This is a genomic window from Candidatus Poribacteria bacterium (assembly GCA_021162805.1).
GTDB lineage: Bacteria > Poribacteria > WGA-4E > B28-G17 > B28-G17 > JAGGXZ01.
The window spans coordinates 1-57,671 of sequence record JAGGXZ010000151.1 but is presented as its reverse complement, the minus strand read 5'-3'; the positions used below and the strand labels follow the sequence as shown (position 1 = coordinate 57,671).

Sequence of the window (57,671 nt, the reverse complement as noted above, 5' to 3'; positions counted from 1 at the left end):
ACGGACCATATCTGGAGGAAGCTGCGGATCTGATAGCGGTTCCGAAAACGGGTTATGATCTAAAGGGAAAGGTATCGGCCGAGGGGCTGATCGGAAGGGGAAAGATCGTCGGTATGCATACATATGACGACGCTTTTCTCTTCGTCAAAGGAGAGGTCAAATTGGAGGAAGAGGATAGGTGGATCGGGGGAGTAAACAAGTTGGTTTATCAGCTGATATTTCCCTCTTCCCCTTCCTTTTGATGAGGGGAGCACTGGCTCTTATCCTTATAGCACAGCAGGGAGGTGTTTTTATTTCCAATCTCTCCTCGTCTGATCTTCCGTCTGAGATCGGCGATGGTAGGTTGACACGGAGATCATCCGGGATTTAAAATAGCTGTCACTTAAGGATATCTCCAGTGAGGGATGCCGTGACTAAAGGAGAATTCTACTTCGCTCAACTGACTGACATCCATGTCGGCGAGGGGCTCAATCCGAAGGAGGCCGCTTGGAACCTTCGTTGGGCCCTTGAGGAGCTGGAGATGCTCTCACCTAAACCGGAGTTGATCCTGGCCACAGGAGATCTGGTTTGTGCAGGTAAAGCCTCCGAGCTCCGTGAGTTCGCCGAGTTGGTGAAGGATAGCTCGATACCCATTTTAGCTCTGCCGACGAACCATGATCTCTGGGGCGAGCCCGATGAGAGTGCCTGGACGGAGATCATAGGCCCACTCCGTCAGAGCACCGAGGTGAAGGGCCTCAGATTTCTGATCTGGAACGACATCCAACGCCAGCCCGAGGGCGGATGGAAGGCAGAGCTGAGGGAGGAACAAAGAGAGTGGTTTGAGGAGGAACTGGAGGGGGCTGAGGGGAAACCGGTCATCGTCGCTCAACACTGTCCTCCTCTTCCCGTCGGCGGAGATTACCACGATCAGTGGCGCGGCTCGAACGCTGACGAGCTTCTGGAACTCCTCTCGCGATATAACGTGTTGGCGATGATAACAGGGCACTGGCATAGGAACGGGGAGTGGAACGCTAAAGGAGTGAGGGTGATCAACACCGGCGCCTTGTGCGGGTGGCAATGGACCGGAATACCGCCACATCGCTGTTTCCCCACCAGACCCGGCTACAGGCTGTTCCATTTCGATGGGAAGAGAACGCTTCGCTCCTTCTGGCGCGACGGTTCCTTCTGGGAAACGCCGGCTCCGAAGGTTCAGGTGAGCCTTGTACACGTAGGCGAAGCACATACAGGCGGCCCGCGACCTCAGGTGAGGCCGATCGAGGTCTTCGCCAAAACAATGCTTCGCGTGACGGCTTACGCCCGCGGGGGAAAGATAACGAAGGTGGAATGGAGCATCGAAAGGAGCAGGTGGAGACCGATGAGGATCACGTTCGAAGGACTGTGGAGCGAATGGGAGGGATCGATCGATCCTCTTGAAGAGAGGGCGTTGGGGGAACATATCTTGATCGTTAGAGCCGAGGATATGGATGGAAACAGGGCTTACGACGCCATCCCGATCAGATTGGCGGAGCGGGAGTGCACGCCGATGGTTCCAGCCTCCGCCCAATCCGGGAGGGAGATGGTGTTCGAACTGTTTTATCCCCCGGAATAAACTCGTTTCGAAGAAGGAGGGGATGAGTAATGGAGAAGGTCAGGATAGGTGTGATCGGAGCCGGAGGGATCTTCAAGGGCGCTCATATGCCCGCCTATAAGGAGCTTTCAGATGTGACACAGGTGGTCTGGGTCTGCGATCGCGACGAGGAAGCGGCCAGAAGGGGTGCTGAGTCCCTTGGGGCGAGATGGACAACCCGTCTGGAGGACGTCCTGGAGGATGATGGGATCGAAGCGGTGGATATATGCACGCCGAAACACCGGGAGATAATCGAAGCTGCCGCGAGCGCCTCAAAACATATTCTTTGCGAGAAACCGCTCGAGTTCACCCTTGAGGATTGTGACGCCTGTATCGAGGCGGCGAAAAGGGCGGGGGTTATCCTGATGGTCGCCGAGAACTATCTCTTCGACCCCGTCATTCTGGAGATCGAAAGGGCCCTGAATGAGGGGAAACTGGGAGAGCTGAGGAGGTTGCGTCTGTTTCAGGGATGGAAAGGGGCGCCTGCAAGTTCGTGGCGAAGAAGAAGAGCGATGGCGGGAGGAGGATGCTTGATGGACGATGGCGTGCACCTTATCGCCTTGGCGAGATATTTCATGGGTGAGCCAACAGAGGTTCAGGCGCTTGTCAAAAGGTTCGGGGCGCCTGAGGGAGTAGATGTCGAAAACCACGCCGTCGTGATCTTGGATTTCTCCGATGGTGGAATAGCGGTTATCGAGGCGGGATTGGACATCCAACCAGGGCTTTTCCGGTTCGAGTTCCACGGCGATAGGGGTTCAGCCTTCTATGAAGCGCTCTACGGCCGACATGAGCTCCGAATCTTCTCAGACGTTCCCTACTCCCCATCCGTTCCATCCCGTTTCCCATCGCTGGAGTCCTATCGGAACGAGATAGCGCATTTCGCGGAGTGTGTGTTGCGTTCGGAAACGCCGCGTTACACGGGCGAAAGCTCAAGAAGGGAGGTCGAGCTGGTCCTGACCGCCTATCGTCTCTCTTCCTCATCCGGCTACCTAGCCGGGTATGATCGAAACGAAGTTGAAAGGCAGGGTTAGGTGTGATAAAATAAGGGCGGCGTGAGAGATTGCGACGGGATAAGGCGATTAATCCGCTCGCTCATATCAGCGCTGAGTGTAGCGAAGGCTTTTAAAGCTACCGTCCGCCGCCTATAGGTCATTTATTGTCATTTGTCGTCATTTAAATGACGGCGAAGCCGAATGACTTAATGACTACAAATGACGGTTGAACTGTGCTTAACCTTAAAGAACCTGTAAATTTAGCTTTTACAGGGGAGCTGACGATTGAGATGAGGGTTAGGAAACCTTCAGAGAAGATCATCCTCGATAGGAGGGAGCTTATAGACCTGATCCGGAGTGAAAGGAGCCGCGGCCATACCATAGTTACAACCAACGGGTGTTTCGATTTGCTGCATGTTGGACATATAAGGTATCTCTATGAAGCAAGTCGGTATGGTGATATTCTGATCGTGGCGATAAACGACGATGATTCGGTCAGGAGGCTTAAAGGCCAGCTTCGTCCGATCATCCCTCAAGAGGAACGGGCTGAGATGGTGGCTTCGCTTGAATGTGTGGATTATGTCACGATCTTCAGCGAGGACACTCCGATCCCGCTCATAAGGGCGATCAGGCCGGATTACCATGTTAAGGGAGGAGATTACACTTTGGATGAGATGATCGAACGTGAGGCGGTGGAGGAGGCCGGTGGGAAACCCATCGTCGGGATCAAGGTCGAGGGCAGATCGACGAGCGAGATAATCACGGATATCCTTAGGAGATATGGATCACAAAGGGAGGAGACGAGATGAATCAGCACGATCAGATGGTTGTGGTTCTGGACTTCGGTTCTCAATACAGCCAACTCATCGCCAGAAGGGTGAGGGAGGCGAAGGTTTACTGCGAGATCCACCCTTTCAACCTTCCGGCTGAGAAGCTTGCGGAGATGAAGGTTAAGGGTATCATTCTCTCAGGTGGCCCTGCCAACGTCTACGATGAAGGGGCGCCGATATGCGATAGGGGGATCTTCGATCTCGGTATACCGATCCTGGGCATATGCTATGGGATGCAATTGATGGCCTATATTTTGGGTGGAAAGGTGGAGCCGGCGAGGAAGCGGGAGTATGGCTTCGCCAAACTTCAACTGGACGATCGATCCTCGATCTTCAAAGACCTCCCGGATGAAAGCCAGGTCTGGATGAGCCACGGCGACAGGATAACCCATGTACCGCCCGGTTTTAAAGTCATAGCCCATACCCCCAACTCTCCCATCGCCGCCATGGCGGATGAGGTGAGGAAGTTCTATGGCCTTCAGTTTCATCCTGAGGTCAAACACACCGCCTATGGGCCGCAGATCATATCCAACTTCCTCTTCGAGATATGTGGATGTTCCCCGTCATGGGATGTGACATCCTTCGTCGAGGCGAGCATCAGGGAGATAAAAAAACGGGTTGGGGATGAGAAGGTTCTATGCGCCGTAAGCGGAGGTGTCGATTCGACCACCTTGGCGGCTCTGGTTCACAGGGCGATAGGCGACAGGCTCGTCTGTGTTTTCGTCGATACGGGGTTGATGAGGCTGAACGAGGGTGAGGAGGTCAGGAGGAATTTCGCCCGCCTGGGTATAAAGCTCAACTATATAGAAGCCGGCGAGAGGTTCCTCGATAAACTCCGCGGCGTGGTTGACCCTGAGAGAAAGCGTAAGATTATAGGCGAGGAGTTCATAGCGGTCTTCGCCGATGAGCTCAAGAGGCTGGGCAAAATCAAGTTCCTCGCCCAGGGAACGCTCTATCCCGACGTCATAGAGAGCGTATCGGTCAAAGGGCCTTCAGCCACGATAAAGACCCATCACAACGTCGGCGGGCTTCCCGATGTGATACCGTTTGAGCTTATAGAGCCATTCAGGGAGCTTTTCAAGGATGAGGTACGGGCGGTGGGCAGGGAGCTCGGTATACCAGAGGAGATACTCGGCAGACACCCATTCCCCGGTCCCGGATTGGCGATAAGGGTGATAGGCGAGGTGACCCGTGAGAGGCTGGAGGTTCTCAGACAGGCCGATGCCATCTTCATCGAGGAGATCCGTCGAGCGGGGATATACGACAAGATATGGCAGGCTTTCGCCGTGCTGCTGCCGGTTAAAAGCGTGGGCGTGATGGGAGATGAGCGAACCTATGAAAGCGTCATCGCCCTAAGGGCCGTCACAAGCGTTGACGGTATGACCGCCGACTGGGCGAGGATACCATACGATGTCTTAAACGACGTCTCCAACCGGATTATAAATGAGGTCAAAGGGGTTAACAGGGTGGTCTACGACATAAGCTCCAAGCCTCCGAGCACGATCGAATGGGAATGAGCATCGTTATCGCCACCTTAAGCGTTTCACCTCAGCCCAGAACGTCGTTATCCTGCCCGACGGTGAGACCGCCTGACCTCCGCCTATGAGATCCCTCTCCGTCAGCTCGTGATCGCTCACCCAGACCTGATGGATGTAAAACCCCTCCGACATATAGGGATCTATATGGAACCTGAAATCGGCGTTGTTGCCTTGATCCTTGAATTCGGCATTCGTGATGTGTTTTATGGCGATCCTCCACCGATCGGTGTATTCGAATGGGATCTTCTTCAGATCGGCCGGGGCGTTGAGGGCGAATGCCTGCTGAGGGTAAACGTCGCCTTTGTCATCCCAATCCAATATCAACCCCGTGGCGGCCTTGGCTGAATCATAGAACTCCACCGCTATCCAAAGCTCGTTGGTTTTGTCCTTATCGGGTATGACAGCCGGATCGACGCTGAAGTATATGTGATTGCCTGTGTTCATCCCAGGTGGCGTTTTAGGGACGAACTTACACTCTTTGCCGCCGATCTCCTTTGGTTCAGTGACGCCATCGGCCTGAGGTTTCTCGATGATGCCGTTTGAGATGCTCTTTTTGCCGAGCTGGATGCTAAGCACCCCCCATTCGGCACCAACGGCGGAGGATACAAGCAGCACCGCCATGAAAAGGCATGATATTGAAGTCTGAAACCTCCTATCCCCCTTCATAATGAACCCTCCTCTTAAAGGAGTGGGGCAACCCGATGGGCCGCCCGTCCATCATTCGTTACCATTCCTTGATCTGAGCCCATGTCGTCGCCATCTTATCGGCCGAGCAACAGACGGCGGCGGGTTTATCCGAGAGGATCATATGTCCGAAACCCTGGCTTTGGTCATGTGCCTCCCTTCCCGTCCACGTCATCTGCAGCTTTCTGGTACCGCCGGGGTTATCGGCATCATCGAAGACGGGATGGAATCCCAGCTCCTGGCCGGCCTCCCATTTCAGCGATTTCATCTGTTTGTATTCGATAGCGGCCTCACATATATATCCGTCGGCGGTCGTGGTTGAGCCAACCTTCATATAGTCCGGCTCCCTCTGGCCCGCTCCGTCCATATTGCACCAGTTCCACTTTTGATTTTTGCAGGTGAATCCGTATTGGTAATGATGGTTATGACATTCGGGACACGCTACCGCTTCAGTGGTGGCGAAGAATATCTCTATGCAGTCCGTCCTCCAGATGTCCCCTCCTGCCTGTGTTACGACGATCTTATCGTCCTTCATGATCACGCCGATGTAGACGTATTTATCGTCCCACATCAGATAGAACTTCCCGCTGCTGTCGCTCGGTCCGTTCCAGCCGGCGGCTCCAGGAGCCACTCCCGGGAATATCTGCTCTTTCGTGTCCAGCACGGCGGGGGTGAGGGATTTGAGCGGCCAGTCGTTTAGATTGCCGTCGATCGCCTTGGGCGTCCCCCTGAGGCACTCGATCACAAGCGGCTCCCCCGTTTTGGGGTGTTTGGCCGGAGGATCTGCAAGGCCCAAACAAGTGAAGGCGATAATCAGAAGACCTATGAAAATCGAAATCTTCATTTCATTCCCCTCCTCACACAAGATCTTCTTAATTATACTACGGATTCGCGTATGGGATCAAGCGACTGCGTAGACTTCAGGGCTTTTCAACGCTTAGATAAGGATAAAATCCCTTCTCCCGGCCCCAAAGGCCGAAAGAGAATCAAATCCTGTCATTTTCCTATCCCTATTTTCCCGCCTAAATCCCTAAATCACCTAACCTATCTTTGAATCTCCCTTCCTTTCTCTTCCCCTTACCAACTCATACCCAAAAGTAGTTCTATTCCCTTCTCACTCCTGGCAGAGAAGCACCTCCATCCGTCCGGTATGTACCTGAAGCCTGCTCTCCTTATCAGCGTTATCGCACCGTTACGTATCTGGCTGAGGTGATGAGCTATCTTCCTGGAATGCAACCTGTCTTCATCATAGCTTACATCCCTCACCCTGAATACTCCATTCTCCACACTCCAGCGGCCTCTTATCCCTTCAGAGTGAAGTGCACCCATTATTTTGGACACATTTTTATCTCCCATCGCCACGGCTTAACTCTTTTATCTGCTCTGGCTTTCTCCATCACCTCCATCATTTCCTCAAGCGGGTCGCTGGCAGCGCATTTAAAATTTCCCGTATAATATGCATTAATTGCATAGCAGGACGAGACGAGGGATATATAAAAGATCATCAGCGAGAGGCTCAAATTCGCTTTTCTGAACGGCGCTCCTCGAGATAGACCCGTTCGGCCAGCCACTGGTTGATCAACGTCTGGTAAGGCATCCCCTGCCTCTTCGCTATCCTTTTTATCCTTTCCAACAGAGCAGGGTATATCCTCATGGTGATCGGGACTTTCTTGGGAGGAATCGCTATCTCAACCTCCTTCACCTCCTCGAACTCTCCCTTTTCTATCATCCCGGCTGTATCATGGCTTTCGACGAAATCGGCGAATTCCCTTTCGATCTCCGTTAAACCCTTTCTTCTAGACATGTTATCACTTCCTTTCATATCTCCTTCTTTCCGCTCTGGTCATATCCCTGGCGGTTATCACCTTCGCTCTCTCCCCGTAGAGGAAGAAGGCGACCATGAGGTATCTCCCCTCCAGGGTTCTTCCATAGGCTACATATGCGTTGGAGATTCGGTTGCTTCTGAATATCCTCGGTTTGAAATATGCGTTTGAGAAGACCTCCCTCACTTCCTTAGTTGCTACGTTGTGTTTCTTTAGGATCTTATCGGCGACAGCCCTGGGGATATGGATATAGGTAATCTTCAATCTTAGCCCTCTTCTTGGTGCTAGCGATATTCTACAATAAAGTATGTATTAAAATCAATACTTAATTTTTAACTCCTCAGTCATTAACACCGGGCTCCCTCTTATCTCCTCCAGATCAGGCGCAAATGATCTGTTTGTGAAGGAACAGATTAAGAGTGATGTCAGATGGCAAACCTGCCACCGATGTAGTATCCTGTATTACAAAATTGTAATCCCTCTGTAATCTTCAACCTGTATAATATCCGTAAGGAGGAACGAAAGTGGGAATGTCATTTTGGAAGGACAAAGCGAAACGATTGAAAACGGAGGTGTATGTCCTCTATCTAGCCTATAAAGATCCGGGGGTTCCGCTATACGCCAAGCTGTTTGCCGCCGCCGTCATCGCCTACGCGCTCAATCCCTTAGATCTGATCCCGGATTTCATTCCCGTTCTGGGATATGTGGACGATCTGATCCTCATACCCCTCGGTGTTTTTTTGGCGCTGAAGATGATACCGAAGGAGGTTCTGGATGAATGCAGGGAGAGAGCAAGATCTGAGACCCTCGAGGCGAAACCGAAAAGCCGTATCATCGCGGCCGTTTTCATATTGATGATCTGGCTGGCGGCGATCTATATGATTCTGAAGCTTGTCCGAAGGTTAATCTGAAGGAATTGAGGAGGTGAGGAGATGAAATGGAGAAACCTTATCATGATAGGATCTCTCGCCCTATCCGTCTCCATCTCCCTGGGAAGCTCAGTTCCTGAAAAGCTTTCCCTTGATAAAGCCCTGCAGACGGCACTGACAAATAACCCGAGGATCAAAACGACGAAGGCGCTTGTAAAAACCAGCCGCCTCTGGAGCAATCCTGAGACCGAATCAGAACTCACCCGAGGGGACATCCCTGACCCTGGTGGCCCTGCCGAGCTTCTACGGCCTCATCGGGAGAAAAAGGAGCAACCCAAATGAGAGATAGAGGGAATATAACACGGTTGACGGTTCCATTTCTTCTCCTTTTACAGATCGTCTGGTGTTATACGGCCTCGGCCAACTGGCTGAGGGATGCCGATGAGAGGATGTATCATCTCATTCACGATCACAGGGCCTCTCCTCTGGATGCCGTTATGCCGTGGGTTTCCAGGATCGGCAGCGGCGAGAGTGAAATCGTCATTGCCTTTATCCTCCCTATCTTCGGCGTTAGAAGAGATGTAAGCTACACCTCGATAGCAGCGACGGTAGGCGCGGAGACGGTAACCTTCCTTCTGAAAGGCCTGGTAAACCGACGTCGACCGACCGGCGATACCGATCGGTGGAATTCCTCCTTTCCCTCGGGACACGCGACCAGCGCCTATGCTATGGCATATGTTTGGGGCGCAGCATACCCTAAAGTTAGGCTGCCTTTATATGTTGCTGCTGCCCTTATAGCCTATTCACGTATATACAACGGGCGACACTATCCGATGGATGTCCTCGCCGGCGCCGGGATCGGATATCTATGTGGCAGGTTGGCGTGGCGATACAGAGATCACCTTCTGCCCCACTCATGGCGTGAAGGCGGCGGAAATTCGCCGCGGCGGCAGGTTTATAGGCCTTACTCCCTGAATCGTTCTGCGGATATTCCCGCTCTACCTGCTGACGGACGGAGACCAGCATTGAAATACACGGTTGAAAAGCCGTTGCCGCTATGTCGCTGTGCGTGGCATGATAGATGAGATCGATAGGATCAAACGTTATCAGTCTTTATCTATAGTTCCTAGCTGGATGGAATGTTCCGATCCATCGGGGTTGGGACAGGCAAATCGGATATAGGGTCGGTTGTGAATCTCCTTCAAATAGGGCGCTTTGTATAGCCCCAGTTTCACCTCCACCGAGTGGAAATCCTTGATCAACGGCGTGAAAATCGTGACTCCCCTCAACATGCTGAGAACCTCCATCAGCTCGAGCTCATGTAGTGTCTTCCAGAGATACTCTCGCTGATCCTCCGTGCATCGTGGAAGTTACGGAGATGGGCATAAGCCACACCGTAGACCATATCCTTGTATCGTTCGACAAGTGCGCTGAACGCATCCCGATCGCCACCTAGAACCTTTCGGACAAGCTCTTCGTCGCTCACTTGATCCATCCGTTTCCTCCTTTCACCCGGTAAATACGAAATTCACGGGGAAAAGGTTCGGCCTAGATGAGAGATGTCCACCGGGATATTTGCATCTCCTGACTTGATCTACCTCCACAGCTTAGTGTATGCTAATCCCCAAGTAAGGTCAAGCCCCGATTGGATGGTGACATCATCGGCGGAGATAACCCCGTCGATCCCCTTTTCTTCCTCGAGCCCTCGATCGCCCCCTTCGTTTTCGATCTGCTGGATAACCTCATAGGCGAGGACAAGCGTTTCTTCTTCTTTGATCCCACAGAGCCCGAGAGAAATTACAACTACAACGCCAATCAACTGCTTGTGGAAGCCATCCAGAAGGGATATCGAGGAGCCTATTGGGATATACTCCGCAGGGTCGACGGGGCATAACGCCCCGCCGACATAGGGGTTATACGTCGCAGAGGGAGAACGTCCTTTCGAGCGCCTCTATCGGATCGCCCTTCGGCGTGAACTCATGTCCCACGAATCCCGTGTAATTCGTCTCGGCTATCGCCTTCATGACGGCCCGATAGTTTATCTCCTGTTCGTCGTCCAGATCGTGACGTCCGGGGTTACCGGCGGTGTGGAAATGACCGATATAATCGATGTTCTCCTTGATCGTTCGGATCAGGTCGCCCTCCATGATCTGCATATGATAGATATCGTAGAGCAGCTTTACGGCGGGAGAGTTGACCGCCTTACAGACCTCCACACCCCACCAGGTGTGATCGCACTGGTAATCGGGATGATTCACCTTGCTGTTAAGCAGTTCGAGACAGAGCTGAACCCCTTTCTCCTCAGCCATTTTCGCCACACGCCTGAGACCCTCCGCCGTGATCTGAATCCCCTCATCATCCGGAAGTCCTCTCCTGTTTCCTGAGAAGCAGATAAGGCTTGGTATCCCATACTCAGCGGCCAGCTCTATGTTCCTCGAAAGCTCCTCCTCTATCCGATCGTGATTTTCCCTCCTATTCAGCCCATCCGTCAGCGTCCCATGGCCGCCGATTATGGCGATTTTCATGCCGTGATCCAGCACAGCATCCCAGTACTCCCTCGGCAGCATCTCGATCGACGCGTAGCCTATTTGAGCCGCCTTTTTGATGAGCTCCATAGGCTCAACCCTACGAGCGAAACACCACCAAGCGATGGATTGTTTAATCCTGCCCATGTTTCGTCCTCCTAAACCCTTAGACGGAGAAGGTCAGGGCGTTGAACCCTACCTTACCGCTGTGATAGAATATCTGACGGAGAGGATACCAGATCCTCAGACGGAAAACAAGCTTTCTCCGCCATCATGATCTCCTCGTTGTAGATGTCCACCACCTTCTGTCCTCGTCGGACGATCAGGAAATCATCCTTATCCCATTCACCTGAGAGGAAGTTTCCTATGAGCCTCCAGCCCCCCTCAAGCTCCTCGAACCGCCAGCCGTTTCCATCGGGATCTTTCCGACCGACGTCCTATATCGCTCGATATCCCCTATACCCATGTTTATGAAAGCGGCCCGCGAGTAGTTGTTCATCCAACCGCTCTATCTCGATGTCTCCCTTCCCAACACCCTTTTGAGTTCCTTCAGAATCTCCCTGGATCTCCTGAGCTCCAGGTCGGCGTTTCTCGACTCAGCCAACCTGCGGCTTTTGCGGACATTGCCCAGATAGTATCGCGGGAGGACCAAGGTGAGAATCAGCAATCCATCGCTTATATCTCGCGATTTAAACTCCCTCCACGCCCACAAAGCTATGGCCCCGTTCAACAAAAGGGCGTTAATCCCATCTCTCCAGCAACCTGCATAGATCTGCCCTGCCCCTGGAAGGAGGGCCGAGAGCAGAGCGGCTGCTTTTGGCGATCTGCGCCCGGCGGGCGGCGTGAGGAGAAGGCGGTTGAGCTTCGATATATCCCTTTCATCCACGCCCATCTCTCTGAGAGAGGGGATCAGGTCTCCCGCGCTTTCCACGCGTTTGCCCTCATAGATCTCCGCTATGCCCAGGAGAAACCTCGCTCTGATTTTAATGGATCTATCGACGTCGGAGTTCAGCACCTCCAGCAGATCGAACTTCGCTGAGCTGTAATCGCCGGCGCAGATCATATCGAGCGCCGATCTTATCCTAGCGGTTGCTATCTCGGATCGATCCCTCATGAGGAGGATAGCGTCATGAACGGCGTCGGCCGCCAGATCCCATCTTCCCATATGGCGATACGCCTCACCTATCTTCATCATACCGAGCTTGATCTCCTTGGTTGAGGAGGAGAAGAAGATGAATCTCTTGTATTCGGTGATCGCCTCCTCAGGGTTTCCCATGTTCAGGAGATGATCGCCGAGCTTTAAAGGCGTGAAAATCGCCGAGAAAATCACCAAGCAGAGGGCCAACTGAGCCAAGTATCTCCTCCTTCAGCCTCTCATTCTCCCTCGCGTTAAACTCCCCGGCGGCTATGGCTGAGCCATAGATGTTTCCTAGGTAAAAGAAGAGGGTCGCCCCGCCGAAAAGCCAACCTTTCGCCGATCTGACGCCGTTATCCCTGAACCCGTCATAGGCCATGCCAGCGGAGAACCCGACGACTGAGAGCGAGTACAGCCCGTCATATCCCCTGCCGGCATATACCTTACCCGCTCCTGGAAGCAGGGCCGAGAGGAATGCCGCTAGGAAAGGACTCTTATGTGGTTTGGACTCCACCAAGGGCATAAGCTTCATCAACCTTTCCGCGACGCCCAACACATCCTCCCTTGACAGCGAGTTAAGGAGCGATCTCAACGTTGACCTCGCACGATCTGCCCTGCCGAGCATCATCAGCCCTGCGGCCTCAAGACATAGAGCCCTTTCGGATATGCCCTTCGCCCTCTTCAATTTCCTCAGCGTATCGACAGAGCTAGCGAAATCGCCCATTTTGAAATACAGACATCCCACCCGATAAAGGATCTCCTGACCGCCCAGCTTTTTATAAAAGGACAGGGCTCTTCTATACTCCCCGATCATCTCATAGCCAAGCCCTATCCTGTAAACGGCCCAATCCCTGTCGTCATCCTCGCCGGCGAAGAAGAGATATCTCTCATACTCCCCTATCGCCCTCTTATAATCGCCCTCCTCGAAGAGATGGTCTGCGAATTTGAGGATGTTTTCGGGCGAGAGATAGGAGATGGATACCATCAGGATCAGCGCGAGGTGTAAGGCCATGCTTCGTACCTCTCTATCGGGTCCCTCAATTTCCCGCTGGCCTCATCCACCTCGTAGATCGTCCCGGCGTAGAGGTGGGCGAAGCCATGACATCTTTGAAGCCGATCGGATGTCAGAAGCGCCCCTTTGATCGGCCCGAACCTCCTTATCGCCTGAAAGGCGAAGCTCGAACAGGTGGGGATGAAATTACAAACGGACATATCCTGGGAGGATATAAAGATCTGGTAGAACCTTATCCCGGTGAGCATGAGAAGCGAGAGCTCGTTATTCGGCCTAACCACATCGGATCTGGGGCGATAATGATCGTTCATCTTCACCCCAATCGGAGCCATCTTCATCAGGTATTCGATATCATTCAACAACTCCTCCCTCGGGGAGAGAGCCATCAAGGCATATATGAGGATCACAGCGCTCATCATTTTATCGATATCCCCTGAGCTCATATCCCAAGCAACGCCCCTCGCCTCGCTTACGACCCGGATGTAGAACTTGGGTTATGGATATAATATCACGGCTGAGATTGAAGATCAAGAATCTCACCGACACTCCTCCCTGCTTCTGGCAATTCTTAAGTTCTTATACATCCGCGGAGTCACATTCAATTGACTGATCGGGTTTGCCCGTCGTATCATAAGAACACAGGTTTATCTCACCACGGTAAGGAGGGGGAATAATGGTGGAGAAGGATGACCTGCAGGCCCTTGACGAGGGGAAGGAGGAGAAGAAGGAGAAAAAAGAGGAGAAAGAGAAGAAGGAGCTGCCACCTTTTGAGGAGGCTATCAAGGAGTGCGAAAGGGTTGAAGGGCTTTTCTCCTTCTACATAAACAGAGAGGAGAACAAGGTTCTGATGGAGATACTCCCCGATCAGTTCGATAAACTCTTCCTCTGCTCTTTAACCAGGGAGGCATCCGACGGCTATTACTTCGACTCCGGTTCGATGATGTGGGACTTCCCTTTCTTCTTCAAGCGGATCGGCAGGAGGGTCCAGCTGATATACAAAAACGTCAGGTTCAGGGCGGATGAGAGATCTCCGATCAGAAAGGCGATCGAAAGAGGCGTGAGCAACTCGATCATGGGTTCCGTCAAGATCGAAAGCAAACCTCATCCTGAAAGGAAGAGTATACTCGTGGATGCCAGAGGTTTTTTCGTTCAGGACATCGATCTGGTAACCTACTCGTTGAACGAGAGGATCAAGGCGGAATACTCCTTCGACGAGGAAAATAGCTATATCGATTTTGTCAAGCCCTACCCTCAAAACGTCGAGATCGGCGTAATAATCCATTTCAAAAGCACAAAGCCCAAATCGGTCTACACCGTGGCTGACTCTCGTAGCTTCATTCATCGGTATCATTACAGCCTCTCAATTATCCCTGAGACGAGCTATCGTCCCCGCCTGGGAGATGATAGGGTCGGGCATTTCCTGACGATGTATCAGGACTATACAGATCTAACGCGGGAAACGCCCTATGTCCGGTATGTCGAGAGGTGGCATCTTGAGAAGGCCGATCCCGATGCTGAGATCTCACCGCCTAAAAAGCCCATTGTCTTTTGGCTTGAGAATACGATCCCACATGAGTATCGCGAGGCGGTTAAGGAAGGAATCCTGCTCTGGAACAAGGCATTTGAGAGAATCGGGTTTAAGGATGCGATCGTGGTCAAGGAGCAACCGGATGATGCTGACTGGGAGGCGGGGGATATCCGGTATAATACCGTTCGATGGATCGTCCATCCCGGAGGTAGCTATGCGGTAGGCCCTTCTCGGGCGAATCCCTTCACCGGTGAGATATATCACGCCGACATACGCATCGGGGCCGATATGATCCGAGCGGCGTTCGGAGAGCTGGAACAGTTCGTAGATCCGGTTTCGATGAATCCCGATGACAGAGACTCATTTGAAAAGCTTCTATTGAACCACCAGATGGGCCTTGCGCTGCATGCGGCCTTCGGCTGGCATATCATCTCAGCAAGGGAAGGTATTTCGCCGGACCATCCAAAGGCTAAGAAATATCTGCATGACTATCTCGTCCATCTGGTGGCGCATGAGGTCGGCCATACGTTGGGGCTTCGGCACAATTTCAAAGGAAGTATTCTTCATCCCGTCGATAAGTTACAGGACAAGGAACTGACGAGAGAGAAGGGATTAACCGGATCCATCATGGATTATGTCCCAGTTAACGTCGCTCCCGAAGGAATCGAGCAGGGGGATTACTGGCAGACCACGCTGGGGCCCTACGATTATTGGGCGATCGAGTACGCCTATAAACCGATAGATGCTGAGACGCCTGAGGATGAGCTGGGGGAATTGGAGAGGATAGCTTCCAAGGTCTCCGATCCAAAGCTGGCATATGGGACGGATGAGGATGCCTTCCCGCCGCCTTGGGGGATTGATCCAACCTGTAACAGATGGGATCTCGGTGAGGATATGCTGGAATATCATAAGAAGCAGATCGCATTAGCGAAGGAGTTGTGGGAAAAGATAGAGGATCACTTCGATAGACCCGGCATCCGGTATCAGAAGATCCGACGTGCTTTCGGCTATGGGCTTTCACAATATCGGATCGCTGCCATGAATGTGCCGAAGTATATCGGCGGAATCTATCACAGGAGGGATCACATAGGCGATCCGGGCGGGCGACTGCCGTTTGAACCCGTTCCACCCTCGAAACAGCGTGAGGCGCTCGAATTTCTGACAGTGGAGTTCTTCAGCTCGGATTCCTTTAGGTTCTCCCCCCAGCTCCTAAACAAGCTCGCCCCTGAGAGATTTTGGGATTTTGAGGGATCAGTGTGGCGGATGGATCGGATCGACTATCCCGTCCATGACGTTGTGCTTTCGATCCAAAAATCAATCCTGGACAACCTCTATCATCCCCTGCTGCTATCGCGGCTTCTGGATATAGAGCTGAGATACGGCGAGGGGAAGGATAAATTCACGATGGCGGAGATGTTCCGGAAGCTGAGGGAAGCTATATGGTCGGAGCTGGAGAAAATGACCAATATCAATAGCTTCCGGCGAGCTCTTCAGCGCGAACATCTATCCAAGCTGATAAAACTGGTGCTGAAACCGGAAGGGAGAACCCCTCAGGACGCCAGCAGCTTGGCTCGTATGGATCTTATAGCCATCATGGAGGGGATCAAAAGGGCGCTGACGGAAGGAGACCTAGAGCCATACACGCGGGCTCATCTGGATGAGTCTCTCGCCCGAATCGAAATCGCCCTCAAGCCCGTCGCCGAGAAGAAACTTACCGATTGAGTTATAGAGGCGCACAACTGTGCGCCTCTACATTATCCGACGACGATCAATCTGAAACGCTGAAAAAAATCATATCGAATGAAATTTTTCTCTTGACAAGGATTTCAATTGTGATATAATACAGTGGGAGAAAGTGGGGAAAAGTGGGAGAGGTATGTTCACCGGCGAGTATGAATGCACCCTCGACGAGAAGGGAAGGGTTAGTATACCTTCCAAATTCAGGGAAGTGCTGAATCAGAGATATAACTGTAAGCTGATCCTCTCCCGCTGGTTCGATGGATGTCTGGCTCTCTTCCCCTATGAGGAATGGGTTAAGATAGCCAATAAACTTAGGGAAACCACATCGTTCACTCAGCCGGAAGGACGAAAACTACAGAGGCTCTTCTTCAGCAGCGCTATAGAATGCTCCCTCGACAAGCAGGGCAGGCTGATGATCCCGCAGCGGCAAAGGCAGATGGCAGGGATAAACCGACGAGTTGTCATGATCGGGATCGTGGACAAGATAGAGATTTGGGCAAAAGAAGTTATAGATAAGTATTACAGCGAGGAGATGGAACAAGGGTTGGAAGATCTGGCCGAGATGATAAATGTCCAGCTATGATCGCTTCCACATACCGGTTCTGCTCGATGAGGTTATGTCACTTTTAAACCCCAAAGATGGAGGGGTTTATGTGGACTGTACTTTGGGAGCCGGCGGACATGCCGAGAGAATATTGGAGCTCAGTTCTCCCGGCGGAAGGTTGATAGGAATAGACTTGGATTCGGAGGCGATATCCATCGCCAAAGAGAGATTAAAAAGATTTGGGGATAGAGTGAGGTTTGCCCATGCCAATTTCGCCGATCTAGATGATATCCTTCGTTCACTGGATGTGGATGAGGTGGACGGCATACTCATGGATCTGGGTGTTTCGTGGATTCAACTCTCCGATCCGGAGAGGGGGTTCAGTTTTCGTCTGGACGCGCCTCTGGATATGAGGATGGATAGGAGAATCCCCCTGACCGCCCGTGAGGTGGTCAACACTAAAAGCGAGAGGGAGCTTCGTGAGATATTTCGTAGATACGGCGAGGAGAGATGGGCCGGGAGGATAGCCAGGAGGATAACGAGGCTCAGGGAGAAATCGCCTATACTTACCACCAGGCAACTTGCGCAGATAGTCGAATCCACCGTGCCCCGTCATGGGAGGTTTCATCCGGCGACGAGGATCTTCCTAGCGCTGAGGATATACGTCAACAGGGAGCTCGATAACCTGGAAAGAGGATTGGATTCGGCTATAAGATGGCTGAAACCGGGCGGGAGGATATGCGTAATATCTTTTCACTCGCTCGAGGATAGAATCGTGAAGTGGAAGTTCCGTGAAGGGACCTGTCTGAAGATAATCACCCGAAAACCTGTAACTCCTGGGGATGAGGAGGTGAGGGAGAACCCCCGTTCCAGGAGTGCCAAACTGAGAGCCGCCGAGGCGATTTAGATGAGAAAAGGGCTTTACTTGGTTATAATCTGTTTCCTGGTCACCGCTTTCGGAGTTTTGGCCTTCTTTCACATCTGGTTTAACATGCAGATGAGGTTTATCAACATAAGGTTTCAGGAGCTCAACCGCGAAAAGCTCATCCTCAAGAACGACATCGACAAACTCAGATGTGAGAAGGAGTATTTGAGATCGCCTGAAAGGCTTGGGAAACTGGCCGATAAGTTCGATATGACCCTCCCCGATGAGGAACCGATTATCATCATCAAATGAGGGAGGAAGATGGTATCGAGGGTTCAAAAGGTTAGGACTATCATCTTCTTCATAGCCGTTCAGGTTTTCTTCCTTATAATGATAGCCAGAGTGTTACACATCGAGATGAACGCTAAAGCGCTTAGGAAACGCTCGGAGGAGCTTATCACAGGGGAGCTGGGAACCAGGGTTCGAAGAGGTAAGATCACGGATAGAAATGGGAAAAGCCTGGCGGTCAACATAGACACCCTCTCAGTTTGGGCCGATCCAACCCTCGTGAAAGACCCGGATGCTACGGCTCGAAAGCTGGCACCCCTTCTTAAAATCGATCCCGAAAAGATCAGGGAGAAATTAAGTCGTAAGGATAGAAAGTTTGTATGGTTGACTAAAAAGCGGGATTTATCCTTGATGAAACCCATAATCGAAATGGTCAGATCGGGCGAGATCAGGGGAGTTTGGTTTGAGGTTCAGGAGAAGAGGATTTATCCTAAGAAAGACCTGCTCTCACACGTTATAGGATATGTTAACTTCCGCGGGGGAGGCATCAGCGGGGTTGAAAAGTATTATAACGATCAGATCAGGTATTACGAAACCACCCTTCATATATACAAGGATGCCCGTAACAGGATCTTTCAGTATCCCGACGGCGAGCCGAATCTTCCCAGATACAACAGTGAACTGATATTGACGATAGACGAGATGATACAACATATCGCTGAGGATGAGCTCGATAAAGCGTGCAGGTTCTGGAAAGCCTCCGGCGGTACGATCATCGTGATGAATCCCAAAACGGGTGAAGTGCTCGCCATGGCCAACTATCCCCCATTTGATCTGAATAGATATGGAACGACACCGGAGAAGATCAAGCTGAACAGGGCCATTCAGATGACGTTCGAACCCGGGTCCGTATTCAAGATAGTTCCGATTTCGGGCGCCATCGAAGAGGGGCTACTCTCGCCATCCTCCAGCATCTTCTGTGAGAACGGTGTGCTGTATTTCCGAGGACATCCCATACACGATATCGCCCCCTATGGATGGCTGACGCTGCGTCAGGTTCTGGCTAAATCCAGCAATATTGGCGCTCTCAAGGTAGCCAGAACCTTAGGTAGGGAGAAGTTTGAAAAGTACATAAGGCTTTTTGGATTTGGACGGAAGACGGGTATAGATCTGCCGTTTGAGAAGAAAGGGGATATCTCAGCGTTAAATGTCTGGAGCGACAAAGCTATCCTGACCTATATCCCGTTCGGCCAGGGCATAACCGTCACCCCCCTTCAGATACTCTGCGCCTTCAATGCCATAGCTAACGGCGGTGTGATGATGAAACCTCATATCGGAATGGAGATACGGGATAGCCGAGGGAGATTGATCAGGAGGTTTAAACCTCAGGTTGAAAGGAGGGTTATATCAGCCAGAACGGCTGATATGATGGCACGTATGTTGAATCTGGTCGTCAAAGAGGGAACAGGTACAAATGCTCAGATAGAAGGAGTGGAGGTGGCAGGTAAGACCGGGACCGCCCAGAAAGCGGGGAGAAGGGGATATTCAAGGGAGAAGTTCGTCTCGACTTTTGTCGGCTTCTTCCCCATGGATAGCCCCTCCTATTCCATCGTGGTCGTCATCGACGAGCCGGAGGGAAAACATCACGGGGGAGATGTGGCGGCTCCCGTCTTCAGCGCTGTTGGGAGGAAGATACTGCAGTATGAGAAAGTCCGCGGTGTCTATGCAAAGGCCTTCGCCGGGGAAAGACATGAGATTGAAGGAGTTATTTCAGGACCTTGAGCCTTTATACTGTGATGCCGATCCGGATATGGAGATATCCGGCATAGAGCATGACTCCCGTCGGGTAGCCCCCGGTTATGCCTTCGTATGCCTGGCAGGTTTTAAACAGGATGGCCATCGGTTCATTAAGGATGCTATCACAAGAGGTGCCGTCCTCCTGGTCTCTGAAAGGGATCTTCACCCCATCGATGGGGTCGGCAGGGTTAAAGTCAAGGACGCTAGGAGGGCGCTGGCGCTTATGGCGGCGAACTTCTACGGTAATCCCTCTTCCGAGCTTAAGGTCATAGGGGTGACGGGCACGAACGGTAAGACCACAACAGCTTATCTGACATGGGCGATCCTCAGATCGGCTGGAATCCAATCTGCTATCTTCGGCACGATAGCGCATAGAATCGGTTCTCGCCTCATATCAGCTCTGAATACGACGCCGGACGGGCTTGAGATACAGAGGATGATGAGGAAATCAATCGAAGAAGGGCTCAATGGCGTGGTGATGGAGGTATCGTCACACGCCCTTGAGCTTAGAAGGGTAGATGGTGTCAGGTTCGACGTGGGAGTCTTCACAAATCTCACATGGGATCACCTGGATTTCCACGGAACCTTCGAAAACTATCGTAAGGCGAAACTCAAGCTGCTGGATTTGCTCAAGGAGGAAGGATATGCCGTCATAAACGTCGACGATCCCTCCGCTGAATATTTCCTGAGGAAAGCTGAATCAGTTGGGGCCGGGATCATCGGGTACGGGCTGAATAACCGTAATGGCGGGATCTCGGCCGATCCGATTGAATCCACGATCAACGGACTTCACTTTCGTTTGAAAACTCCGATCGGTGATGGGATAATTGAGCTTAAGCTCCCCGGCGATCATAACATCTACAACGCCATGGCTGCATCAGGCGTCGGTGTGGCGATGGGATTAAGCTTTGATGCTATAAAGTCGGGTTTGGAATCGCTAGATAAAGTCGCTGGGAGATTCGAGCTGGTGGATCTTGGACAGGATTTCGCCGTGATAGTCGATTACGCCCATACGCCCGATGCACTGGAAAGGGCGCTGAAAACGGCGAGGAAAATCACGGGAGGCAGACTGATCTCGGTTTTCGGCTGTGGCGGGGACAGAGATAGGGCCAAACGGCCAAAAATGGGGGAGATCTCGACGAGACTGGCGGATCACACCATCATCACCTCCGATAACCCCCGTACGGAGGAGCCGATGGAGATCATCAAGCAGATCCTGAAAGGGGTTCACCCCGATGCAAGTTACGAAGTGGAACCTGATAGGGAACAGGCGATAGCTAAAGCTGTCCGATCCGCACGGAAAGATGATCTGATCCTCATCGCCGGTAAGGGACATGAGGATTACCAGATCATAGGTGATCGGAAGATACATTTCGACGACAGAGAGGTTGCCGCTAAATATATTAAAAAGAGGTGTTAGGTGAACCTTAAACTGAGGGAGATAGCTGGGATTGTATCCGGAAGGATATCAGGGGGAAGAGAAGCCGAAGAGTTGGAGATCTCAGGCGTATCGACCGATTCCCGCACGATTTCTCCCGGTGAGCTCTTTGTGGCCTTAAGGGGGGAGAGGTTTGACGGACACGATTTCGTCCGAGATGCTGCCTCTAAGGGGGCAGTCGCTGCTATTGTATCACGGGATGTCATCTGCCCCGATGGATTTCCGATTATCTCGGTCGATGATACCCTGCGGGCGCTGGGAGATCTTGCCGCTGGGTGGAGAAGAAGATTCAATCCTACGGTCGTAGCGGTGACCGGTAGCAACGGGAAAACCACCGTTAAGGAGATGATCAGCTCGATTCTCTCTCTTTCTCACTCAGTTCTCAAAAATGAGGGGAATCTGAACAACCTGATCGGAGTCCCGCTGACCCTCTTTCGGTTGACCGGGGAACACCTCTACGTTGTGCTTGAGCTCGGAACCAGCCGGTTCGGTGAGATCAGTAGGCTTTCGGAGATATCCTCCCCTCAGGTGGGTGTGATCACCAACATAGGACCCTCACATCTCCAGTTCTTCGGCGATCTGGATGGGGTTGCACGCGAAAAAGGTGAGCTGCTCCGCTTCGTCCAAACGGCGGTGTTGAACGTGGACGATCCCTTCACGCCCAGGCTCAGAGATAGGGCTAGAGGCGATGTGTTCACTTTCGGGCTGAGCGAAAGGGCGGACGTGAGAGGCGAGGAGGTGAGGTTCACCGGCGAAGGGATGTGCTTTAACATCTCGATACGCGGTGAGCGAATCGGGCAGGTGAGACTATCGGCGTTGGGAACGCATAACGTCCTTAACGCCCTTGCCTCAACCTGCGCTGCATGGAGCATAGGGATTAAACCACGGGAGATCATCGATGGACTCAACAGGTTCACTCCACCACATATGAGATCGGAGTTGATCGAGTTGGAGGGGGGAATCACCCTTATAAACGACGCCTACAACTCAAATCCAAAATCCCTCCAGGCTGCCGTTGAAATATTGATCGAAGTCGGTAACGGACGCAGGAAAGTGGTCGTTCTAGGTGATATGCTGGAGTTGGGCGAACGGGAGGACGAGCTTCACAGACAAGCCGGCGAGATGATCCTGAAAGCCGATCCGGACATTGTGATCACCGTCGGCGAGAGATCAAAGCTTATTGCAGAGCTCCCTTTGAAGTTCGGAAAGCCCACCCTTCATTTCAACACTTCCGAGGAGGCTTCTTCTCGGGTATGCGATCTGATTGAGCCGGGCGATGTGGTGCTGCTTAAGGCATCCCGCGCCATGAGGTTCGAGAAAATCCTCGAGGCGATCAGGGAGAGAAGATGTTCTACTACCTCTTCTTCAAAAAGCTGATACAGTTCTTTTCGCCTTTTAACGTCTTTCAGTACATAACCTTCAGGGCAATGTATGCGACGGTGACGGCGCTGGCGATCAGCCTGATCCTCGGGCCGTTCACGATAGAGAGGTTACGAAGGATGAAAATCGGCCAACAGATACGGAACGATGGGCCGAAGACTCACATGTCAAAAGCCGGAACGCCGACCATGGGCGGGGTTCTGATACTCTCGGCGATTATCATCTCCACCTTCCTATGGGCTCGCCTGGACGATCCGCTTATCTATATCGTTCTGTTCTCGCTGATATGGTTCGGAGGGTTGGGTTTTCTGGATGATTACCTCAAGGTCAGAAATAGACGGTCACTGGGGCTAAGGGGATGGCATAAGATCATCATCCAATCGTTCGGCGCGTTCATCATAGCGTATTGGGTTTACAGATGGGGTCCCGTCCCCAGCGGGATGGAGTCGAAGACAGCCTTGCTTTTCCCATTTTTCAAGAATTTCAGGCCTGATCTGGGACCGCTCTTCATCCCCTTCGCCATGCTGGTCATAGTGGGCACCTCCAACGCGGTCAATTTGACCGATGGACTGGATGGGCTGGCGATAACATGCACGATTTTCGTGGCGGGAACGTATGCGGTGCTATCACACATCACCAGCAACTTCAAAATGGCCGATTACCTGGATATCGTTCATATCCCACTTGCCGGGGAGTTGGCCGTCTTCTGCGCTACCATGGTGGGGGCAGGATTGGGGTTTTTATGGTATAACTGCCATCCGGCGGAGATGTTCATGGGAGATGTAGGGGCGCTTTCGCTGGGAGCGGCCATCGGAACGGTGGCTGTGCTCATCAAGGAGGAGATACTTCTGGTGATCGTCGGAGGGGTCTTCGTTATAGAAGCCCTCTCGGTGATTATTCAGGTATGGTCCTATAAACTCACGGGGAAAAGGGTTTTCAAAATGGCCCCGCTGCATCATCACTTCGAGCAGAAAGGATGGTCAGAGACGAAAGTGGTGGTGAGATTCTGGATAATCGCTGCCATATTCGTCTTGATAACGCTTAGCACCCTGAAACTGAGGTAGTCCAACACGGTAGGATAGGCATATGGAGAGAATCGATCTTAAAGGCAAAAGAGTTTTAGTTGTAGGATTGGGAAGAAGTGGAATGGCCGCCATCCACGCGCTCAGAAGATTGGGCGCCGAGGTGATAGGGAACGATCGGAAATCGAGGAGAGAGCTGGGTGAGGTGGCAGATCAACTGGAGAAAGAAGGAATAAAACTCCTTCTCGGATCACATCCGATCGAGCTGCTCAATGGGATCGACCTCGTCATAACCTCGCCTGGAATCCCCTTCGATAATCCGATCCTCGTGGAGGCGCGAAGGAGAGGCATCCCCGTCTGGGGTGAGGTAGAATTGGCCTACAGGATCTCGCGGGCGCCCTTTATCGGAATTACAGGGACCAAGGGGAAATCCACCACCGCCACGCTCGTGGGCGAGATGCTCAAACGGGGACGATTCGACAAGGTTGTGACGGCGGGAAACATCGGCACGGCGCTGTGCCGGGAAGCGCTGGACTTAAAGGAGAAGGATATCATCGTAGCCGAAGTGAGCAGCTTCCAGCTGGAAACGATAGAGCGGTTCAGACCCCTTGTGGCCGTGATGCTCAACATCTATCGCGACCATATGGATAGACATCGGGATATGGGGGAGTATATAGCGGCTAAAAGCCGGATTTTCAAAAATCAAACTGAGGATGACTTTGCCGTCGTCAACGCCGACGATCCGATTGTTACTTCCGTATCCCGGGGCATCAGATCTAAGATAGTCCCCTTCAGCCTTAGGAGAAGGGTTAAGGGGGGAGTTTATCTGAAAGAGGGATGGTTGATCTCGGAGATAAGGGGGGATAATGAGAGGATCGTTTCAACAGAAAAGATCAAACTGATGGGGAGGCATAACCTGAGCAACATAGCCGCTGCCATCGCCGTCGGCTCGATCATGGGGATTGAAACCGGGGGAATCGCCGATGTGGTGTTGGAGTTCCATGGGATAGAACACGCACTCGAAATCGTCGCTCGTATAAACGATGTGACATACATAAACGACACGAAGGCTACCAACGTGGCAGCTACAAAGGCTGCCCTTGAGGCTTTACCGGGCGATGTGGTGCTCATCATGGGAGGGGTAGATAAGGGAAATGATTACGGGGAACTGATAGAGCTGGTCAAGGAGAAGGTAAGACATCTCATCCTGTTGGGGGTTGAGATCGGGAAGATCGAGGAGGTTTTCAGGGGCATATGTCCGATGCACAGAGTAAGGGATATGTGTGAGGCGGTATATCTTGCCTCATCGCTCGCCCTTCCCGGAGGATATGTTCTCCTTTCACCGGCAAATGCAAGCTTTGATCTCTTCAGAGACTATAGGGAGAGGGGAGAGAGATTTAGGGAGGCCGTGAATGCGATCCGTTCTGGCTGATAAGCTCAAAAGGAAAGGGTACTCCGGTCCGTCCTATGGGTATAAAAAGCCGCCTGCGAATTCCAGATACAGGAGGCTGATGGATACTGGGACCAGCCTGTCGGAATACAGGAAGTCCATTATATTCTCCACGGTGAGCGTCGCCGAGAGAACGAAGAGAATGCCTGATCTGGTTCTATCGAGCGTTGTGGCTGTGCTGATCGTTACGGGCCTCGTCATGGTTTATAGCTCTAGCTCCTTCTCCGCATTCATGTTATACGGGGATGATATGCTCTTTATGAAGAGACAGCTACTTGCGGCGGTGGTGGGATTGGTCGGGTTGATCATCACCTATGTGATACCCTACAGGTTTTACCAAGGGAAATATTGGTATCTCCTCGGCACCGCCTTTGCGATGTTGGTGGCTGTTTTCACGCCCTTAGGTATTCCGGCTAGGTCCGCCACCGGCAGGGTATTCCATAGATCGCTTAATCTGGGATTCATGACCTTTCAACCTGTGGAGTTCGTCAAGCTTGCCCTGGTGATATACATGGCTGATTTTTTGAGCCGGAAAACACCTGAGATAAGAAGGCTTAGCAGGGGTGTCCTTCCAAGCCTGTTGATCCTCCTGGTCTTCTTCGCCTTGATCTACCTTCAGCCCGATTTAAGTTCAGCCGCTTTCCTGGGACTGGTGGTCTTCACGATGTTATTCATCGGCGGAGCAAGGGTATCACAGATCGCTCTCTTCGGGCTGATCTCCGGCGCCTTGGTCTACTTCGCCATAAAGAACGATCCTTATAAGCTGAGCAGACTCAAGGATTATACCGATCAGCTCTTTAACCTGACGGGCAACTATCATATAATGAGATCGTTTGAAGCTATAGGACGAGGGGGAATAACCGGCGTCGGGTTCGGCGAGGGAATCTACAAGATGTTCTTCCTGCCGATGGCGCATACGGACTTTATATTTTCGATCATCGGCGAAGAGCTGGGCGCTTTGGGAATGATAAGCCTGATAATCCTCTATATGATCCTGATATGGCGTGGGATATCGATCGCATCGAAGGCTCCTGATCTCTTCGGCGGCATGTTAGCCATAGGTATAACATGTATCTTCGCTTATCAGATCCTGATGAACATGGGAGTCGCTCTGGGACTGCTCCCCATAACCGGGGTGACGCTGCCCTTCATAAGCAAGGGAGGGTCCTCTCTGATGATCAACATGATCATGATCGGGATCCTCCTGAATATCTCCAAGGAGGGGGAAGTGTGAGGCTTCTGGTGGCCGCTGGTGGGACAGGAGGTCATATTTTTCCGGCCATCGCCGTGGTCGAAGAGCTGAAAAGGAGAGATCCCAGTTCAAAGGTGCTCTTCGTGGGGAGCGGAAATAGAATGGAATCCAAGATCATACCGGCTATGGGATTCGATTTCAAAGTTATACACACGGCTGCTTTGCCGAGGAGGATATCACCCTATCTTCTCACAGCCGGAAGGGAACTGACATTCGGGATGATCCAGGCCATGGGGATTGTGAGATCGTTTGAACCGGAATCGATATTTATCACGGGAGGATACGTCTGCGCGCCGGTGGCCTTTGCGGGGATCGTAACGGGCGTTCCCCTTTTCGTTCAAGAGCAGAACGCAGTGCCAGGGCTGACGAACAAGGCTGTGGGCCGATGGGCGAGAAGGGTATTCCTCGGATTTGAGGAGGCCGCCGGATGGTTCGACCGCCGTAAGGTTGAAATCACCGGCAACCCGATCCGCTTCCGAGATCCACCTCCGCGGCATGTCGCCGCCGGTCGGATCGGCCTCGATCCGGATATGAAAACCCTCTTCGTGATGGGAGGAAGCCAAGGCGCATCAGTGATAAACGATGCCATGGTCGAAACCCTCCCTTTCCTAAGAGATATAGCCGATAAGCTTCAGATCGTCCATCAGACGGGAAAGCTGGATTACGATATGGTGATCGAAGCTTACAGGCGATCCGGGATCAGACACCTCGTGAGGCCGTTCTTCGATGAGATACACCTGATCTACTCGGCGACCGATCTGATGCTCTGCAGGGCGGGCGGAATGACGATAGCCGAGATCACAGCGTTCGGCCTGCCAGCTATCCTGGTGCCGTTCGCAAGGGCGACCAATGACCATCAAAGGCTTAACGCCCTGTCGCTTGAACGTAAAGGGGCTGCAACCGTAATCCCGGAAAAGGAGATATCGCCTGAAAGTCTTGCCGTGAAGATAAAGGAGATCATCCTAGACGAGTCGAAGTTATCCGCCATGTCTCGGGCAAGCAGAGCTCTTGGCAACCCCAACGCCGCCGGGATGATCCTCGATTCGATACTGAAGGACCTTCGGAGGTGAGATGTTGTTCGGCAAAACGAGACATATACATCTGGTGGGCATCGGTGGTTCGGGGATGAGCGGGATAGCCGAGATACTGGTCAGCCAGGGATTCACTGTGACCGGATCGGATATAAGGGAGTCCGACACGGTAGAGCGGCTCAGAAGATTGGGCTGTAAGATAAACATAGGACATAGCGGAGAGAACATCCACGGAGCGGATGTTGTGGTGGTCTCATCGGCCATACCGGAGGACAATCCTGAGGTACAGGAGGCCAGAAAGATCAAAACACCTGTGATACCGAGGGCTGAGATGCTGGCGGAACTGATGAGGATGAAGTTCAGCATAGCTATTGGAGGCACCCATGGCAAGACCACCACCACGGCGATGATCGCATCTGTCCTGGAGATGGGCGGGTTAGATCCCACGGTGATAGACGGCGGGAAACTCGTAAGTTTGGGCACAGGAGCCAGGCTCGGTAATAGCCATTTCATGGTGGTGGAGGCGGATGAGGCTTATGGATCGATAAAGAGGGTATCGCCCACAATTGCTGTTGTCACCTCAATCGATGCCGATCATCTTGACTATTACAGGGACATAGAGGACATCAAGAAAACCTTCTTGGATTTTATCAATCGCGTTCCCTTCTACGGTGTCGCCATCTTATGTTTGGATCAGGAGAACATACAGAATCTCATTCCTCACATCAAGAGGAGATTCATCACCTATGGGGTTGAGACCCTAGCTGACGTAACGGCACATGAGATCAGATATAAGGGGCCAACCGCACGGTATGAGGTCAAGTTCCGGGGGGAACCTCTAGGGGAGATATATCTGCCTATGCCCGGCATACATAACGTTCAAAATTCGCTTGCGGCCGTGGCGGTAGGTCTCGAGCTGGAGATCGACTTCGAATCGATCAAGAAGGGCCTTGAGGGGTTTAAGGGGGTACACCGCAGGTTCGAGATAATCGGCGAGTTCAAGGGTGTTTTGATCGTGGACGATTACGCTCATAACCCGGCCAAACTCAAGGCCACCTTCAGCGCCGCTAGGCTTTCCTTCCCTGGAAGGAGAGTGGTGGCGATCTTTCAACCTCACCGATATCAAAGGGTTAAACATCTGGCCGAGGAGTTCGCCAACTCCTTCTTCCAAACCGACCTGTTGATCGTGACGGCGATCTATGGCGCGGGGGAAAAACCGATAGAAGGCGTGACGGGTGACAGTCTGGCATCATCCATACGTGATCACGGGCATAGAAACGTGGTATATATCCCTAACCTGGAGGATGTGATCGAATATCTGGTCAAGCTCGTTCGGCCCGGCGACCTTGTCATAACGGCCGGGGCAGGGGATATCTGGAAGGTGGCTTATGGACTACGGGATAGGCTCATTGAAAAGGGAACTTGAAAAAATTGACCGTTTGGAGTTAAGATATAATGAGCCGATGTCAAGCCATACCTCCTTCGGGGTAGGTGGGCCTGCCGACGTGTTCGCCATAGTCAATTCGCCCCAAGCCCTGGTGGAGCTGTATAATCTAACGCTCGACAACGATGTCAAATTCTTTCTCATCGGTAACGGCACCAATCTTCTCTTCTCGGATGATGGGTTTAGAGGGGTGGTGGTAAAATTGGGAGATGCGTTCTCCTGGATCGATTTCGAAGGTGAATACGTTTCATGTGGCGCTGCCTTTCCGCTGAGCAGACTTGCCAGGGAAACGGCCGAGAAAGGGCTCGGTGGTCTGGAGTTCGCCTACGGCATACCGGGAACGGTCGGCGGGGGGATCAAGATGAACGCTGGAGCACATTCCCGGCAGATCTCCGATGTGATCGAAGAGGCCGAGGTGGTGACGTTCAACGGCGAACTTGTTAAGGTAGGGGGAGAGGATCTCGGCTTCGAATACAGAGGAAGCCGACTCGATCGGTTTCTCTGCGCTGTGGGGGCTAGATTCAAACTACATCGATCTGATAGATGGGAGCTCAGACGGAGAATTGATGCCTTCTGGGCTGAAAGGCGAATGAAACAGCCCTTGGGCGCTTTGAGCGCGGGATGCGTGTTTAAAAATCCGCCGGATATCTCCGCCGGCGCTTTGATCGAAAGATGTGGCCTTAAAGGCCTTAGGATCGGCGGCGCTATGGTATCGATGGTACACGCAAATTTTATAATCAACATCGGAACAGCCACCGCCTCCGATATAATTGAGCTTATCCATAGGGTGAAAGATGAGGTCAGGGAGAAATCGGGGGTTGAACTCCAGCTCGAAGTTGAATATGTCGAATAGCCTTAAAAGTGGAAAGAGGCGAAGGGTAAGAATAGGAAGGTGTGTATTGCTTATGATTATCCTATCGGTACTCCTCTATGGAGGAGTGAGGGCATATAAGAGCGGATCAGGCGATGTGCTTCTAGTCGATAGGATATCCGTCATAGGCGCCCGAGTTATCCCTGAATCGAAGATAGTAGCTCTTTCGGGAATTCGGGTGGGAACGGATATGAGGCGTGTATCTCCGGATTTAATCTCGGCAAAGCTGCTTTCTCATTCCAAATATCTCAGAAAGGTTAGAGTGAACAAGGGCCTATCGGGGCAGGTCATAATAAGGGTTTGGGAGAGACGGCCTGAGGCCGTCCTGCGATCCAGGGGTAGGTATTATCTGGTGGACGATGAGGGTTTCGTATTGGAGGAGGATGTATCCCCCGATAAATACAGGGGGTTTAAAGTGATAGAAGGTGATGTAAAGATCGCCCTGGCTACTATGAGATATATCGAGATGTTGTATCCGGTGCTGTTTGAGAAGGTTAAGCTTATCTCTGCCGAAAAGCCGTCCAGGATCGTGGTGCGTCTCAAGGATGGGACGCGTATGCTTTTAAGATCGGGTAACATCGAGGAGGGGCTTGAAAACGCATATCTCATCGATTCGATGAGAAGATGTCAGGGCGAAAGCGGGGGATACATCGATGCAAGGTATGATAAGTTAGTTTACTGCGGAGGGACGTGAGATATGGCAAGGGAAAACGTCATCGCCGGGTTGGATATCGGCACGAGCAAGATAGCGGCGGTGATCGCCGATGTCGGATCGGGCGATGAGAGTGAAATCGAGGTTATAGGCGTTGGGACCGCGCCCTCGGAGGGGCTGCGTAAGGGCGTGGTAATCGATATAGAAAAGACAGCAGCCTCCATAAGACAGGCGGTCGAGGATGCCGAGCTGATGTCGGGAGTCGAAATCGGTTCAGCATACGTTGGGATAGCCGGAGGCCATATAATGGGCACCAACGTCAGCGGCGTGGTAGCTGTTTCGGGTGAAAATCACGAGATAACGCAGTCAGATGTGGACAGGGCGATAAACGCCGCTCAGGCCCTCGCCATACCGGTCGAACGGGAGGTGATTCACGTCATCCCACAGGAGTTCGTCGTCGATGGACAAGATGGGATCAAGGACCCCGTGGGTCTAAATGGGGTAAGGCTTGAAGCGCGCGTTCATATCGTGACAGGCGCCGTCACCTCCGCTCAGAACCTCGTCAAAAGCGTCCACATGGCGGGGATATCGGTCGAGGATATCGTCCTGGAGCCTCTGGCCTCGAGTAAAGCTGTGATGACCCCCTCTGAGAGGGAATCAGGGGCAGCGCTCGTCGATATGGGAGCCGGAACGACAGACATAGTGGTCTTCAGAAACGGCGCTATCGTTCATACCAAGGTGCTCTCCCTCGGGGGTTGGCATGTCACCAATGATATAGCGATGGGATTGAGGATACCAGTACCTGAGGCTGAGAAAGTGAAGATACAAAGCGGCTGTGCCCTTGTAGGATTGGTGGACGATACGGAGACCGTTTCCGTTAACGTCTCCGGCGGAAGAAGACCGAGGCTGATAATGAGAAAGGTGCTGGCCGAGATAATACAGCCGAGGATGATGGAGATCCTCGACCTTGTCGCCCGCGAGGTCGAAAAGAGCAGGGTGATCATCACCGAAGGGGTTATCCTAACCGGCGGGTGTGCCCTGATGGAGGGGCTGCCGGAGTTGGCCGAGCAGATGTTCGATCTTCCCGTCAGGATAGGTTATCCGGGACCGCTGAGAGGGCTTGTCGATAAGGTCAATAGCCCGATCTACGCCACGGGAGTGGGGCTGGTCCTCTTCGGAGCGGAGGATCGAAAGAAGGGAAAAGGCCAAAAAGGTAGATTTAAAAGCTCTCGGCAATTCGAGGAGATATGGAAACGCATGAAGGAGTGGTTCGCCGATTACTTCTGAAGGTGAAGGATGAAAAAGGGCTTTAATTTCAGATTTAATTATGGTTAAATATAAAAAGCTTCTCTGGAGGGATATAGATGATCGAATTTGAAAAGGAGGAGGCGAGGAACATCGCCGTAATAAAGGTCATAGGGGTCGGTGGCGGAGGGGGGAACGCCGTTAGAAGAATGATCGAGGCGAACCTCCGCGGAGTGGAGTTCTATGCCGTTAACACCGATGCACAGGCCCTCCAAAGCTGCCATGACGCCATAAAAGTCCAGATAGGCGAGGCCATCACCCATGGGCTTGGCGCCGGATCTAACCCGGAGATAGGCGAAAAGGCCGCTTTGGAGGACAAGGATAAACTCAATCAGATCGTCGAAGGCGCCGATATGGTGTTCATCACAGCCGGAATGGGTGGAGGAACGGGTACCGGCGCCGCACCGGTGATCGCTGAGCTGGCGAAGGCAACAGGAGCACTTACGGTCGCAGTCGTGACGAGGCCCTTTGATTTCGAGGGTAAAAAGCGCAAGATCCAGGCCGAAGAGGGAATCGTTAAGCTCAAAGGGGTGGCCGATACCGCCATAGTCATCCCGAACCAGAGGCTGCTCGAGGTCGTGGACAGAAATACCTCCATATCCGAGGCCTTCCGCGTGGCCGATGACGTGCTCAGGCAGGGAGTGCAGAGCATCTCAGATATAATAACCATACCGGGTGAGATAAACGTGGATTTCGCTGATGTCAAAACCATAATGTCCGAAACCGGCGGGGCGCTGATGGGTATCGGCGTAGCGTCCGGGGAAAATCGAGCTCAATTGGCGGCGGAAAAGGCTATATCCTGCCCTCTTCTGGAGGAGACCTCCATACAAGGTGCCACGGGATTGCTGGTCAACGTCACAGCGGCGCCGGATATGCGGCTGCACGAACTGGACGAAGCGCTTGAAGTCATCTACGAGGCAGCCGATGAGGACGCACATATCATCTTCGGATTGGTCTACGACGAATCGATGGGCGAAAACATGAAGGTTACCGTCATCGCCACGGGATTCGATCAGAGAAGACGACGTAAGATCAGAGCAGCTCGTGGAGCAGAGGGACTGGACATAGACGACCTGCTAACCAGAAGCTTCAGAAGGGATTTCAGAAGAAGACGACCGGAATATGAAAGCACGATCCAGCCTTCTGTGCCCTATCAGAGAGAACCGCAGGAACAAGCCACCTCACCATTCCAGCCGGAAGGCGTCCAGGATGAAACCAATAACCCCGTGTACGATATCCCTGCCTATATGAGGATAAACAGGGATAGGGGAAGGAGGAGATAGGTTCGAGAAAAGAAAGAGGTCGTAAGCCCAAACTGAAAGGCAAGCTGAGAGTCGCCCTTATATTTCCGAATACCTACTTCGTCGGGATGTCAAACCTCGGCTTCCAGATCGTATATAGGGAGCTCAACCGACATCCCGATGTAAGATGTGAAAGGTTCTTTCTTGAAGGGGATGTGCCCGGACGTTCGATAGAAAGCAATTCGGCGCTTTCCGAATTTGACGTCTGGGCTTTTTCCATTCCCTTTGAGATCGATTATCTGAACCTACCGATATTTCTCTCCTATTTCAATATCCCATTTCTCTCAAGCGAAAGAGGACCGAGGGATCCGATCATCATGGCGGGCGGAATCGCCCCGTCCATTAACCCCGAACCTATAGCGGAGTTGATGGATCTGGTTTTCATCGGTGAGGCGGAGGGGAACCTTAGCCTGCTCCTCGATCGACTTATCTCATGGAAGGAAAACCGGATCTCGCGCGATGAGCTTATGGAGGAGCTCTCCGAGCTTGAAGGGGTATACGTCCCTTCGATTGGTATCGGACGGAGAAAAATCAAATGGCTCCGGGCAGGGGAAATGGATTCGATCGAGCCATGTTCCGAATTGGTGACGAATGAGACCGAGTTTTCGAACATGTGGCTCTTGGAGCTGATAAGAGGCTGCGGCAGAGGTTGTAGGTTCTGTGTTGCCGATTTCACCCATCGTCCGCCTAGATTCCTCTCCGTGAAAGCTGCTCTGAAGCTGGCGAAAAGAGGAATGAGATATACCGACAGAATCGGGCTATTAGGCGCTGCCGTCTCCGATCATCCTCACATAGAGGAGATCGCCCATCGCCTTGTCAAGATGGGAGCCAGCATATCGATCTCCTCCCTGCGCGCCGATTCGACGAGTGATGAGCTGTTAAAGGCCCTGGCTCAGGGCGGAGTTAAAACCCTTACCCTCGCCCCTGAGGTGATACTGCCCGATTTGAAATCGGCGATCAACAAAGACATACCGAACGAGACGATCATCTCGGCCCTGGAGAGGGCGATATCGTTCGGAATACCAAACCTTAAGCTTTACTTCATCACCGGCCTGCCGGATGAAGGAGAGGCTGAGATCGAAGCGATAATCGGCTTTCTGATTATGGTCAGGGAGATTGCCCTCTCATATCCGAGGAGAAATCCCGTCCGGATCAGGGTAACGGTCTCCCCCCTTATTCCTAAACCGCACACCCCTCTGCAATGGATGAGGATGGAGGATGAGAGGGTGCTTTCACGCAGGCTTCATATGATTCGAAAGGAGATCGGCAGGATGGGAGGAGTGGAATTTTCATCCTCAAGCGCCCGGATGGCCGTGATCCAGGCTATCCTCTCGCGCGGCGACCGACGAATTACCCCTGTGATCATCGACACGGCAAACGGTCTCCCTTGGAAACAGGCCTTGAGAAGACACGACGTTCATCCCGAGATTTATCTGGGCGAGATCCCCATACAAGGCGATCTGCCCTGGGATTTTATAGATACGGGCGTGAGGAAGGAATATCTCATAAGAGAGTTTGAGAGATTCAAGAGAGGGCAACCATCATCGGGATGTGATCAGCAGGGTAGGTGCAAGGCATGTGGTGCTTGTTAGGACTGAGAGAGGCTTATCCTATGGGAGGCATATCCTGAGACGGCTCGTGCGAATTCGATCGCTTCCGTTGCTTCATCCTTTCCCGGTATCCCCTCCGGCAAAATGCCTAGCACCGCATCCGGATACCGAGTCGGAATGTAATACTGATCTACGATCTCTATCCCTTTAAACCTCTCGAAGAGATCTTCACCGGTCACCCGATTAACCTCGGCGATTAGATCCACTACCTTGTGGGTACGGGGGACATCTATCCCTTCAGCGACCAATATGGCTTTGAGGGATTTCTCAATGCACTGTTGTGAGTGAAAACAAACCTGATTGTAGATTCCTTCCCTCATTGCCAGCTCGGCCATTCTTATATCCTCCTCACAGAACTGCAACCATTTAAGAGCTTCATCTTTAAAGCTCCCCATTATCACTCTCCCTTTTTTGAAAATCTCCTCTCTCAGAAAGTAGTTGGTCTGTATTGCCCTTTCAACCTCCTGAGGAGTATAAACCAGAAGATCAACTCCTACTCTCGGCTTCAGTACCTCTATCACCTCTTTAACCCTCTCGAAGAAGGGTTTACGACTCTCTTTGATTATGACCAGATCTATGTCGCTCCACCGGGAGATCGCACCTCTGGCGAATGAACCGAACAGGATCACCCTCTGAGGCAGGATATGCCTTTGGATCTTCCTTTTCATCCTAAGCCATTCACTGATAAGATTTCTTTTCCTCTCTTCGCTCACTACCTACCCGCGCCTCCGCTTAAAGATAATGAGGGTGAAAGGGAGGGAAATTAGGCGTTTATCCCCAGTTCCTTGATGAGCCTGGAGAGGTAGGTTCTCTGTATGTTCAATATCTGGGCGGCTTTCGTCCTGTTTCCCCCCGTCTGCTGTAGAACCCTCATGATAAGCCGTCTTTTGAACTCCCTCTGTGCTTCCTCCAGGGTGGTTATTTGAGCTGGCACCTCTGGTTCATGTGACCTGAGGTTAAAGGGGAGATCATCGGGCTGTATGATCTGCGACTTGGTGAGCACCACGGCGTGTTCCACGGCGTTTTCAAGCTCCCGAACGTTTCCCGGCCAATGGTAGCTCATAAGCATGTTCATCGTCTCCTCCGAGAACCCAACCACCTTCTTGTTGGTCTCCGTCCGGTATTTGCGTAGGAAATGCTCCGCCAGGAGAGGTATATCCTCGGGCCGTTCCCGAAGCGGCGGGACAAAGATAGTTATGACGTTGAGTCGGTAATAGAGATCTTCTCGGAACTTGTTTTCCGCCATCAGTTGTTCGAGGTTCTGATTCGTCGCCGCTATTATCCTGACGTCCACCTCGATCGTTTTAGTCCCACCAACTCTTTCAAACCTCCTATCCTGTAGGACCCTCAGCAGCTTGACCTGGAGCGCCGGAGGCATATCACCTATCTCGTCCAGGAATATGGTGCCCTTATCAGCCAGTTCAAATCTACCCAATTTTCGGGCGATAGCTCCCGTAAAGGCCCCTTTTTCATGTCCAAAGAGCTCGCTTTCCAGGAGGGTATCGGGCATTGCCCCGCAGTTTACGGGGATGAAAGGCCCATCACATCTGGGGCTTGCCCGATGAATGGCTCTGGCGATCAGCTCCTTTCCGGTCCCACTTTCGCCCCGTATGAGGACGGTGGAATTGACCTGTGCCACACGCTTGGCCATATCTATGACATCAAGCATCTTCTGGCTTTTGGCGACGATATCCTCAAACTCTATCTCGCCGAGCTTTCTCCGAAGCGAGCTGTTCTCCTCCTGAAGCATCCCGTAGAGTTTTGCGTTTTCGATGGCTATCCCGGCGAGGTTTGCGAATATCGAGAGGTGATACAGGTCCTTTTGTGTGAAGGCAGATCCATCCGATTTGTTTATCACCTCTATGGCTCCTATCACCTTCCCTTTAGACCGCATCGGCACACATAATATCTCCTTGCCCTCATACTCCAGCATCTCCGCTATATCGCGGGCATGTTTCGGCTCCAGACGAGCATCCTGCGTCATGAAGGGTTCACCTGTTTTGACGACCCAACCTACGATCCCCTTGCCGGGCTCCAACCTGACCTTTTTTACCTCTTTTTCCCTTATTCCCGTGGCGCTGGCCACATACAGATCCCTCTCCTTCTCATCGAAGAGCCATATTGAACTCGCCTCCGCATGTAGGATCTCCACAACCTCATGTAGCGCCCGATCCAATACCTCCTCCAGATCAAGGGAGGAATTCATCGTTCGGCTTATCTCCAGAAGCCCAACCAACTCATCTCTGGTCAGGCTGTCGCCGGGTATTTTCAGGACATCGTCCAAACTATCACCCTGTCGCTGGGGGAATCTCCTAGGGATTACGTTTTCAATTATACTACTATGGACGGTCGGACGTCAACTGCACTAGAAAGCCGCCTGATAAATCCTGATCATATCCTCGAAGGTGACCTTGCGTGGGTTGACCGCTAAATGGCCGCTTTTCATAGCGTCCTCAGCCATTTTGGGGATCGAATCGCTCTCGACACCGACGCTGGAGAGGGAAAGCGGTGCCCCTATATCCATCGCCAGCTTTCGGACCGCCTCCGCCGCTAGTAAAGATGCCTCCCTCACCGTCTGAGCCGATTCACCCATCGCATAGGCTATATGCGCATACTTGGTCGGATTGCCGATCCGATTGAACTCTATCCCGTGAGGCAGAAGTATCGTATTGGCTATCCCATGGGGTACATCATAAAGGGCGCTCGGCGGAAGGGCCATCGCATGCACGATCCCTAACCTGGTGTTCGTGAACGCTATACCGGCCATATTACTCGCCGTAAGCATGTTCTCAGCGGCAACCGGATTGGCCGGATCGGCAACGGCGGGCGGCAGGTTCTTGGAGATGATCTCTATGGCGGTGAGGGCGAAATTCTCGGTATAGGGATTAGCGAGCTTGGAGACATAGGATTCTATAGCGTGCGTCAGGGCGTCCATCCCAGCGGCGATCACAACCGAGCGGGGAGCGGTGGACAGGGTCAGTGGATCGAGTATCGCCACCTTAGGAGCTAACAGACGACTCCAGACGACGAACTTATAGTTTCTCTCCGTATCGGTCACCACCGATGCGAACGTGACCTCGCTGCCCGTTCCAGCGGTCGTCGGAACGGCTATTATAGGCAGAGGTGGATTTTGAAACTTATCGGCACCTTCATAATCGCAGATCGAACCGGGATTAACGGCCATCACAGCCATCGCTTTGGCAGCATCTATGTTGCTCCCTCCTCCCACGGCGATTATCAGGTCAAATCCGTCGGAGAGGAGAATCTCTTTGCCCTTTTCAACCGTCCTAACGGAGGGATTGGGCTCGACCTCCGAGAAGATCTCGTAACTTATACCCGCATCGCTCAGGGAGTTCCTCACCTCATCGATTAACCCCGTCTTCAATATTTTCGGCCCCGTAACTATAAGGGCTCTCTCCCCTTTAAGCCCTTTCGCCTCCTCGCCGACGCTTTTTATGGCCCCGACGCCCTTAATTACCTTCGTGTAAAGCTGGAAGGTCATCTCGACCGCCATTGCTGTACCTCCTATTGGAGTATTTGATGACATTCGTCAGGTGACACCAGCTTACCGTAGGAGAAGACCAGATATATCCCCTCAGATCGGATTCTATCCTGAACTTCCGGTCGAGCTCGGTAGCAAAAACACACGGGAAAAACCTCTCCTTCCAAATTTCGACGGGCCCGCGCAATCTGTCTGACGAATTTTCTGACCTCTTTGAGAGTCAGATTATGTTTGGCTTCCCCGACGATCCATATCCTTCTATCAGGATGGGCAGGATCGGTGGCTTGGCCGAAGAGATTGACCTCCACCTCCTTACCATCCCATCTCTGCCATGATCTCTCGAGCGGACCAACCTTCCACCCGTATTCCCTCCTTAACACATCATGCACCACGATGTATGCGATATCCTCTATATCTCCTCCTACGGTATCGCTCAGACCTCCCAACTGTTTGGCCAGATTCTGGAGAGCTTTCTCCGTCCGTGCCTGAGCCTGAGCAAGCTTCTCCACAGCTGCCTCAAGTCCTGTAACCCTCTCTTCTGTCCGCGCCTGAGCTTGGGCAAGCTTCTCCACAGCTGCCTCAAGCCCTGTGACCCTCTCTTCTGTCCGTGCCTGAGCCTGAGCTAATTTCTCTATAGCCGCTTCAAGCCTTGTGATCCGTTCCTCTGCCTGTGCCTGAGCCTGGGCAAGCTTCTCCATAGCTTCCTCAAGTCCTGTAACCCTCTCTTCCGTCCGCGCCTGAGCCTGAGCCAACTTCTCCACGGCTATCTCAAGCCTTGTGACCCTCTCTTCTGTCTTGGCTTGAGCTTGAGCAAGCTGCTCCAAACGTCTCTCGGTACGTTCTTGGGCCTGGATGAGCAAGGTTACCGTTTCTTTCAGTTCGCGGATATCCTCCCGCAGAATGCTAAAAGGCTTCAACTGGGATATCACTCGTCCCATAACATCCGCCAGCACTTCAGCGCTATGAGGATCGAACGCTTCGCTCAGGTCTTCAATCAAAGCACGTCGATCTATTATCTCCCATTTTTCCATCGTTCTGCTCCCTTTTTATCAGGCGACGTTAGACACGAAGGTTTTGGTGAGTTTAAACAACCTATCCAATCTGTAAAGTCTATCCATCAGTATCGAACAGAGAGTGGAGATCAACCTATAGGAGAGGCCTGGATCGCTTGAGAGGATCTCATTAAACCTCCGCCTCGGCAGGAACCTTATGAAAGCCCCCTCTGATATAACGGTGGCTGAGGTTTTAGATCGATCGATCACCGACATCTCGCCGAATATCTCCCCCTCGTTGAGCAATGCCAGCAACACCGGTTTATCCTCCTGGAAATCCACGACTCGTACTGAACCTCTATCTATGAAGTATATACCCGATCCATCGGAACCCTTCTTGATTATGACCACACCTTCAGGGTAAAACCTACCGTCCTCGAAGAGATCCTTGAGCTCTTCAGAGTTCATCCGATCAAGCCTCACCATCAGGGGAAATCCCTCAAGCGCTATCATCTGATCGATCAATCTCTGACCGATTTCAAGTCCGACATATCCGAACCGCTCGGTATAGAGCAAGTTCATCTCCCTGACCCTCCTGGGCAAGGTCATGTATAGTCTGTAGAGGAGAGCCTTGGCCTGATCGCCCTTTTCACGAAGGATGGAAAGAACCTTCTCCCGATTTATAACGCCGAGTTCGAGATCGCTTTGAGCTTTAATCGTAGCGGTTCGGGGTAAATTGTAGAAGATCGACATCTCGCCGAGCACCTCGCCGGGACCTAAGCGTGCCACCGATATCTCATCCAGATAGATGCTGACGAAGCCATCTTTGATATAGAACATCTCATCCCCCACATCTCCTTCGTGACAGATTACATCGCCGGCTTTAAGGGTCCGAACCTCCGAGAAAAGCTCCGCCAGCATCTGTCTGTTAAGCGCTTCAAGGATCGCCCCGCTGAGTCGTTCACATATTTCCTCCACATCCTCGGGGCCTATTTCACCATAAGCAGGACCTATAGATGAAAGGAGAAGGTTATCCAGGGAGTTAAGCAACAGCTTCTGTTCCCTTTCGCTCAGGTTCATGAAAAGCGTGGTAGCGGTTTTGGCCGTCTCAGAGGTCATATTGGCAACCTGTTGAACCTGTCTGTAAATCATGTACTCCCTTAATCCCTCGATCCCCTCAAGTCCGGCTATAAATTGATAGGCCTCCTCACGGGCGAATTCGGTTGTGATCAGCCTATCAGGTGGGATAGCAGTGAGAACTTCCTTCCCCTTCCTCACGATAGCTTCATACGAGAGATCGATCTTCGCCCTCTGTGCCTCATCTATGACGCTCGTATCCTCCTCGTCAAGAGGGGCAATTTGCTCCGCTGTCACGGAGAAGATATGACCCATTGACCTCAGCAGCTTAATTATCAGCGGATTATTTATCCCCTTGCTCGAGACTCTGTCATGGACGTCTGAGCTGTAATTGGGTGGGAAACAGTGTAAAGGTCCATAATTGACAGTCGCGTGGAACTTGACGATCCTAATACCGTTATCCCGGCACCATCTACCCACCCTGGAGGCCGAAATTATGGGATCTTCGCCCTCGACGTTGTAATGGCCCGGGTCAAAGGTGACCCCGAAATTGCGATTCAACACCTCAGGATCAAGCATGCCTTTCAGCTTTTCCAGCACCGATATAAACGCCTCTGAATCCTGTCTGAAGCCGGTTTGATAGTAATTCTCCAGGGCAACGACGACATCACTTCCAGAGGCGCTGTTTATTATCTCGATTATCCTTTCCAGCGATTCGGGATCGACGAGGTGAATCACAACTGCCTCCGCCCCTGTCTCCCTGGCCAATTCGATCACTTCCTTCATCAGCTCAACGTTTTCGGCAGGATCGTAAAAGAGCTGTCTTCCTGACGGATCAGGTGAAGAGTAAGGCCCGACAATCGGGGAATGATATGATAACCTCACGTTTAGCTCCTTTGAGATATAACGTAGCTGATGACGTTTGTTCGGTGGGATCTCACAGGGTAGCAACTTGGTTGGATTAAACGGGTGAAAGTCCAGCGCTATCTCCACCCCTTCAATCCCTTCTTTTGCCGCCTGTATCAGATGTTCGACAGGGTCCCATACATCCCTATGCCAAAAGGTAGACATGACGACTCTTCTGGGGTCGGGATTTGGCTGGAGATTTACGTCCGGCACGTTCCTCAAAAACCGATCCAGATATGAAAGCGCCAGCACCAACACAAGTTCCCTAAGTCTTTCCGACTCCACCTCGCCTCCCAGTAGAAAGCTCGGTGCGTGCTCATAGAGGATGGCCAGTCTGGTCAGAAAACATTCTCCCACGTGTGGATATGAGATCAGATCATGAAGATCGGGGAATTCCTCTGCCAGATTTAATATCAGATCGAGCGTTTCCCGGTTGGGTTTATATCTGTATACGTTCATAGCGTCATATTCCCAATCAACAATCTATCGAGGATTCTCCGCTGAACGCCCTTTCAAGCCTGCCGTCAGGGAGTCTAACAAGTAATTCTCCCTGCTCGCCGATATCCAAGGCTAACCCTCCAATCCGACATCCATCTGTGATTAATCTCACCTGCTTGCCTAACGTCCAGGATAGTTGTCTGTACTCCGAAAGGAGGGTTAACCATTCGCCGGAATTTATCTCCTTATATCTCGGTTCGAACTCCGACAGGAACAGATCTATTAATTCGAGCCTATCCAGATATCTACCGGCCAATTCGCTTAAAGAGGTGGCCTTCGGTCTGATATCAATTGGAAAATCATCTTCCGACATGTTGACGTTGATCCCTATCCCCAAGGCCGAAAACGGTCTTCCGCTCAGGTCTAGCCCTGTTTCAATGAGGATTCCCGCCACCTTTCTTCCTTTAACGAGGATATCGTTCGGCCATTTGATCATCGCCTTCATTCCGATCATCTTTGAAACCGTCATCGCTACCGCCACGGAAGCAGCGAGGTTCAAAGCTCCTATCTTTTCCAGGGGGAGGATCGGTCTGAGAATCAGGGACATCAATACCGAAGTCCCAGGTGGAGCCACCCATCTTCTGCCGAGCCTTCCTCTCCCGTTGGTCTGATAATCGGCCAGGATCAGGGTGCCTTCGGGCATGCCCGACCGGGCAAGTCGAATCGCATCATCGTTAGTTGATCCAGTTACGTATTTGAACAGTATCTCGGAGACAAAACGGCTATCCATCATCCGGATACCAGCTTCATACTCATATCGACGGGCGTAGCTGAGTGGGTCAGGGCACCGATCGATATGATATCTACCCCTATTTCGGCTATTTGCCGAACGTCCTTTAGGGAGATTCCGCCTGAGACCTCCACAAGTGCCCTGCCATCTATCATGTTCACCGCCTGACGGATCATTTCGATAGGCATATTGTCCAGCATTATGATGTCCACATGAGCTCTAAGCGCCTCTTCGACCCCCTCTAGAGTTTCAACCTCGACTTCTATCTTCATCGTGTGGGGGGCTTTTTCCCTAGCGGCTTTGACGGCCGCCGTTATGGAGCCCGCGGCAGCTATGTGATTATCCTTTATAAGCACTGAATCATATAGCCCAAGTCTATGGTTATATCCCCCTCCGACCCTAACGGCGTATTTCTCCATCTCCCGCCAGCCGGGGGTGGTTTTTCTCGTATCGGTGATCTTAACCGGAAATCCTTTAACCTCCCTGACGAACTTCGCCGTCAAGGTCGCTATACCGGAAAGCCTCTGCAGAAAGTTAAGACCCGTCCTTTCTCCGGTCAGGATGGACTCAACCGAACCCTTCAGTGAGCAAACTACCTCACCATATCTTATCTCCTCGCCGTCCTCCTTCTCAAAGGAGATCTCAAGGTGGGGATCGATCTCAGCATACACCGCCTTGAAGAACTCCATGCCGGCCAGAATGCCGTTGTCTTTAGCGATGATGATAGCTTCCCCGCGGAGCCCTATGGGCAGCACGAGTCTGGAGGTAATATCACCTAACCCTATATCCTCCTCAATGGCAAGCCGAATTAACCTCATGGTTAAAGGAGATATCATCTTCGACCGTGCCCTCCTGAGAGGAGATTTATGAATGCCACGAAGATAGCCGACCCTATTATGGACCATATCACGGGGAATCTCTCATTCCCCACCCTAACGGAAAATATAACGGGTAGCCCCAGCTTAATTGCTATCCAGCTCCCTATAACGGCGCCGATAAACCCGAGGGCGATCGAGACCAGACATCCCCCGCGCGAATAACCGACGATCGCCTTGCCAATAGAGCCGCATACAGCAGCTATGAGCAGAAGGATCAGAATCTGGACTACAGACATATGTTCCCCGATCAGGAAACCTTGATGAAGGTAATTTTAACACATTAGATGCTTTTTTGCAATTATCCCAACTCATCGACAGCGGAGAACACCCGAGTAACGGGCAATTTCCGCTCTAACAGCGAACTAGGGCTTTTCAATGATTTCCGCTGGGGTAAGGTATGATCTGTAATCGCCTTCCTCAGGGCACGTTATAAGCGCAAGCTAGAGCATTAAATCCAAAACCGTCGGGTAGCCAGAGGAATTAATGATATACCGACGCCGAGGAAGGAGAGAAAAGCGCCTATCAGGAAGGAAGTTGGCAGATAGTAGAAAACGATCTGCCTCCTACCCCGATCCACCTTCGTCGCTATTATCCCTCCCAGCGGGATCACCTCCCCTCCACCCTTCACCCTCCAGCCCGGATCGAAATTTTGATTCACGCACAGATACCCTTTATGGGTTATATCGGCGATGATTTCGATCCGATTGGGCGACCAGAAGGCTATTTCGACCTTCCCCTCGCCATCCTTCAGGAAAACCTCACCCCTATACCTGGGATCATCGGATGGGATAGCTTTGATCGGCAGGTGAACCGGTTCATATCCGTCAATCGTTCCCTCGTTCCTCAGGAAAGCCTCAAGCATGGCGTGGTTTGAACCTTTGATCTGCCGAAACTCCTCTCTTCTGACGGGGTGTTTTGGAGGATATGGGAAAGCTTCGAAGAACGCTTTCGAGCTGACGAGGATCAGGTCGGAACCGATGAGAAACAGGAGCCCCAAACATATGAGGCTCCCGACCTTCCAACCCAATTTGCCTGATAGCAGATACCTCTCCACCCAGGAGAACCCTTTCCCCGCTATGAGCGCCGATCCGAACAGGAAGACCACCAGGAACCTGGACGGAACCCTCATCGAGCTGAAGAAAGGGAGCCGATGAAGCAGGCTCCAAGGCGCTAACGGGTGAAATTCGCCGAAAGCTAAAAGGAGGAAAAGAAGAGTCGTGATGAGGAGCGGAAACCCCCTCCTTCTTCTGATGGAGGATATGACGCCCAAGGTGAGCAGCATCAGGGGCACGACACCCATGTAAGTGCTGTACTCGTGCCACTCCCACCGTGTATCGCCATAGCGGGGCGTACCCGATCTCATCCTGTTCAGAAAGATCCTCGGTAGCAGGGAGAAGCTTAGGTGATCGTTCATCCCCGTAGGTCTGGGATGATGGTGTAGGAACGAGAGGGTGGGCAGGAGCTTGACGGCGCTCAGCAGAAATCCCATCCCGACCATCACGCCCAAACTGATCAGGGGTGAGAGGGTTCTCCTCCGCAGGGCGAGGCAGACGGAATAAAACCCCAAAAGCAACAACGTATACGGGGTGGGATACGTCCCGCCCTCAAGTATCATCAACGCTATGAACGCCGATCCGGCTAAAGCGTATAAGAACCGTTCCCGAGATTTCAGGTAGAAGAACACCACATATGGCATATAAGCGAACGCCATGAACCAGGTGTGTCCCTCCGTCAGATGCATCGCATACGGTGTGCTGAGGGCGAAGAGGAGAGGGGGGAGATAAGCGGAGAAACGGGTTAACCCCATCTGTTTTGAGAGTAAAAACATGCCGAACATGGCGATCACCACATGTAGCCATATCTCCAGCTTTATCCCGATGACGGTTCCGAAGGGGAGGTGTAGGAGGAAGAAGGGGGATAGAAACCTCGCCTGGGGGTTAGCCAGCATGACGTTGCCGCCGCAGTAATACGGGTTCCAAAGTGGAAACTGATGGTATCTCAGGATGGTATCTCGAGGGACGGCGTGGTAGAAGAGATGTTGATCCCAATCATCGATTCCCCAATTCCCGATCTTATAAAAAACCGCCCTACACAGGATCGAGGCGGCACAGACAAAGATCACTAAGGGGATCAGAGCGGATCTGCTCATAACTTAAATCTCACTAAGGCGGATTATCCTCCCCTCCTCCAGCGATTTATAAGCGGCTATCACCACTTCCAACGATTCATAAGCATCTCTTCCCGATGTCAACGGTTCCCTCGATTCCTCCATGCAATCCACGAAATGGGATATCTCCCTCCTGAAGCTGGACTCAGGGGTTACCTCAACTTTAAGCCCTTTAGGATATTCCTCGGAGTAAAGCCACAGCCCTCCTTCCCTTGCGAGCGTTCCTTCGCTGCCGTGAATTCTGAAGAGTGAGCCGCCGAATTTCGTAGCCCAGCTGAACGAGAGAACTCCTACGGCGCCGTTTTGAAACTCCAAAGACAACGCCGCCGTGTCCTCCCCCTCCAACCCTCTTACGAAACTGTTTGAGAAGAGTGAAACCCTCTCCACATCCCCTACGAGCCATCTCATCAGATCGACGTAATGGATCCCCGCCGAGATAACCCCTCCACCACCTATCTTCTCCCTCTTATAGTGGAAATCCTTCAACCCCGGATATACCTCATATTGGAATCTAGCCAGCGTTATCCTCCCCAGTTTACCGCTATCTATTATCTCCTTCGCCTTCTCGTTTTCAGGCTCAAACCTCATGCAATGCCCGACCATCAGTATGACTTTGTTCTTCTCGCACGCTTGAACCATCTCTTTAGCTTCCTTGAGATTTCTAGCCATCGGCTTTTCGATCAGGACATGTTTTCCTCTTTCAGCAGCCTTGATCGTCGCCTCGGCGTGCAGATAATGCGGCAGGCAGATATCCACGGCGTCTATATCCTCCCTTTCAAGCAGGGGTTCATAATCGGTGTAGAACTCCTCCGCCCCGAGTTGGTTTGCTCTCTCTTTCGCCCTTTCGGGGATTAAATCGGCAGTTGCGACCACCTTAGCTTTCTCCTTGACGGAGTTCCAACCGTCCGCATGGGCACGGCTGATCCCTCCGCAACCGATAAGCCCCACCCTTATCATCTCATTAACCTCCTCCATATTTAACGTCGCCCCAGGTGATGGTCAGTTTCCCTTTCCGATGGAATAAATGAGCCCTCTCATTCGTATCCCCCCTTTCATCTTATCTTGATAGCTCCCCATTTTGTGGCGAGTTTGTTTGAAGGTAAAACCGCCATTGCCTGCACCATCCCTTTCATGATCTGTTTTATCTCGTCCTGGGACAACGCTCTGTTGAACACCACCACCTCGTCTATGATCCCATCGAAAGCTTCGGGAGGACAAGCTCAATAACATTCAAATTTAAACGCTTATAATATACCACAAATGTTCAAATCCGTCAAGAAACTTCTCCCGGCAACCATCCATTCCATGGATTCCTGCGATTTCGCGCTTGCCTTTGAGCTCAGTTCAATGATATTATTTTTATCACGGAGGTGAAACGCTGTGTTAACGGAGGAGAGACGACTCAAGATATTGGAAATAGTTGAGAGCGAAGGGAAAGCGGAGGTCAAAACCCTAAGCGAGCTTTTAGGTGTAAGCGGTATAACCATAAGACGCGACCTCCAAATTCTCGAAAAGGAAGGTCTACTGAGAAGAACCAGGGGAGGAGCGCTTCCAAGAGGAACAAAACTTGAGCCTCCTTACAGCGTTCAGGAGAAGAGGTTCCTTGAGGATAAAAGGAGGATCGGCGCTGAAGCCGTGAAACTCATAGAGGATGGGGATACCATCATACTTGAGGCGAGCACGACCGTCCTTCAAATCGCTAGGAACCTCAAGAACAAAGGAAATATCACCGTGGTGACGAACTCGATAACCATCGCTCACGAGCTCCTTTTCCGAAGAGGGGTGGAGGTCATCCTCACGGGCGGCGAGCTGAACTTCAACAGCCTCGCGCTCCTGGGCCCACTAGCTGAGAGATGTTTTGGGGAATTGACCGTTGATAAAGCCTTTATCGGGATAAGTGCCATTGATGAGGAGGGCATGAGCACATCAACCTTAACGGAAGCCAGCGTGAAAAAGGCGATAATAGCCTCCGCAAGGGAGGTCATAGGCGTTGCAGATCATAGCAAATTCGGTCGAAGGGCTTTCGCATACGTCGCTCCTATTGAGAGTTTGAGCAAGCTCATCACGGATAAAGAGGTTCCAGGGGGAATCATCGAGAAAATAAAGGGGAAAAGCGTTCAAGTTATATTGTGTTAGCCATCCTCCACAATATCAGCTTGTCCCTTTCATATTGAGCTTCCCAATCCCACGCTTCTCTCCCCGGGACCGCATCAGGATGAGAGGAGTAGAACCTGTATAACTCGGTATAGGTCGTGGCAGGCATATTTCTCCTTTTAACTTCCCTCATGAGAAGTTCCATCGTCCTACAATCCTGGCTTATCCTATATATGCTGTGTGGGTGATATACCAGGGATATGTAATCCAGGCCGAGGGAGATAGCCTTGTCTATCCAGATCTTTTGGACCTCAACTTCCTCCTCAGGGTTCCTTGGCGGGCGGTTCGGGATCCCCCACATGAGCACAGGCGGCCAGGGTAGGCATAGTCTCGGTTCGGAACTTTTGAGCACGTTGTCATGCCATCCATGTCCGGGAAGCTCCAGAAGTTTCGGTATCCCTTCCTCGTCATACCAATACGCCTGCTGAAGGCCGGAGGGAATGGAATCAGCCGGTCCCCTCAGGTCCGTGCTTATATACTTAACCCCGCACTCCCATATCACCTTAAGTCTCTCCCTCTCTCCCTGCAAACCTCTGTAAAACCCGCATCCGCTTCTGACCCCCAAACACTCCCTCCCGAAGGTATCCTCCACGAGCTTCTTGCCCAGTGATATCTCATCCCTCAGCTCCTCCAACCCTATCCCTGAGCCGTGCATGAGGTTATCCTTAAGGAGACGGTGGGAGTATGTGTGGGATTGAAGGTCGAAGAGCGGATCCTCTCCGAAGATCTCCCTGAGGGTATCCCCGTGACTCTCTAAGACCCTCCCCAGGATGAAGAAGGTAGCGGGTATATCATACCTTTTATGTATTTCCACCAGCTTACCTGCGGCCTTCACACAGAGATCGCTCTCAAGGTCATACGCGAAGATGTAACTGGTCATATCCCTCTCCTTTCCGAGGCGCTGAGCCCCTATTGGATTTTCAACCCAGAGGTCCCGTAGCTACCGGTTCCCTCCTGAAGAGGAGGGAGAAAAGGACGGCGAGCGATTTCGGAATCTCACTCCTGATGGCCCCCCTGAGCTCGTCAAAACCCCGGTATCCCAAAGCGAGGAGCAGGAAATCGCGCCGCCCGAGATCGAGAACGCATTTCGGAGCGCTCCCCTCCTCCACCTTAATCCCCTCCTCCGTCACGGCGATCTTCGCGGCCTGATCTTCCACCCGTATCTCAAAGGTCCCCATCCACGGCGGGGATATATCGATCCGGCGCAACCTTCTCGACCACTCCGGGGTTACGGCTCTGAGGAACCGCTTCAAATCGATCAATAAGAGCATGTTCGACGCCGGATATGAGTTGAGCTCACGAAGGACGAAATAAATCCCTCCTTCCACAAGCTTGTTCTCAACGGCGTGGTCAAACGGCAATCTGCCCAGGATGCGTTTCACGCCCCGTCTATACAGCTCAAGCAGGATCTTTCTCACAAGTGAGGGAAGAGCTGAGGGATGGGATAGATCGAAGGCGCCATGGATGTCGGCCTCCTCGCCGTGGACATGGGCGAAGATGTAACCGTGAAGTTTTCCTTCCTCCTCGTAAACCCATCTCAAACCTGATCTATCCGGTCCACCTTCCTCCGGCCTCGGAGGTGTCTCCTCTACGATCGAGCCCGTTCGAGCACGGTTGAAGAGATCATATAGCCTTCTCCGCTCGGGCCAATCCCTTCGAGGTTCATAAGCCCTTATCTCCCCCTTCTCCGGCGTTAGAGCCAGGAACTCCTCCGGCTGTAATGTCATGGCGCCCGCGCGGGCGGGTTCGATCGGGAACTCATAGAACCTCCTTGGGAAGGGGACATAGCCGAAACGGCTGTAGAACCGGATGAGCCCGCCCAGCCGTGAGATGTGAAATCCCTCCTCCCTCATGAACCTAACGACCTCTCTCATAAGCGTTGTTCCCAAACCCTGCCCTTGAAGCTCCCTCCTCACGCTCACATATCCCACGTCGCCCTTAAGGATCGTCGCCTCCCCGTAGCGGAGTTTGTCCCTTCCGATCCTCGTCACGCCCACGATCTCGCCGTCCATCTCCAGCACGAGGAAGTTCCTCCATCCTTCGGCGAGCCTTCTCCAGCTCTCCCATCTCTCCGATCCCCGTTCTATCCCGAATGCCGAGACCATAACGGCGTGGATTACCTCTACATCCCGATCGATCGCTCGCCTCACCCTAATCCTCTCGCCGTCCATATCTTCACCTCATAAGCGAAGGATCATCGGGACTATGATACCACCGGACTGATCTGGTGTCAATCGGGAGGTTTCATGTCCCTGAGTGAACTTTCCACCTCGAACCCAGGTGTTGGTTAAGTCTGACTGAACGCTGGTTTCGAAGGATCAGATATGGCGCATCATGTTGGAGGAGTAGTGGCGCAAATACAGGTAATACACCTCATCTCCAACCACTGCCTTTTCAAACCTGGCTATCTCCTTCAGGGAATATCTCGAAATCATCTCATCGCTCAGCCGGTAGTTGAGGACGAGCAGGCAACCTTTCTTCTCCCTCAAGCTCAGTTTCACAGCCCTTTCAAGTATCTCTTTAACCGTCAAAGGCTCGGTCCTCTTCTTATCCCAAATGACGAAGGAGCCCACCCTATCGCCCCTGGGGTAATAGATTTCCCTTTCCAGATACCCCACCACCGTGCTGGCTGTGAAATCGGTATCTCCTACGATCAACATCCCTTCCATCCCCTCTCTCCTGATGAAATCTGCTGTCGCCTTACCTTGTGAGAAGACATACATATAATCCATGACAGCCCCAGCAATCCCGCCGGCGAGGTGGATGAACAGGATCACGGTCAGCACCTTGTTCAGGCTTCTTTCAATAATGAGGCTGAGCTTTCCGATAGGGTTGAAGATCCTGACATCTCGACAGTAATTTGAGATCCAGATGGAGCTTACGAACGATATGAACAGGAAACCGTGATGCCGCATCGAGCCGAAATATTTCGTGTAGAAGAACGAACAGAGCCCTAAGGTTCCGATCAGATAGATCAAAAGGGCAGCCGGTTTCCTGATGAAGAGCAGTATCCCATAAAGCAGGATCAAACATCCTAAAGATAGCTTTACCACCTCGGAGCCTGGGAGTTGGTCCAAGATGGCGGTGTTCCAGAAATGGAAGGTGAACCTGGGTATCGGTATGAAAGCTCTCGGTATGAGGTTGAAAACCTTTTTGAGGTGGTCAGGATCGAAATCGGTCTTCCACCCGACGGCGAAACCGGAGTCGGGCGGAGGATTCAGTTGAACCACGGAGGTGATGATCCCTGAAACGATGAGAAGGAAACCCAAACACACCGTTATGTTCGGGCGATCCTTCGAGAGAAGGATATCTAAGGACAACCCCAGGCATATGGATATGACCAGGATGAGGGCGTGGACGCTGGTGTGAGCTAGGAAGAAAAGGATGAGACCTAAAAGCGGGAATCTCCCTGAACGTCTGGGAAGAAGGGAACAAAAGAGGAGAAGCAGAAATAAACCGGGGGCGTAATTCCTGCATATCACACAGTATTCGTAAAACGGGAAATAGCCGAAAGTGAAGAGCGCTTTCTGAACCTTAGTGAAAGGCGAAAACCTCAAAAACAGATATACGCTCAAGCAAGCTATTATCAGATGAAACGGTTGCATTGCAATAGGCGAAGGGGTTATGCGTGAGAGAGGGAAAAGGGATAAATGCCACACTCCAGGATGTCCCTCATATTTCAGGTTTTTGAGAAGTTGAACGGGGGAGGAGCTGTCCTTGGCAAGAAGCCAAGCTTGTATTTCATCCCTCCACATTTCATGGCGTGAGGCGTTTAGGGCTCCCAAGATCAGAAAGATGAAGATAAGAGCTCCAGCATATCTGTTGTCATGAGATGACATCCCGCTTATCCTCTCTTTTTTCATCCAAATATAGCATTTCGTCTAACCCTCGTCAAGCGAAGGAAAAAATAGGAAAAGTTGCTTTGGAAGGGGGATTTAGGGGCACGCACAGGGGTGCGCCCCTACCATGCCTGATTATACCAAATCATTGAAAAGCCCTCGGTGATATGCTACACTTTTGAAAAATATGAGCGAAACTTAAAAGGGGTGAGGAGGGATGAAAAGGCTAGGGTTTATCGGATTGGTCGTCGTAGGTCTGGTGTTTTCAAACCTGGGGTATGCCCAGATTGACCTCAAAGAGGCAGCGGTCGGAGTGTGGCTCTTCGACGAAGGTCGAGGAGATAAGGCTAAAGATTCCTCCCCTAACGGCAACGACGGGATACTGAAAGAGGGCCCGGAATGGGTGAAGGGGAAATTCGGATACGCTTTGAGGTTTGACGGGAAGGACGATTACGTTCAGATCCCGCCCTCTTCTCTCTTCAACTCTGAGAAGTTCACGGTGGTCTTCTGGATGTTCCCTGAGACGATAGGAGGCAACAACCCGCCCGGCTCCGGTTCCTCAACCTTGGTGGTCACAAACGGAAACCCCGGCGATGGCGGTGGTGGAAACTGGTGGTTTGAACTCTGGAACAACGGAAACTTCGAGTTCAAAAGCTGTAAACCGGACTGCTCAGCGGCGAAGACGAGCATAAACGTCCCGAACAAATGGTATTTCATAGCAGGGTCGTTTGAAGGCGGCACATACAAGCTATATGTGGATGGGAAATTCGTCTCCTCCGGCCCTAACGACGTGAGACCTGAGGAGAGAGGGCTGCTCATCGGGAGCGGTCTCTGTCCCGTCGGACATGGCTGCGATAAAGGTTACTTCAAAGGGATCATCGACGATGTCGGTATCTTCAACGAGGTTTTAGAGGAGGGTGACCTTAAGAAAATTATGGAAAAAGGGTTGGGGTCGGTGCTGGGCATAGTCGCAGTTGATCCCTCAGGCAACCTTCCGATCATCTGGGGGGATATCAAAACGGCTTCGGTGACTCCCTGAGGGGGAGCGAAGATGACATCCCGTGATCGGTTCCCAAAAACGTTACGTTTCGAGAAACCCGATCTCCCCTTCGTCAAAACGCCCGGCGCGTGGGTGGAGACATACCAACGGTGGCGCCGAGAAGGATGGGACGGACGAGCTCTACATGAGATATTCGGAACCGACCTGATACTCAACATCGGGGTTTACTACGGTCCCGTCCCCCAGTTCCAACGCCAGATCGTGGAGGAGGACGAGAGAACTATCACCTACATAAACCACGAAGGGATACTGATGCGCGAATTCAAACAATACGGCGGCAACTCCAGCATGCCCCAGTTCCTGAGGTTCCCCGTGGAGAACGAGGAGGATTTCGAGAGGTTCAGACGTGAACGGTTGGGGTTGAACTTCCATCTGCGTGCGCCCCAGGATTGGAAGGCGAGGGTGGAAAGGCTTAAAAACCGCACATACCCGCTTATGTGTTTCGCCGACAGATGGGGAGGGTTCTTCGGTCCCCTGCGCAACATGATGGGGCTGGAGAACCTATGCTTGGCTTTCTACGATCAACCCACCTTGATCGAGAGGATGATGGAGGAGAGGGCTGAGTCGATCATAGCCATCACGGAAAAGGTTTTGGAGGATGCGGAGATCGATATGTTCGCTTTCTGGGAGGATATGGCTTGCAAGACCGGTTCTCTGATCAATCCGCAGATGTTCCGAAAGTTCGCCCTTAAATATTACAGGAGGGTGTGTGATTTCCTCCGGAGCAGAGGGGTTGAGTTCATCTTTCTGGATAGCGATGGGGATGTGAGAGGACTGATACCGATCTGGCTCGACGCTGGGATAAACGGGATATGGCCGTGTGAGGTGGCAGCGGGGATGGATGTGGTCGAACTGCGTCGGGAGTACGGTCGGGATCTTCTGCTGATCGGAGGGATCGATAAACGGGCGGTGGCTGTGGGGGGCGAGGCGATGCGGAGGGAGGTCGACAGGGTGATGCCGCTGGTGGAGGAGGGAGGATACATACCGGACTTGGACCACGGCGCCCCGCCGGACATCTCCTGGCCGAACATGTGTGAGTATATGGAGTATCTGTTATACAGAACGGGTAGGGGGTGAAGCTCCCATCGGAGAAACTTAACACGGAAAAGGAGGGATCAAGGTATGAGAACCTCATTGGTAGGTATCGCTTTAGTCTCCTTGATTTTAATCCCAGTTGGAAGCCTATCCGCCGGGTCATTTCTCGATGACGCCGTGGGGATATGGCTGTTTGACGAGATGAGGGGCGATACAGCCCACGATACATTGAAAAGCCCTAATGGTTAAATTCCTGCTTGACGAGGGAGGTGATATGCTACATTTCTAGGGAATATGAGCGACCATATTATACTACGGGGAGGTGTATGTCGTGAGGTTAAAATATGAGCGAACCCAGCCAAGGAGGTTCGCAGGCAGCGTGTAATTCCTAAAGAGAGGAGGAGACGGGCGATGAAAGGTTTAACGATGCTATGCGTTAGTTTAATCGCTATCGGGTTGGCGCTTACAGGTGTAAGTAGCGCCAAGGTGAAGCTCGAAGATGCCATCGCTGTGTGGCTCTTCGACGAAGGTAAAGGGGATATAACAAAGGATGCGTCCGGAAACGGCAACGATGGTAAGTTGAAAGGCGGTGTTAAATGGGTTGATGGCAAATTCGGTAAAGCGCTGGAGTTTAACGGTAAAGACGCCTGCGTTTCAACTGAGAAGAAACTCCTCGATAGCTTGGACGCTCTCACGATAGTGCTCTGGGCTAAACCGGGGGATATAGTTGCAAGTAGAGTGGGATTAATAGGACAAAACGACGCTGTGGAGTTCGGTTTTATCAATCCCAACACGGTCCAATATTGGACTCCCACCACCCACGGGGTAGACGCAACCTATAGGTTTCCCAAGAAGGAGTGGCATCACATAGCTGCGGTTGCAAGCTCGAGCGGCTCAGCGGTTTACCTCGACGGAGAAGAAGCTGCTAAAGGTAGCCCCGGCAAACCCGAAACCTCCAGCTATAACGTTAACATCGGAGGGTGCGGTGTTTTCGATCCAGGCGGCAATTGGTTCATCGGCATCTTGGATGAGGTTGCCATCTTCAAAGTCGCTCTGGAAAAGGACGAGATCAAAGAAATTATGAACAAAGGTCTTGGAGCTGTGCTGGGTATAACCGCTGTCTCTCCCGATACGAAGCTCACCACGACCTGGGGAAGGATAAAGGAACAAAGCAGATAGGGTCTCAGCCGAAGGGAAAACAGGCTTGAACGCCGGTGGGAGTATGATGTCTCCCGCCGGCTTTTTATCAACTATGGAGGAGAAACGATGGTTCAGAGCATAGATCCTATGTTCTTCAGCGTAACCGAACCGGTGATCTCCTTCGATAAATCCTCTCTCATGTGGAGAATAGAGAATGAGAGAATCTGTAGGGTAATTCAATATGACATCCAGAGGAGAGGATTTTACACCGTATCGTTTTTAGATAAACGGATGGGGAGGGAGTTTATAAAATCCCCAAGCCCCGAGGGGTTTTTGAAGCTTCAAACCGGTGAGCTGATCGATCTGGGGGAGGATTTCGAACTAGGGGGATACGCCGAGAAGGAACGAAAGGATATTAAAGGAGGCGGGGTGTACGGGTTGGTCATTCACGCCCTCGGGGTGGGGAAGAACAAGGGTATCCGGATAGAGATCAACTACGATATCTACCCCGGAGATGAACCGTGGATTACAAAATGGTTCTCCGTTCAAACCGAAAGGGAATTGGGCGTCGTGGAGGAGATCTGCCTGGACCGGCTGAGCTTGAAGGAGAGGGATTTCGCTCGATACGCCTTCGAGCCTTACTCAACCTTATCTGTGTTTTACAGCGATGATCTGGAAGGAGGGATTTTCGCCTCAGTGGGAACTTACAACTGGAAGGTCGAGCTCGAAAAAGATAAGGGTATTCTCGAGATCGGTTATCGCCCGAATATCGATCTGGATAAGTATTTAAAGATGGTGGGCGGAGATACGGCTAAGATCTGTGAGGGGGTGTTCGACGGCGACAAAGAGAGAGCGGTATGGATATATGAACTTTTCCTCATCCATCGTTGGTTGAAAGCCAACTGTTTCAGCATAAAACCTATGTATGAGGTTTGGTTCAGAGGTGAGATGCGGGATGGTTACTCGTGGGATGAGAACCTGTTGAAGAAGCTCATTCCGATAGTGAAAGAGTGTGGGTTCAAGATATTCTACCTCATACCTGACCGGTGGGAGTTTCGGGATTTAGAACCTTCCGTTTTCGGCTTGGCTGAGGGGGATAGTAGGGCAGTAGAGGCTTATCCGAACGGGTTTTCCAAAGATAACCCTGAGAGTCTTCCGGGCGCCTGTCGTGAGGCGGGGTTGGAGTTCGGCATCCATGCCTTCGGCTTCAACTATCCTCCTGATGATTTCCCGACCGTAGATAGATATGCCGAGGCGTTGGCGAATTTCGTCAGGGAATCCGGGGCGACCTTCCTCTGGTATGAAGATCGTGCCGGTGCGGAGTGGTGGAGACATGCTTTTAAACGTTTGAGCGAGAAGGTTCGAGAGGCTAATCCTGAGATAGCCATCGCCAGAACGTGGGAGAGACTCGTTGAGTTACACGATATGGCTGAGGGTGCCGCCCCGTGGGATGCTGAGGGACAACCTTACTTGAATTACTACAAGGCTATCTGGCCGGATCAATTTTTCCTAATAGTCAACCAGTGGAGGGAGTTCTGCGTGAAGTGGTGGTTCCGTCCTTCATTTCTGACGTTGACTCAGATGGCGTGTCCCCTTTTCAACGCTTGGCCCCTGCGCAACAGAGGGTTGCAGAAAGTGACCAACACGGCAGGGTTAGAGTTCATGCTGGCTTCGACCGCTTTTACAAGCCCTATGCTCGTTGCAGGAAGGATAGAGGAGACCTCCAAGAAGGAGCGGCGGATGATCAGAAAATGGGTTGAATGGAATTGGGAGAACAGGGGGTGGCTCCAATACAACCAGCCGCTCGAAATCGTTGAAACCAATCTGATGGGAGTGGACGGCATAATGCATCTGAGAAACCTTTATAAAGGCAGATACGGCTATATCGGCGTTTGGAACAAGGACAGATATGCGAAGGCTAAAATCTCCCTCCGTATCGATCCGAGGAAGTATATGATCGATATGGAGATCGAAAGGTTAAAGGTGATAGATTGGAGGAAGGGGAGAACCATTGATAAATGGAGGAAGGAGGGCGAGACGGTCGTTATAGAGGAGCTGGAAATTCCTCCCCGAGATTTCCTCATCTTGGAGTTAAGAAGCAAGTGATACTCTCCACCGCCTGCGGTGGGGAGTATCACTTGTGCATCTGGGACGGATACAATTGCGGGTGGGAAGGGGAGATGGGCCGTGAACGCACACGGTGCTTTGCATGTTGCGATGGTTTTCGTGATCGCCTCGGTCGCATGGGCGCAGGTGGCGTGGGTTCGTGAAGCGGAAAATTTTGACCGATGGGATGAAGACGGCATCTTTGCACCGCACATCGGATACCGAAATGCGGCGTCGGGTGGGAAGTTCGTCGTGGTGCGCAGCCGCGCGACGGGTTACCCAACGTGGGTGGAATACGATGTTGAAGTGAACGGTGGAGTTTACGAACTGTGGTTGCGGTGTGGTGGTAACAATACGCGTCAAGCGGCGAAAGTGAGCATTGACGGCGGCGAGCCAATCACGGTGGTTGACCAACCCATGCTTCCGCCACACATAAAACCGCCGAAGGATGCACGTGAGCGCTCCCGCATGTTGGAGAACACGTTTCGCGAAGTGCGCGTGGGCTTTGTGAAACTTTCACGCGGTCGCCACCGAATTCGATTGGCGTACGCGGAACTTGAAGGCACTTCAAATTCGTTCGGCGTGGATTGGTTGAAACTCATCGTCGCAAGGAAACTCGGTGAGCCGATCATTCGTGTCGGTGACAAGCCACAACCCGAAGGGCACATCAAAGCGCGGCTCGGCGAGCGCACGCTCGACTTGCTTATTGAAACACCGCAGCGCTACTACGGTCGCGGTGAGTGCGCATTCGCCGCCGTCATGACTCGCAACAACGCAAGTCAACCCCTTAACGGGCTTTCGCTTGACGTGCGCATTTTGCGCGACGGTCGGATGGTGAAGCGGCTTCACCGTGAGCGTTTGTCAACGTTGAAACCGCGCCTGTGGCTCATGCGATGCATTCGCCTGAAAATGCACGAACTTGAACCTGGCGTTTACGAATTACATGCGACGGTTTCAGGTGCGCCGTTGAACGAACCCGTCACCGCAACCCGCGAGTTGATTTGCTCCGAATTTTCCGTGCCCGCGTGGGCGAAGCGTGCGTGCATCACGTGGCA

The 57,671-nt window shown here is 52.1% G+C and carries 57 protein-coding genes (1 of these 57 running past the window's edge); 33 read left to right on the top strand and 24 right to left on the bottom strand.

Annotated elements, in window-relative coordinates:
* The 5 genes from J7M22_11715 to guaA all read left to right on the top strand — a co-directional run.
* On the top strand, positions 1-242 hold the 3' end of the coding sequence (locus tag J7M22_11715) for an alkaline phosphatase family protein (protein ID MCD6507272.1). 1,099 nt of this gene lie to the left of the window's left edge; the window shows 242 of its 1,341 coding nt (coding positions 1,100-1,341); its start codon lies beyond the left edge, outside the window; its stop codon occupies positions 240-242.
* Between the two features lie 167 nt (positions 243-409).
* Positions 410-1,588 (top strand): metallophosphoesterase, encoded by a 1,179-nt coding sequence (locus J7M22_11710; protein ID MCD6507271.1) that lies wholly within the window; start codon positions 410-412, stop codon positions 1,586-1,588.
* Positions 1,589-1,617: 29 nt separating this feature from the next.
* Positions 1,618-2,637: a Gfo/Idh/MocA family oxidoreductase gene (locus J7M22_11705; GenBank protein MCD6507270.1), complete on the top strand. Its 1,020-nt coding sequence runs from the start codon at positions 1,618-1,620 to the stop codon at positions 2,635-2,637.
* A 251-nt stretch (positions 2,638-2,888) separates the two neighbouring features.
* The gene (gene rfaE2 / locus J7M22_11700; protein MCD6507269.1) at positions 2,889-3,407 is read left to right on the top strand and encodes a D-glycero-beta-D-manno-heptose 1-phosphate adenylyltransferase; all 519 of its coding nucleotides are present in this window, start codon (positions 2,889-2,891) and stop codon (positions 3,405-3,407) included.
* Complete coding sequence (guaA, locus tag J7M22_11695) at positions 3,404-4,945, top strand: glutamine-hydrolyzing GMP synthase (GenBank protein MCD6507268.1); 1,542 nt, start codon at positions 3,404-3,406, stop codon at positions 4,943-4,945. Before rfaE2 ends, guaA begins: the two co-directional genes overlap by 4 nt.
* A gap of 6 nt (positions 4,946-4,951) precedes the next feature.
* Here the strand turns inward: guaA and J7M22_11690 are convergent, their stop codons facing one another.
* The 5 genes from J7M22_11690 to J7M22_11670 form a co-directional block, all read right to left on the bottom strand.
* Complete coding sequence (locus tag J7M22_11690) at positions 4,952-5,632, bottom strand: hypothetical protein (GenBank protein MCD6507267.1); 681 nt, start codon at positions 5,630-5,632, stop codon at positions 4,952-4,954.
* Positions 5,633-5,690: 58 nt separating this feature from the next.
* Positions 5,691-6,494 carry a hypothetical protein gene (locus J7M22_11685; protein MCD6507266.1) on the bottom strand — a complete coding sequence of 268 codons (804 nt, stop codon included), beginning with the start codon at positions 6,492-6,494 and terminating at the stop codon, positions 5,691-5,693.
* 233 nt (positions 6,495-6,727) lie between these two features.
* Positions 6,728-7,012 carry a hypothetical protein gene (locus tag J7M22_11680; protein ID MCD6507265.1) on the bottom strand — a complete coding sequence of 95 codons (285 nt, stop codon included), beginning with the start codon at positions 7,010-7,012 and terminating at the stop codon, positions 6,728-6,730.
* Between the two features lie 154 nt (positions 7,013-7,166).
* Entirely contained in the window at positions 7,167-7,454 is a 288-nt protein-coding gene (locus tag J7M22_11675) for a hypothetical protein (GenBank protein ID MCD6507264.1), read from the bottom strand.
* Positions 7,455-7,458: 4 nt separating this feature from the next.
* Positions 7,459-7,731 (bottom strand): BrnT family toxin, encoded by a 273-nt coding sequence (locus J7M22_11670; GenBank protein ID MCD6507263.1) that lies wholly within the window; start codon positions 7,729-7,731, stop codon positions 7,459-7,461.
* Positions 7,732-8,003: 272 nt separating this feature from the next.
* On the opposite strand from J7M22_11670, the gene J7M22_11665 reads away from it, so the two are divergent.
* Genes J7M22_11665 through J7M22_11655 form a run of 3 tightly spaced genes read left to right on the top strand, consistent with a single transcriptional unit; the run spans position 8,004 to position 9,427 of the window.
* Positions 8,004-8,384 (top strand): DUF1232 domain-containing protein, encoded by a 381-nt coding sequence (locus J7M22_11665; protein MCD6507262.1) that lies wholly within the window; start codon positions 8,004-8,006, stop codon positions 8,382-8,384.
* A 21-nt stretch (positions 8,385-8,405) separates the two neighbouring features.
* Complete coding sequence (locus tag J7M22_11660; GenBank protein MCD6507261.1) at positions 8,406-8,684, top strand: hypothetical protein; 279 nt, start codon at positions 8,406-8,408, stop codon at positions 8,682-8,684.
* Positions 8,681-9,427, top strand: coding sequence for a phosphatase PAP2 family protein (locus tag J7M22_11655; GenBank protein MCD6507260.1), 747 nt, complete (start codon positions 8,681-8,683; stop codon positions 9,425-9,427). The genes J7M22_11660 and J7M22_11655 overlap by 4 nt, the downstream gene beginning before the upstream one ends.
* Before the next feature lie 21 nt (positions 9,428-9,448).
* On the opposite strand, the gene J7M22_11650 is transcribed toward J7M22_11655, so the two are convergent.
* Positions 9,449-9,634, bottom strand: coding sequence for a hypothetical protein (locus tag J7M22_11650; protein ID MCD6507259.1), 186 nt, complete (start codon positions 9,632-9,634; stop codon positions 9,449-9,451).
* A gap of 14 nt (positions 9,635-9,648) precedes the next feature.
* Positions 9,649-9,837, bottom strand: coding sequence for a hypothetical protein (locus J7M22_11645; protein MCD6507258.1), 189 nt, complete (start codon positions 9,835-9,837; stop codon positions 9,649-9,651).
* A gap of 150 nt (positions 9,838-9,987) precedes the next feature.
* Between J7M22_11645 and J7M22_11640 the strand changes: the two genes are divergently transcribed.
* Positions 9,988-10,236 (top strand): hypothetical protein, encoded by a 249-nt coding sequence (locus J7M22_11640; protein MCD6507257.1) that lies wholly within the window; start codon positions 9,988-9,990, stop codon positions 10,234-10,236.
* A 19-nt stretch (positions 10,237-10,255) separates the two neighbouring features.
* Here J7M22_11640 and J7M22_11635 read toward each other — a convergent pair whose 3' ends face one another.
* The 4 genes from J7M22_11635 to J7M22_11620 all read right to left on the bottom strand — a co-directional run bounded on the left by J7M22_11635 (position 10,256) and on the right by J7M22_11620 (position 13,325).
* Positions 10,256-11,014, bottom strand: a complete 759-nt coding sequence (locus tag J7M22_11635) for a TIM barrel protein (protein MCD6507256.1) — start codon at positions 11,012-11,014, stop codon at positions 10,256-10,258.
* A gap of 361 nt (positions 11,015-11,375) precedes the next feature.
* Positions 11,376-12,221 carry a hypothetical protein gene (locus J7M22_11630; protein ID MCD6507255.1) on the bottom strand — a complete coding sequence of 282 codons (846 nt, stop codon included), beginning with the start codon at positions 12,219-12,221 and terminating at the stop codon, positions 11,376-11,378.
* A complete protein-coding gene (locus J7M22_11625) occupies positions 12,130-13,014 on the bottom strand; it encodes a tetratricopeptide repeat protein (GenBank protein MCD6507254.1) in 885 nt (294 codons plus the stop codon). Before J7M22_11625 ends, J7M22_11630 begins: the two co-directional genes overlap by 92 nt.
* The gene (locus J7M22_11620; GenBank protein MCD6507253.1) at positions 12,993-13,325 is read right to left on the bottom strand and encodes a membrane protein insertion efficiency factor YidD; all 333 of its coding nucleotides are present in this window, start codon (positions 13,323-13,325) and stop codon (positions 12,993-12,995) included. Before J7M22_11620 ends, J7M22_11625 begins: the two co-directional genes overlap by 22 nt.
* A gap of 362 nt (positions 13,326-13,687) precedes the next feature.
* On the opposite strand from J7M22_11620, the gene J7M22_11615 reads away from it, so the two are divergent.
* The 17 genes from J7M22_11615 (at position 13,688) to J7M22_11535 (ending at position 34,514) form a co-directional block, all read left to right on the top strand.
* On the top strand, positions 13,688-16,264 hold the full coding sequence (locus J7M22_11615) for a zinc-dependent metalloprotease (protein MCD6507252.1): 2,577 nt from the start codon (positions 13,688-13,690) through the stop codon (positions 16,262-16,264).
* A gap of 133 nt (positions 16,265-16,397) precedes the next feature.
* Entirely contained in the window at positions 16,398-16,865 is a 468-nt protein-coding gene (gene mraZ / locus J7M22_11610) for a division/cell wall cluster transcriptional repressor MraZ (GenBank protein ID MCD6507251.1), read from the top strand.
* A complete protein-coding gene (rsmH, locus tag J7M22_11605) occupies positions 16,852-17,733 on the top strand; it encodes a 16S rRNA (cytosine(1402)-N(4))-methyltransferase RsmH (protein ID MCD6507250.1) in 882 nt (293 codons plus the stop codon). Before mraZ ends, rsmH begins: the two co-directional genes overlap by 14 nt.
* Positions 17,734-18,003, top strand: a complete 270-nt coding sequence (locus J7M22_11600; GenBank protein ID MCD6507249.1) for a cell division protein FtsL — start codon at positions 17,734-17,736, stop codon at positions 18,001-18,003.
* Positions 18,004-18,012: 9 nt separating this feature from the next.
* Positions 18,013-19,761 (top strand): penicillin-binding protein 2, encoded by a 1,749-nt coding sequence (locus tag J7M22_11595; protein ID MCD6507248.1) that lies wholly within the window; start codon positions 18,013-18,015, stop codon positions 19,759-19,761.
* Positions 19,730-21,196, top strand: coding sequence for a UDP-N-acetylmuramoyl-L-alanyl-D-glutamate--2,6-diaminopimelate ligase (locus J7M22_11590; protein MCD6507247.1), 1,467 nt, complete (start codon positions 19,730-19,732; stop codon positions 21,194-21,196). Before J7M22_11595 ends, J7M22_11590 begins: the two co-directional genes overlap by 32 nt.
* Positions 21,197-22,591 carry a UDP-N-acetylmuramoyl-tripeptide--D-alanyl-D-alanine ligase gene (locus J7M22_11585; GenBank protein ID MCD6507246.1) on the top strand — a complete coding sequence of 465 codons (1,395 nt, stop codon included), beginning with the start codon at positions 21,197-21,199 and terminating at the stop codon, positions 22,589-22,591. It begins immediately after the preceding gene.
* A complete protein-coding gene (locus J7M22_11580; GenBank protein ID MCD6507245.1) occupies positions 22,561-23,658 on the top strand; it encodes a phospho-N-acetylmuramoyl-pentapeptide-transferase in 1,098 nt (365 codons plus the stop codon). Before J7M22_11585 ends, J7M22_11580 begins: the two co-directional genes overlap by 31 nt.
* A gap of 22 nt (positions 23,659-23,680) precedes the next feature.
* Positions 23,681-25,048, top strand: a complete 1,368-nt coding sequence (locus J7M22_11575) for a UDP-N-acetylmuramoyl-L-alanine--D-glutamate ligase (protein MCD6507244.1) — start codon at positions 23,681-23,683, stop codon at positions 25,046-25,048.
* Positions 25,029-26,300, top strand: a complete 1,272-nt coding sequence (locus J7M22_11570) for a cell division protein FtsW (GenBank protein MCD6507243.1) — start codon at positions 25,029-25,031, stop codon at positions 26,298-26,300. Before J7M22_11575 ends, J7M22_11570 begins: the two co-directional genes overlap by 20 nt.
* Positions 26,297-27,388 carry an undecaprenyldiphospho-muramoylpentapeptide beta-N-acetylglucosaminyltransferase gene (gene murG, locus J7M22_11565; protein ID MCD6507242.1) on the top strand — a complete coding sequence of 364 codons (1,092 nt, stop codon included), beginning with the start codon at positions 26,297-26,299 and terminating at the stop codon, positions 27,386-27,388. Before J7M22_11570 ends, murG begins: the two co-directional genes overlap by 4 nt.
* A gap of 4 nt (positions 27,389-27,392) precedes the next feature.
* The gene (locus tag J7M22_11560) at positions 27,393-28,775 is read left to right on the top strand and encodes a UDP-N-acetylmuramate--L-alanine ligase (protein ID MCD6507241.1); all 1,383 of its coding nucleotides are present in this window, start codon (positions 27,393-27,395) and stop codon (positions 28,773-28,775) included.
* Positions 28,738-29,646, top strand: coding sequence for a UDP-N-acetylmuramate dehydrogenase (murB, locus tag J7M22_11555; GenBank protein ID MCD6507240.1), 909 nt, complete (start codon positions 28,738-28,740; stop codon positions 29,644-29,646). Before J7M22_11560 ends, murB begins: the two co-directional genes overlap by 38 nt.
* A gap of 85 nt (positions 29,647-29,731) precedes the next feature.
* On the top strand, positions 29,732-30,358 hold the full coding sequence (locus J7M22_11550; GenBank protein ID MCD6507239.1) for an FtsQ-type POTRA domain-containing protein: 627 nt from the start codon (positions 29,732-29,734) through the stop codon (positions 30,356-30,358).
* A gap of 3 nt (positions 30,359-30,361) precedes the next feature.
* Positions 30,362-31,603, top strand: a complete 1,242-nt coding sequence (gene ftsA / locus J7M22_11545; protein ID MCD6507238.1) for a cell division protein FtsA — start codon at positions 30,362-30,364, stop codon at positions 31,601-31,603.
* A 77-nt stretch (positions 31,604-31,680) separates the two neighbouring features.
* Complete coding sequence (ftsZ, locus tag J7M22_11540) at positions 31,681-32,904, top strand: cell division protein FtsZ (protein MCD6507237.1); 1,224 nt, start codon at positions 31,681-31,683, stop codon at positions 32,902-32,904.
* Between the two features lie 86 nt (positions 32,905-32,990).
* The gene (locus J7M22_11535; protein ID MCD6507236.1) at positions 32,991-34,514 is read left to right on the top strand and encodes a radical SAM protein; all 1,524 of its coding nucleotides are present in this window, start codon (positions 32,991-32,993) and stop codon (positions 34,512-34,514) included.
* Here J7M22_11535 and J7M22_11530 read toward each other — a convergent pair.
* The 10 genes from J7M22_11530 to J7M22_11485 all read right to left on the bottom strand — a co-directional run bounded on the left by J7M22_11530 (position 34,511) and on the right by J7M22_11485 (position 46,239).
* Positions 34,511-35,200, bottom strand: a complete 690-nt coding sequence (locus J7M22_11530; protein ID MCD6507235.1) for a HEPN domain-containing protein — start codon at positions 35,198-35,200, stop codon at positions 34,511-34,513. The genes J7M22_11535 and J7M22_11530 overlap by 4 nt on opposite strands.
* A 95-nt stretch (positions 35,201-35,295) precedes the next feature.
* On the bottom strand, positions 35,296-36,816 hold the full coding sequence (locus tag J7M22_11525) for a sigma 54-interacting transcriptional regulator (protein ID MCD6507234.1): 1,521 nt from the start codon (positions 36,814-36,816) through the stop codon (positions 35,296-35,298).
* 81 nt (positions 36,817-36,897) lie between these two features.
* Entirely contained in the window at positions 36,898-38,046 is a 1,149-nt protein-coding gene (locus J7M22_11520; protein ID MCD6507233.1) for an iron-containing alcohol dehydrogenase, read from the bottom strand.
* Positions 38,047-38,057: 11 nt separating this feature from the next.
* On the bottom strand, positions 38,058-39,065 hold the full coding sequence (locus tag J7M22_11515; protein ID MCD6507232.1) for a hypothetical protein: 1,008 nt from the start codon (positions 39,063-39,065) through the stop codon (positions 38,058-38,060).
* Positions 39,066-39,083: 18 nt separating this feature from the next.
* The gene (locus J7M22_11510; protein MCD6507231.1) at positions 39,084-41,468 is read right to left on the bottom strand and encodes a cyclic nucleotide-binding domain-containing protein; all 2,385 of its coding nucleotides are present in this window, start codon (positions 41,466-41,468) and stop codon (positions 39,084-39,086) included.
* A gap of 16 nt (positions 41,469-41,484) precedes the next feature.
* Positions 41,485-42,240, bottom strand: coding sequence for a biotin--[acetyl-CoA-carboxylase] ligase (locus tag J7M22_11505; protein MCD6507230.1), 756 nt, complete (start codon positions 42,238-42,240; stop codon positions 41,485-41,487).
* Positions 42,237-43,073 (bottom strand): carboxylating nicotinate-nucleotide diphosphorylase, encoded by an 837-nt coding sequence (nadC, locus tag J7M22_11500; GenBank protein MCD6507229.1) that lies wholly within the window; start codon positions 43,071-43,073, stop codon positions 42,237-42,239. The genes J7M22_11505 and nadC overlap by 4 nt, the downstream gene beginning before the upstream one ends.
* Complete coding sequence (locus J7M22_11495; GenBank protein MCD6507228.1) at positions 43,070-43,351, bottom strand: hypothetical protein; 282 nt, start codon at positions 43,349-43,351, stop codon at positions 43,070-43,072. The genes nadC and J7M22_11495 overlap by 4 nt, the downstream gene beginning before the upstream one ends.
* A 212-nt stretch (positions 43,352-43,563) precedes the next feature.
* Complete coding sequence (locus tag J7M22_11490) at positions 43,564-45,264, bottom strand: hypothetical protein (GenBank protein MCD6507227.1); 1,701 nt, start codon at positions 45,262-45,264, stop codon at positions 43,564-43,566.
* Positions 45,265-45,267: 3 nt separating this feature from the next.
* Complete coding sequence (locus tag J7M22_11485; protein ID MCD6507226.1) at positions 45,268-46,239, bottom strand: Gfo/Idh/MocA family oxidoreductase; 972 nt, start codon at positions 46,237-46,239, stop codon at positions 45,268-45,270.
* A 423-nt stretch (positions 46,240-46,662) separates the two neighbouring features.
* On the opposite strand from J7M22_11485, the gene J7M22_11480 reads away from it, so the two are divergent.
* Positions 46,663-47,418: a DeoR/GlpR transcriptional regulator gene (locus J7M22_11480; protein ID MCD6507225.1), complete on the top strand. Its 756-nt coding sequence runs from the start codon at positions 46,663-46,665 to the stop codon at positions 47,416-47,418.
* Here J7M22_11480 and J7M22_11475 read toward each other — a convergent pair.
* The 3 genes from J7M22_11475 to J7M22_11465 form a co-directional block, all read right to left on the bottom strand.
* Positions 47,405-48,316 (bottom strand): polysaccharide deacetylase family protein, encoded by a 912-nt coding sequence (locus J7M22_11475; GenBank protein MCD6507224.1) that lies wholly within the window; start codon positions 48,314-48,316, stop codon positions 47,405-47,407. The two genes, J7M22_11480 and J7M22_11475, sit on opposite strands and share 14 nt — an antisense overlap.
* Before the next feature lie 40 nt (positions 48,317-48,356).
* The gene (locus J7M22_11470) at positions 48,357-49,607 is read right to left on the bottom strand and encodes a GNAT family N-acetyltransferase (protein ID MCD6507223.1); all 1,251 of its coding nucleotides are present in this window, start codon (positions 49,605-49,607) and stop codon (positions 48,357-48,359) included.
* 147 nt (positions 49,608-49,754) lie between these two features.
* Complete coding sequence (locus J7M22_11465) at positions 49,755-51,275, bottom strand: hypothetical protein (GenBank protein MCD6507222.1); 1,521 nt, start codon at positions 51,273-51,275, stop codon at positions 49,755-49,757.
* A gap of 217 nt (positions 51,276-51,492) precedes the next feature.
* On the opposite strand from J7M22_11465, the gene J7M22_11460 reads away from it, so the two are divergent.
* The 6 genes from J7M22_11460 to J7M22_11435 form a co-directional block, all read left to right on the top strand.
* The gene (locus tag J7M22_11460) at positions 51,493-52,314 is read left to right on the top strand and encodes a LamG domain-containing protein (GenBank protein ID MCD6507221.1); all 822 of its coding nucleotides are present in this window, start codon (positions 51,493-51,495) and stop codon (positions 52,312-52,314) included.
* Positions 52,315-52,326: 12 nt separating this feature from the next.
* Positions 52,327-53,412 carry a hypothetical protein gene (locus J7M22_11455; protein ID MCD6507220.1) on the top strand — a complete coding sequence of 362 codons (1,086 nt, stop codon included), beginning with the start codon at positions 52,327-52,329 and terminating at the stop codon, positions 53,410-53,412.
* 45 nt (positions 53,413-53,457) lie between these two features.
* Positions 53,458-53,619 carry a hypothetical protein gene (locus tag J7M22_11450; protein MCD6507219.1) on the top strand — a complete coding sequence of 54 codons (162 nt, stop codon included), beginning with the start codon at positions 53,458-53,460 and terminating at the stop codon, positions 53,617-53,619.
* Between the two features lie 162 nt (positions 53,620-53,781).
* Positions 53,782-54,549: a LamG domain-containing protein gene (locus tag J7M22_11445; protein MCD6507218.1), complete on the top strand. Its 768-nt coding sequence runs from the start codon at positions 53,782-53,784 to the stop codon at positions 54,547-54,549.
* A gap of 87 nt (positions 54,550-54,636) precedes the next feature.
* Entirely contained in the window at positions 54,637-56,616 is a 1,980-nt protein-coding gene (locus J7M22_11440; protein ID MCD6507217.1) for a hypothetical protein, read from the top strand.
* Positions 56,617-56,697: 81 nt separating this feature from the next.
* A partial coding sequence (locus tag J7M22_11435; protein MCD6507216.1) for a hypothetical protein occupies positions 56,698-57,671 on the top strand: 974 nt, incomplete at its 3' end.

Excerpts from the sequence above, each read along its gene's own strand:
- J7M22_11595 (MCD6507248.1), top strand. The coding sequence starts at position 18,013 with ATGGTATCGAGGGTTCAAAAGGTTAGGACTATCATCTTCTTCATAGCC.
- J7M22_11455 (MCD6507220.1), top strand. The coding sequence starts at position 52,327 with ATGACATCCCGTGATCGGTTCCCAAAAACGTTACGTTTCGAGAAACCC.
- nadC (MCD6507229.1), bottom strand. The coding sequence starts at position 43,073 with ATGATATCTCCTTTAACCATGAGGTTAATTCGGCTTGCCATTGAGGAG.
- J7M22_11520 (MCD6507233.1), bottom strand. The coding sequence starts at position 38,046 with ATGGCGGTCGAGATGACCTTCCAGCTTTACACGAAGGTAATTAAGGGC.
- J7M22_11660 (MCD6507261.1), top strand. The coding sequence starts at position 8,406 with ATGAAATGGAGAAACCTTATCATGATAGGATCTCTCGCCCTATCCGTC.
- ftsA (MCD6507238.1), top strand. The coding sequence starts at position 30,362 with ATGGCAAGGGAAAACGTCATCGCCGGGTTGGATATCGGCACGAGCAAG.
- J7M22_11515 (MCD6507232.1), bottom strand. The coding sequence starts at position 39,065 with ATGGAAAAATGGGAGATAATAGATCGACGTGCTTTGATTGAAGACCTG.
- J7M22_11510 (MCD6507231.1), bottom strand. The coding sequence starts at position 41,468 with ATGAACGTATACAGATATAAACCCAACCGGGAAACGCTCGATCTGATA.
- J7M22_11445 (MCD6507218.1), top strand. The coding sequence starts at position 53,782 with ATGAAAGGTTTAACGATGCTATGCGTTAGTTTAATCGCTATCGGGTTG.
- J7M22_11465 (MCD6507222.1), bottom strand. The coding sequence starts at position 51,275 with ATGTCATCTCATGACAACAGATATGCTGGAGCTCTTATCTTCATCTTT.
- rsmH (MCD6507250.1), top strand. The coding sequence starts at position 16,852 with ATGTCCAGCTATGATCGCTTCCACATACCGGTTCTGCTCGATGAGGTT.
- J7M22_11645 (MCD6507258.1), bottom strand. The coding sequence starts at position 9,837 with ATGGATCAAGTGAGCGACGAAGAGCTTGTCCGAAAGGTTCTAGGTGGC.
- J7M22_11440 (MCD6507217.1), top strand. The coding sequence starts at position 54,637 with ATGGTTCAGAGCATAGATCCTATGTTCTTCAGCGTAACCGAACCGGTG.
- J7M22_11705 (MCD6507270.1), top strand. The coding sequence starts at position 1,618 with ATGGAGAAGGTCAGGATAGGTGTGATCGGAGCCGGAGGGATCTTCAAG.
- guaA (MCD6507268.1), top strand. The coding sequence starts at position 3,404 with ATGAATCAGCACGATCAGATGGTTGTGGTTCTGGACTTCGGTTCTCAA.
- J7M22_11580 (MCD6507245.1), top strand. The coding sequence starts at position 22,561 with ATGTTCTACTACCTCTTCTTCAAAAAGCTGATACAGTTCTTTTCGCCT.
- J7M22_11650 (MCD6507259.1), bottom strand. The coding sequence starts at position 9,634 with ATGTTGAGGGGAGTCACGATTTTCACGCCGTTGATCAAGGATTTCCAC.
- J7M22_11575 (MCD6507244.1), top strand. The coding sequence starts at position 23,681 with ATGGAGAGAATCGATCTTAAAGGCAAAAGAGTTTTAGTTGTAGGATTG.
- J7M22_11690 (MCD6507267.1), bottom strand. The coding sequence starts at position 5,632 with ATGAAGGGGGATAGGAGGTTTCAGACTTCAATATCATGCCTTTTCATG.
- J7M22_11625 (MCD6507254.1), bottom strand. The coding sequence starts at position 13,014 with ATGGCCTTACACCTCGCGCTGATCCTGATGGTATCCATCTCCTATCTC.
- J7M22_11495 (MCD6507228.1), bottom strand. The coding sequence starts at position 43,351 with ATGTCTGTAGTCCAGATTCTGATCCTTCTGCTCATAGCTGCTGTATGC.
- J7M22_11475 (MCD6507224.1), bottom strand. The coding sequence starts at position 48,316 with ATGACCAGTTACATCTTCGCGTATGACCTTGAGAGCGATCTCTGTGTG.
- J7M22_11485 (MCD6507226.1), bottom strand. The coding sequence starts at position 46,239 with ATGATAAGGGTGGGGCTTATCGGTTGCGGAGGGATCAGCCGTGCCCAT.
- J7M22_11470 (MCD6507223.1), bottom strand. The coding sequence starts at position 49,607 with ATGGACGGCGAGAGGATTAGGGTGAGGCGAGCGATCGATCGGGATGTA.
- J7M22_11685 (MCD6507266.1), bottom strand. The coding sequence starts at position 6,494 with ATGAAGATTTCGATTTTCATAGGTCTTCTGATTATCGCCTTCACTTGT.
- murB (MCD6507240.1), top strand. The coding sequence starts at position 28,738 with ATGGACTACGGGATAGGCTCATTGAAAAGGGAACTTGAAAAAATTGAC.
- rfaE2 (MCD6507269.1), top strand. The coding sequence starts at position 2,889 with ATGAGGGTTAGGAAACCTTCAGAGAAGATCATCCTCGATAGGAGGGAG.
- J7M22_11615 (MCD6507252.1), top strand. The coding sequence starts at position 13,688 with ATGGTGGAGAAGGATGACCTGCAGGCCCTTGACGAGGGGAAGGAGGAG.
- J7M22_11620 (MCD6507253.1), bottom strand. The coding sequence starts at position 13,325 with ATGAACGATCATTATCGCCCCAGATCCGATGTGGTTAGGCCGAATAAC.
- ftsZ (MCD6507237.1), top strand. The coding sequence starts at position 31,681 with ATGATCGAATTTGAAAAGGAGGAGGCGAGGAACATCGCCGTAATAAAG.
- J7M22_11665 (MCD6507262.1), top strand. The coding sequence starts at position 8,004 with ATGTCATTTTGGAAGGACAAAGCGAAACGATTGAAAACGGAGGTGTAT.
- J7M22_11570 (MCD6507243.1), top strand. The coding sequence starts at position 25,029 with ATGCGATCCGTTCTGGCTGATAAGCTCAAAAGGAAAGGGTACTCCGGT.
- J7M22_11655 (MCD6507260.1), top strand. The coding sequence starts at position 8,681 with ATGAGAGATAGAGGGAATATAACACGGTTGACGGTTCCATTTCTTCTC.
- J7M22_11590 (MCD6507247.1), top strand. The coding sequence starts at position 19,730 with ATGAGATTGAAGGAGTTATTTCAGGACCTTGAGCCTTTATACTGTGAT.
- J7M22_11675 (MCD6507264.1), bottom strand. The coding sequence starts at position 7,454 with ATGTCTAGAAGAAAGGGTTTAACGGAGATCGAAAGGGAATTCGCCGAT.
- J7M22_11450 (MCD6507219.1), top strand. The coding sequence starts at position 53,458 with ATGAGAACCTCATTGGTAGGTATCGCTTTAGTCTCCTTGATTTTAATC.
- J7M22_11460 (MCD6507221.1), top strand. The coding sequence starts at position 51,493 with ATGAAAAGGCTAGGGTTTATCGGATTGGTCGTCGTAGGTCTGGTGTTT.
- J7M22_11600 (MCD6507249.1), top strand. The coding sequence starts at position 17,734 with ATGAGAAAAGGGCTTTACTTGGTTATAATCTGTTTCCTGGTCACCGCT.
- J7M22_11535 (MCD6507236.1), top strand. The coding sequence starts at position 32,991 with ATGTCAAACCTCGGCTTCCAGATCGTATATAGGGAGCTCAACCGACAT.
- J7M22_11530 (MCD6507235.1), bottom strand. The coding sequence starts at position 35,200 with ATGAAAAGGAAGATCCAAAGGCATATCCTGCCTCAGAGGGTGATCCTG.
- J7M22_11505 (MCD6507230.1), bottom strand. The coding sequence starts at position 42,240 with ATGATGGATAGCCGTTTTGTCTCCGAGATACTGTTCAAATACGTAACT.
- J7M22_11635 (MCD6507256.1), bottom strand. The coding sequence starts at position 11,014 with ATGGGCAGGATTAAACAATCCATCGCTTGGTGGTGTTTCGCTCGTAGG.
- J7M22_11490 (MCD6507227.1), bottom strand. The coding sequence starts at position 45,264 with ATGAGCAGATCCGCTCTGATCCCCTTAGTGATCTTTGTCTGTGCCGCC.